This is a genomic window from Bradyrhizobium sp. G127 (assembly GCF_021502575.1).
GTDB lineage: Bacteria > Pseudomonadota > Alphaproteobacteria > Rhizobiales > Xanthobacteraceae > Afipia.
Window position 1 is genome coordinate 280732 of record NZ_JAKFGN010000001.1, and the last position, 55402, is coordinate 336133.

Here is a 55402-nt window from a genome sequence, read left to right on the forward strand (position 1 = left end):
GCCGCTGATCGTGCCCGAGGTGAACGCCGCCGCTGCCGCCGGCTTCACCAAGAAAAACATCATTGCCAATCCGAACTGTTCGACGGCGCAACTCGTCGTTGCGCTGAAGCCGCTGCACGACAAGGCGGTGATCAAACGCGTCGTGGTCTCGACCTATCAGTCGGTGTCGGGCGCGGGCAAGGATGCGATGGACGAACTGTTCTCGCAGACCAAGGCCGTCTACACCAACAGCGAGTTGATCAACAACAAATTCCCGAAGCGTATCGCCTTCAACGTCATCCCGCAGATCGACGTCTTCATGGAGGATGGCTACACGAAGGAAGAGTGGAAGATGATGATGGAGACCAAGAAGATTCTTGATCCCAAAATCAAAATGTCCGCGACCTGCGTGCGCGTGCCCGTGTTCGTCGGTCATTCGGAGGCGGTCAACATCGAGTTCGAGAATCCGATCTCCGCCGATGAGGCGCGCGACATCCTGCGCAATGCGCCGGGCTGCCTCGTGATCGACAAGCGCGAGCCGGGCGGTTACGTCACGCCGTATGAAGCGGCGGGCGAGGACGCCACCTACATCAGCCGTATCCGTGAGGATGCGACGGTGGAGAACGGCCTTGTGCTGTGGTGCGTCTCGGACAATCTGCGCAAGGGCGCCGCGCTGAACGCGATTCAGATCGCGGAGTGCCTGATCAACCGCAAGCTGTTGCAACCGAAAAAGAAGGCCGCCTGATCGGGCAGGGTGGGAGCGAAGATGACGAGCGAGCCATCTGAGCACCCGCCTGCCGCTTCGGACTATCGGGCCAATCCGACATTGAAGCGCGGCGAGCATCTGCTCGAAGCCGTGCTGTTCAACAGCCGCTGGCTGATGGCGCCGTTCTATCTGGGCCTCGTCGTCAGCCTCGCGGTGCTCCTCTATAAATTCGTCCTGCTGCTGATCGAGTTTGTCCTTCACGCAGCGTCGGCGAAGGAATCCGACATCATCCTTGGCGTGCTGTCGCTGATCGATGTGTCGCTGACCGGCAATCTCATCCTGATCGTGGTGTTCTCGGGCTACGAGAACTTCGTTTCACGGATCGATCCGCGCGGCCATCCGGACTGGCCGGAATGGATGACCAAGGTCGATTTCGCCGGACTGAAGCAGAAACTGCTGGCCTCGATCGTCGCGATCTCGGCGATCCAGGTTCTCAAAGCCTTCATGAACATCGACGCCACGTTCGACGCGCAGAAGCTCGGCTGGCTCGCCGGCATCCATCTCGTGTTCGTGGTCTCGACACTGTTGATCGTGTGGTCGGACCGGCTCGGCGATCACGGTGCAGCCGGCAAGCCGGGGCACTAGCCGGCAAGAGACGTCTGATAGACCCGGCTGAATTCCTTCGTCTTCTGGTCAACAATTGATAGCGAGCCTTCGGCCACGCCGAAATAGGCGCCGTGCAGTTGCAGCTTGCCCTCGTCGACGAGATTTTTCACGAAGGGAAACGTCATCAGGTTTTCGAGGCTGCGCAGGACCGCTGCCTTCTCGATCCGCGTGACGAACTGCTGCATGGTTTCGTGGTCGCGCTGCTCGACCTTTTCGCCGGGCTTGATGAACATCGACATCCACCGGCCGATAAAGTCACCCGGCGACAACGGTTCGATGTTGTCGCAGAAGGCGCGAATGCCGCCGCATTGCGCATGGCCCAGCACGACGATGTGCTTCACCCGCAGCACCTGAATGGCGTATTCCAGCGCCGCCGACACGCCGTGCGCGCCGCCGTCGGGCTGATAGACCGGCACCAGATTGGCGACGTTGCGCGCCACGAACAGTTCGCCCGGTCCGGCATCGAAAATCACTTCCGGCGAGACGCGGGAATCGCAGCAGCCGACCACCATCACTTCGGGCGACTGGCCGATCTGCGACAGTTCACGGTAACGCGACTGCTCGGTGGGCAGGCGCTGGGTGACGAAGCTCTGATAGCCGGAGAGCAGGCGTTCAGGAAACGGTGACATGAGCGGCCTCGTAAAGTTATTCCGGTTGGCTAACCTAGCCCGACGCACTGAACAAGCCTTTCAGGCGCGGAGCCGAAATGCTACGCAGGCTGCGCCTTATATGGGAACCCAGCCATGATCCGTCCGCGCCGCAGTGTCCTGTTCATGCCCGGCTCCAATGCGCGGGCGCTGGACAAGGCGCGGAATCTTCCTTCCGACGGCGTCATTCTGGATCTCGAGGACTCCGTCGCGCCGGACGCGAAGCCGATGGCGCGCGACCAGATCGCGGCGGCGGTCGCCGCCAGGGGGTTTGGCCGGCGCGAGATCATCATCCGCGTCAACAATCTCGAGTCGCCGTGGTGGCAGGACGATCTGGCAATGGCCGCAGCCGCGCGGCCGGACGGCATTCTGGTGCCGAAAGTCTCGAACCCGGCCGACGTGAAGATGCTCGAGGAACGTCTGCGCTCGCTCAAGGCCGATCCGGCCATTGGCCTTTGGGCGATGATTGAGACGCCGATCGCGGTGCTGTCCGCCCAGCAGATCGCGGCGACGGCGCGCGAAGGCGACAAGCGCCTCGCCGGCTTCATCATGGGGCCGAACGATATTGCGCGCGAGACGCGGATGCGGATGCTGCCGGGCCGCGCGGCGATGCTGCCGCTGTTCTCCCATTGCATCCTGGCCGCGCGCGCCTACGGCATCGAAATTCTCGATGGCCCTTACAACGACATCAGCGACATCGCGGGCTTTGCGAAGGAATGCGCGCAGGGCCGCGACATGGGGTTCGACGGCAAGACGCTGATTCACCCGGGCCAGATCGATGCGGCCAACGCGGCCTATACGCCGCCCGCGGACGAAGTCGCCCGCGCGCGCAAGATCATGGGCGTGTTCGATCTGCCGGAAAATGTCAGCAAGGGCGTGGTGCAGCTCGACGGGCAGATGGTCGAGCGGCTGCATGTCGAGATGGCGAAACGAACGATTGCGATTGCCGATGCGATCGCGGCGCTGAAGATGGGTTGAGATCGGCTCTGGTGCCAGCAGTTATTTGCTGCCTCGTCCCCGCGAAGGCGGGGACCCATACTCCCTGAATCCCGCTTTATAAAATTACGTCTCGCGACCTCGTTCAAATGCAAGGCCGGGGGCAACATTCCGGATGTCATTGTTTGGCTAGATCACGATCTACACTCTGATCTCACAGCCACGGCCGCTCGGCTTTTTCCTTTGCCTCGAAAGCATCGATGGACTTGCCCTTTTCCATCGTGAGCCCGATGTCATCGAGGCCGTTGAAGAGGCAGTGCTTGCGGAACGGATCGATGTCGAACTTGATCGTGCCGCCGTCGGGGCCGCGGATTTCCTGCTTTGCCAGATCGATCGTCAGCGTCGCGTTGGCGCCGCGATCGGCGTCGTCGAACAGCTTGTCGAGTTCTTCGTGGCTGACGCGGATCGGCAGGATCCCGTTCTTGAAGCAGTTGTTGTAGAAGATATCGCCGAACGAGGTCGAGATCACGCAGCGGATGCCGAAATCGGCCAGCGCCCAAGGCGCGTGCTCGCGGCTCGATCCGCAGCCGAAATTGTCGCCCGCCACGAGGATCTTGGCGTTGCGATAGGACGGCTTGTTGAGGACGAAATCCGGATTCTCGCTGCCGTCGTCCTTGTAGCGCTGTTCGGAAAACAGGCCCTTGCCGAGACCGGTGCGCTTGATCGTCTTCAGGTACTGCTTCGGGATGATCATGTCGGTATCGACATTGATGATCTTCAAGGGGGCCGCGACGCCTTCGAGTGTCGTAAACTTGTCCATGATGTTCCCGTGAACCGGATGCAATTTGAGCTGTTCTAAGTATATCATCATGGCCGTCAAGGCCATGCGCTGAGGGAGGACACATCATGAACGCCATGCACGTTCGATCCCTGCGGAAAGGGCTCTTTCTGGCGGTTGGCGTCGTCCTGCTGATGCCGTCCGGCAGCGCTCACGCCGAGCTGTGGTGCCGGCGGGATGTCGGGCGCGATAATCCGATCTGTGTGTTCAGCAGCGCACGGGACTGCGTCAGGGCCGCAGGGGTCATGGGCGGCATTTGCGAGCGGGAGCCGCTGGGACGCGCCAATGCGGCCCAGCCCTGCAAGCCGTCGCGGGACGCGGGTGCAGCCGGGAAGCGCCGCCTTGCGGATTCGACGGTCTGCGACGCGAGCTAGCTCACGCTGGCTTCGATCGCTTCCATGTCGTCATCTGACAGACCAAAATGGTGGCCGATCTCGTGCACCAGAACGTGCGTAATGACGTGGCCGAGCGTCTCGTCGTGTTCGGCCCAGTAGTCGAGGATCGGGCGGCGATAGAGCCAGACCATGTTCGGCAGCGGCGCGATGTCGCCGCTCGATTGGAACGGCAGGCCGACACCCTGAAACAGTCCGAGCAGATCGAACTCGCTCTCCGCCTTCATCTCTTCCAGAACTTCGTCCGAGGGGAAATCATCGACATGGATGATCAGCCCCTCGCACAGGTCGCGAAAATGTTTCGGCAGCCGCGCGAACGCGTCATGCGCGATGGATTCCATCTCGGCGAGGGTGGGGGATTTTGCGGTCGGCCACATCGGTCCTGTTTAGAGGGCCCGGCGGCCGGAGCCAAGGGCGAGCGCGGACTTGGCGATTTCTTGGTGTTGACCTGCGGGCCTCAATCGGAGACGTTGCCGCCCATCGCGCAGTATCACGGGTACGGGACGACGCAGCATGATGCGGTTTTCGGCGGCTCTCATCGGCCTTTTTGCGGGTCTGATCATTCTGGCGGCACCGGGCCTGTCGCACGCTGCGCCTGCGGCTGCTGCCGTGTCCACCCACGGGCTGACCGCTGAGGAATTTTCCGCGCAAAGCCGCAGGATCATTCGCCGCGCGCCGCGGCGCGTTCCCATCTATCGCGGCTCGAACTATCCAGGTCCGAATTCTGTGCGGGTCTGCAACGCCCATTACGAGCAGGAATATCGCCCGAGCGGAACGGTGATCGTGCCGCGTATGCGCTGCTACTGGCGCGGCTGAATTTCACGCTCCGGTTTCATCGCGCGCCGCTGTCGTTCGTTCATCAATGCGGCGCGAACATTCAGGACGCGTTCACGTCATTCTTCCTAGTCTGGCTTCAGCGAGATCCGCCGCTGCGTGGGAACACCATGCGCCGGCGTGGCTTTCGTTCGCTGATCAAGGGAGAGCATTCATGAAGATGAACATCAGGACGATCTTCGGACTCGCAGCCGTTGCCGGGCTGCTCGCGGTTGCTGCGCCGGTTGATCGCGCGCAGGCAGTATCGCTGATCAATCCGGTGACCTCGACCTCTGCAAAGCATGCGTCGGAGAACATCGCCACGGAGGTGCATTGGCGCCGCCATCACCGCTGGCACCGTCACGGCGGATGGCATCGGCATCATGGCTGGCACCATCGCCGCCACTGGCACCGCCGTCACCACTGGTACTGATTTACGCTTTGAGAGAGGGGTGCCTTTACCAAGAATCGGTAAAATCCGCGTGTCATGATCTTGCTGCAAATCCGAAGTCATCTTAATCCGGATAAGCTTTGTTTGGGTTGCGCGTCGCCGATGGCTCGTCGCTTGACTGGATGAAACTGAAATCGGTGGTCGGCGTTGTCTTTTTTAATGTGTCGAGCAACGATCGAAGGAGAATTGCAATGAGAAAGTTCGTGGGGGCCGCAGTGGTTGCTGCCGCTCTTTCGTTTGCCGGCTGGATGTCTCTTGCGCCTGCGAGCGCTGCGCCGCCGGTTGCCGCGACGTCGCCCGGCTATGACGCCCGTCTGGCCGAGGCGAAGCCGACCGACGTCAGCGCACGTCGCCGCCACTATCGCCGCTATTATCGGCCGTACTACTACCGTCCATATTATCGGCCGTACTACCGGCCCTATTACGGTTACGGGTATGGATACCGGCCTTACTATTATCGGCCTTATGGTTACGGCTATCCGTATGGCTACGGCTATCGTCCTTACGGCTTCGGACCGCGCTTTGGTTTCGGCTTCGGCTGGTAAGGCCGCAGCAAGCGAACAACAAAAACAGGCGCTCAAAAGAGCGCCTGTTTCTTTTGTGCTCGCGTTGATTTGACGCGGGTTATGCGGATCGCCACTCGCGGATGTCGACAAAGTGTCCGGCGATCGCGGCGGCTGCGGCCATCGCGGGCGACACCAAGTGGGTGCGGCCCTTGAAGCCCTGACGGCCTTCGAAGTTGCGGTTCGAGGTCGAGGCGCAGCGCTCTTCCGGCGACAGCTTGTCCGGATTCATCGCAAGGCACATCGAGCAGCCCGGCTCGCGCCACTCGAAACCAGCTTTGATGAAGATCTTGTCGAGCCCTTCGGCTTCCGCCTGTTCCTTCACGAGACCCGAACCCGGCACGATCATCGCATTGAGATTGCCGTTGACGGTGTGACCCGCGACCACCTTCGCGGCAGCGCGCAGATCCTCGATGCGTCCGTTGGTGCAGGAGCCGATGAAGACGCGGTCGAGCTTGATGTCGGTGATCTTCGTCCCGGCCTTGAGGCCCATGTAGTCGAGCGCGCGCTGCTTCGACAAGCGCTTGGCTTCATCCGCGATCTTCGCGGGATCGGGCACGAATCCGGAAATCGACACCACGTCTTCCGGCGAGGTGCCCCAGGTCACGATTGGCGGCAGCTTCGCTGCGTCCAGTCTGATCTCGGCATCGAAATGCGCGCCGTCGTCAGTGCGCAGCGTGTCCCAGTAACGCACCGCGGCGTCCCATTCGGCGCCCTTCGGGGCCATCGGGCGGCCTTTCAGGAATTCGTAGGCCTTCTCATCAGGCGCGATCAGGCCGGCGCGGGCGCCGCCTTCGATCGACATGTTGCAGACCGTCATGCGGCCTTCCACCGAGAGCGAACGGATCGCTTCGCCGGCGTATTCCAGCACGTAACCGGTGCCGCCCGCGGTGCCGATCTCGCCGATGATCGCAAGAATGATGTCCTTGGCGGTGACGCCGTCCGGCAACGCGCCGTCGACGGTGGCGCGCATGTTCTTTGCTTTCTTCTGGATCAGCGTCTGGGTGGCGAGCACATGCTCGACCTCCGACGTGCCGATGCCATGCGCGAGCGCGCCGAATGCGCCATGCGTCGAGGTGTGGCTGTCGCCGCAAACGATCGTCGTGCCCGGCAAGGTAAAGCCCTGCTCCGGGCCGATGACGTGGACGATGCCCTGACGCTTGTCGAACTCGTTGAAGTATTCGACGCCGAACGCGCGGGCATTTTCCGCCAGCGCCGCGATCTGTTCGGCGCTCTCCGGATCGGGATTGGGTTTGGAGCGGTCGGTGGTGGGGACGTTATGATCGACCACAGCGAGCGTCTTCTTCGGCGCGCGAACCTTGCGGCCGGTGGTGCGCAGCCCTTCGAAAGCCTGCGGCGAGGTCACCTCATGGACAAGATGCCGGTCGATGTAGAGCAGGCAGGTGCCGTCGGGCTGCTCATCAACCAGGTGGTCGTTCCATATCTTGTCGTACAGCGTGGTCGCTTTGGCCATTTTCGGTCGTCCGGATTGAGGTTTGCGGCCCCTGGGCCGCCGGTCACGTGGGCGGCCTTTTTACTCGCTTAAGGCGAAAGGGGAAAGTATCCTCACCACATAGTCGCTGACGCAGGATCGCACAATGTCCGCACGACCGCCGGTTGCGCCCTATCTGACTGTTTCGCCGGCCGCCGGTGCCATTGCCTTCTATACCGCCGCTTTCGACGCCAAGCAGAAGGCGCTGATGCCCGCGCTGGATGGGTTGCGCATCCTGCACTGCGAACTTGAAATCAACGGCGGCGCGCTGTTCCTGTCCGACGCATTCCCTGAATTCGGTACCGCGCGCACGCCTCTCCCCGGTGAGCCGGTCACCATGTCGGTCAGCCTGGAATTCACGACGGGCGAGAAGGTCGACGAGGTCTTCGAGCGCGCCACTAAACTGGGCGCGAAAGGCGAGGTGAGCCCGGCCTACTCGTTCTGGGGCACGCGCACCGCGATTATCCGCGATCCGTTCGGCCATCGCTGGATCATGAACGGTCCGCTGTCGCAAAAGTAATTGCTGCAAACAGCGATAATAGAAATCGTGGCAAAAGAAAAAGCGCGGTGAGGACACCGCGCTTTCTGAATTCAAGCACCTGAGCGCAGCGCGATTACGCGCCGGAAGCTGCCTTCGGCGCTTCCTTTTCGCGATTGTCCTGCTTCTCGACGATGCGCGCCGACTTGCCGCGCAGACCGCGCAGATAATACAGCTTGGCGCGACGCACCTTGCCGCGGCGCACGAGCTTGATCGAGTCGATCATCGGCGAATAGACCGGAAACACGCGTTCCACGCCTTCGCCGTAGGAAATCTTGCGGACAGTGAAGCTCTCGTGAATGCCGCCGCCATGACGGCCGATGCAGACGCCTTCATAGGCCTGCACGCGCGAACGCTCGCCTTCGACAACCTTGACGTTGACGATCACGGTGTCGCCCGGTCCGAAATCGGGAACGGTCTTTCCGGCGGAAAGCTTTTCGAGCTGCTCTTTGTCGAGCTCTTGAATGAGGTCCATCGCAAAACTCCATCGGCGGCGCGCCCGGAAGGGGCTGCGCGGAAATTCGTATCCAGCACGTGCACGGATTGGGCGGTCGTATACGCCATCACCGGCGGGTTGTCACCCTTTCGTCGTGTTTTTTGGCGGTCTGGTTGGTGCGATTTGGGCGTTTTTGGCGGCCCAGAGGTCGGGCCGGCGGGCTTTTGTCAGGGTCTCGGCCTCGGCCCGGCGCCAGGCTGCGATTCGGGCGTGGTCGCCAGACACCAGAATGTCGGGAATCGGCCGGCCCTCGAAATTCTGGGGCCGGGTGTACTGGGGGTATTCCAGCAGGCCATCGGAGAAACTCTCGTCGGTTCCAGAGCTTAGCTTCCCCATGACCCCGGGCAGAAGCCGCACGCAGGCGTCTATCAGGGCCATGGCTGCGATTTCGCCGCCCGAGAGCACATAGTCCCCCAGGGAAATTTCCTCGAGCTGGCGGGCCTCGATGACCCGCTGGTCGATGCCTTCGAACCGGCCGCAGACGATCAGCGGACCGGGGCGGGCGGCGAGTTCCACAACCCGCTGCTGGGTCAATGGCCGACCGCGAGGACTCATCAGCAGGCGGGGGCGGTTCCCCTCCACACCGGCGGCATCGATGGCCGCCGCCAGCACGTCGGCGCGCAGCACCATGCCGGGGCCGCCGCCGGCGGGAGTGTCATCGACGCTGCGATGTTTGTCGGTGGCTGAGTCGCGGATATCGCGGGCGTCAAGCGCCCAAAGACCGGATGCGAGCGCCTTGCCCGCGAGGCTGATGCCGAGCGGGCCGGGAAACATCTCCGGAAACAGCGTGAGCACGGTGGCGCGCCACATGGTTCGATCCTGCTTCGGCTCAGATGTCGGCGTCTTGCGGCTCGTCGCCCTCGATCTCGTGCGGCATCACGATGACCACATGGCCTTCGGCCAGATCGACGGTCGGCACCACCGCATCGGTGAACGGCAGCAGTAGTGTCGGTCCCTGCGGCGGCGCGATCTCGATGATGTCGCCCGCGCCGAAATTATGAACCGCGAGGACCTTTCCGATCGCGGCGCCAACTTCGTCGATCGCGCGCAGCCCGATCAGGTCGGCGTGGTAATATTCGCCCGCCTCCGTCGGCGGCAGCCTGTCGCGCGCGATGTAGAGCTCGACGCCGTTGACGCGCTCGGCATCCTCGCGCGTCGCGATGCCCTTGAGCACCGCGACCAGATGATCCTTCGCGATCCGGGCGCGCACCACTTCAAACTGGCGCGCGCCGTCCTTACTCGACAGCGGCCCGTAATCGATGACCGCCATCGGGTCTTCGGTGAAAGGCCACAATTTTACTTCGCCGCGCACGCCATGCGCGGCGCCGATTTTCGCGACGCAAATACGCGAGTCGCGCGTCACGCCAGATTACTTAGGCAGCCGGCTTTGCTTCAGCGGCGGCCTTGCGCTCCTTACGCGGCACGGCCTTCTCGGGATTCTTGCGCGGTTCGCGCTTCTTGACGCCTGCCGCATCGAGGAAGCGCAGCACGCGGTCCGACGGCTGCGCGCCCTTGGCGAGCCAGGCCTTGACCTTGTCGAGGTCGAGCTTGAGGCGGGCTTCGTTGTCCTTCGGCAGCAGCGGGTTGAAGTGGCCGAGACGCTCGATGAAGCGGCCGTCGCGCGGAAAGCGCGAGTCGGCGACGACGACGTGATAGACCGGACGCTTCTTGGTGCCGGCGCGGGCGAGACGAATGACGACTGACATGATGTTCTCCGTAAGTGTTCGTATGAGTTGAATGCGGTCGGGTTATTTCTTCTTGCCGATCCCCGGAAATCCACCGAGGCCCGGCAATGTCGGTTTCCCCAGGCCCGGAAGGCCCGGAAAATCTTTCGGCAGCGAAGGCGCGCCTTGCGGAATTCCGCCGGGCATCTTCGCCGCCAATTCTTTCATGGCGTCGGCCGACGGCATGCCGCCTCCGCCGAAGCCCATCGCCTGCGCCATGCCCGCCAGCGGGCCGCGCTTGCCCTGACCCATGGCCTTCATCATGTCGGCCATGTTCCGGTGCATCTTGAGCAGCTTGTTGACTTCCTCGACCTTGAGGCCTGCGCCGGCGGCGATGCGCTTCTTGCGACTGGCCTTGAGGATGTCGGGATTCTTGCGCTCCTCGCGCGTCATGGAGTCGATCACGGCCATCTGCCGCTTCACGACCTTGTCGTCGAGATTCGCCGCGGCGATCTGGTTCTTCATCTTGGCAATGCCGGGCATCATGCCCATCAGCCCGCCGAGGCCGCCCATGGTCTGCATCTGCGCGAGCTGATCGCGCAGGTCGGCAAGATCGAACTTGCCCTTGCGCATCTTCTCGGCGACGCGCGCGGCTTTCTCGGCGTCGATATGCGCGGCGGCCTTCTCGACCAGCGAGACGACGTCGCCCATGCCGAGGATGCGGCCCGCGATACGCGAGGGATGGAAATCTTCCAGCGCATCGGTTTTTTCACCGGTGCCGATCAGCTTGATCGGCTTGCCGGTAACGGCGCGCATGGAGAGCGCCGCGCCGCCGCGGCCGTCGCCGTCGACGCGGGTCAGCACGATGCCGGTGAGGCCGACGCGCTGGTCGAAGGCGCGCGCCAGATTGACCGCGTCCTGACCGGTCAGCGAGTCGGCGACCAGCAGCACTTCATGCGGCTTGGCGGCGGTTTTCACCTCCGCCGCTTCAGTCATCATCTCTTCGTCGAGGGTGGTGCGGCCCGCGGTGTCGAGCAGCACGATGTCGTAGCCGCCGAGCTTCGCCGCCTGCAGCGCGCGCTGCGCGATCTGCACCGGCTTCTGGCCGGCGACGATGGGCAGCGTTTCGACCGAGAGATCGCGGCCGAGCACGGCAAGCTGTTCCTGCGCGGCCGGACGATAGACGTCGAGCGACGCCATCAGCACTTTCTTCTTGTCGCGCTGGGTGAGGCGGCGTGCAAGCTTGGCGGTGGTGGTGGTTTTGCCGGAGCCCTGCAAGCCGACCATCATGATGGCGACGGGCGCGGGCGCGTTGAGATCGATCTGCTGGCCGTCGGAGCCGAGCGTTTCCACGAGCTGGTCGTGGACGATCTTCACCACCATCTGGCCGGGGGTCACCGACTTGACGACGGTGGCGCCGATCGCCTGCTCGCGCACCTTGTCGGTGAACGAGCGCACCACGTCGAGGGCGACGTCGGCTTCGAGCAGCGCGCGGCGCACCTCGCGCATGGCGGCGTCGACGTCGGCTTCCGACAGCGCACCGCGCCGCGTCAGCCGATCGAGTATGCCTCCGAGCTTTTCCGACAGATTGTCGAACATCGCCGCAGTGTATCCCGTTGCTCATGTCCCGGTAGGGACGTGAAATTCCAAACACGTTTACGCCCGAGGGCGCACAGCGCTGTCGGGCGTTGGCCTCCGGCATCCGGTGCCGGGCGGCGGGTCGAAAAGAAGGTCTTTTCGAGAAGTGGGGCGGTTAAACCCCCGGCAGCCCGGAAAGTCAACAAAAGTCGGCAAAAACAGCGGTTATGAGGCGATTGTGAAGGACGGTTCCGGGCCTCCCTCTTGCCGAAACAGGTCGTTTCAGGCCATTCCGGGCCATGAAGGTCACTCGCCGCCGTGTTTTTGGTCTGCTCGCAGGTGCTGTCGCCGTCATTGGCCTGCCATCCGTCTGGATCTCCCGCATGAAAACCTATGCCGGCCCGAAGTCCGATCATTTCGACGGCACGACGTTTTTCGACCCTGACGGCGCGCCGCCGAAGAAGCTCTGGGAGGTGCTGCGCTGGCAGTTTGGAGGCGACCGGAAGCGGCAGGTGTGGCCCGAGCGCGCGCCGAGCCCTCACTCGGATGTGCCGCCGCCGCAGGTGAACGAAGGCAAGGTGCGGATGTCCTATGTCGGCCATGTGAGCTGGCTGATCCAGACCGCCGGGCTGAATATCCTGATCGATCCGGTGTGGTCAGAGCGCGCGTCGCCGGTGAGCTTCGCGGGGCCGAAGCGGGTCAACGATCCCGGCATTGCGTTCGAGAACCTGCCGCCGATCGACGTGGTGCTGGTCTCGCACGGCCATTACGATCATCTGGACATGCGTACCCTGTCGAAGCTCGCGGCAAAGTTCTCGCCGCGAGTCATCACGCCGCTCGGCAACGACGTCACGATCGCATCGAGCGATGCGTCCATCCGCGCCGAGGCGTTCGACTGGAACGATCGCGTCGAGATCGGCAATGGCGTTGCGGTGTCGCTGGTTGCCACAAGGCACTGGACCGCGCGCGGGCTGTTCGACCGTAACAAGGCGCTGTGGGCGAGCTTCGTGCTGGAGACGCCGGCCGGAAAAATCTACATCGTATGCGATTCCGGCTACGGCACCGGCACGCATTTTCGCCGCGTGCGCGAAGCGCATGGGCCGTTACGCGCGGCGATCCTGCCGATCGGCGCCTACGAGCCGCGCTGGTTCATGCGCGATCAGCACATGAATCCCGAGGACGCCGTGAAGGCGCTGGCCGATTGCGGGGCGGAGATGGCGCTGGCCCATCATCACGGCACGTTTCAATTGACCGACGAAGCGATCGACGCGCCGCTCAACGATCTGGCTGCGGCGCTTGATGCTGCCGGTGTCGCGCCGGAAAAATTCGTCGCGCTGAAGCCCGGTCAGGTGTGCGAGATTTGAAGGCGGCGACGTAATACATTTGTCATCGCCGGGCATAGCCGTTCAAAGAACGGCGTCGCTTCCGCTCGCCTATGCCCGGCAATCCATCTATTAAAATAGAAATTTTTCAGATGGATGCCCGGGTCAAGCCCGGGCATGACGATTGAGTGTGTTGAAACCGTTCGTGGTTGCGAGCTTACTTACTGCGCTTTCGGCTTCAGCTCGTAGGACACGCTGACCGTCACCCGCAGCGTTTCCTCGCCTTGTGCCACCGGCGCGGACGCGGCCATGCCTGCCGCCATCTTGCGGTACGGGATCGGCCCCGGCGTGGCTTCTTCGGAAATGCTGATCGGTGCGCCGACCGTGACATTCGCCGCCTGCGCGTAAATCTCCGCCTTGCGCCGGGCGTCGGCGATCGCCTCGGAGCGGGCCTCGTCCAGCAGCTTCGACGCTTTTGAGACCGCGAAGCTGATGCCGCTGATCTCGTTGGCGCCCGAGCCCACCAGAACGTCGATGGTGTCGGCGACCTTGGTGATGTCGCGGATGGTGACGGTGACGCGGTTGCTGGCGCGGTAGCCGACGATCTGGAACGGCGCATTGGCGTTGCGGCCCGGCGCGCTCTGCGGCGACAGCGACAGCCGCGAGGTCTGGAAATCCTTTTCCGCAATGCCTGCGTTCTTCAGCGCCAGCAGCACGATGCCCATCGCCTTGTTGTTGGCTTCGGACGCTTCGCGGGCGGTTTTCGCTTCCGTGGTCACGCCGCTGTCGATCTGCGCGATATCCGGCGGCACCGAAATCGTCGCTTCGCCGTTTACCGAGATTGTCGGCGCCGCCGTCTGCCCGAACGCCGATGAGGCCGTGGCGGCGAGAGCGATGGCGGCGATGAGAGTGCGGAAGCGCATTGGGAAAACTCCGGATTTACTTGAGCGGCAATCTACTTGAGCGGAACGAACACATTGATGACGAGCTTGTCTTCGGTCGTCGTCAGCGGATCGGTAATGTATTCTTCAATGAAGGTGTCCTTCGCTTCCAGTTTCTTGTCGTCGAGATGATTGGTGATCGCCTCGTAGGTGTTGTCCATGTTGTCGTAGGAGCCGCGATGGACGAATTTCAGCGTCGCGCCTTCCGGTGATGTGCCGATGCTCATGCCCTTGGCCAGATTTTTCGGCTCCTGATCGACCGGAATCTCGGCCTGATAGGTGAAGCCGGCGTCATCGGTCGAGGTGTAGACGATCAGCGACGGACCGGCGGGCTTGATGCCTTGCTTGGCGACGAAATCAGATAGCGTCTTCAACGAAGCCACCAGCGTCTCGAATGCGGAATCCCAGTTCGCCGAGCCTTTCAGGATCACGACCTTCTTCGCGGTCAGGGTCTGCTCCTCGCCGAACGGGTCGGCGGTTTGCACGTTCGGAGCGGCTGGCGCGGCGGCCGGTGCTTCGGCGGCCGGTGGAGTGGCCGGCGTTGCAGGCGGCGTCGCCGGTGTTTGCGCGGCAGCTGGGGGCGCGGACGTCTCGCCGGCGGGTGCGGCGGGAGCCACAGGAGATGCTGTCGGCGCCGGCGGAGCCGGTGTTGCGTCGGTCGAAGGGCTCAGGGCCGGAGAGGGTGCCGCGGTGGAAGCTGGCGGCGGCGCGGTTGCGGTGGTCGGACCGGGCTGAGGCGCGACGGGTCCTTTGGAGGACATGTTCGTCCAGACCGCAGCCACGACGACCAGCGCCAGGGCGACCAGGACGGCAACACGGGTATTACTCATTCGATGGTCTCCGAAGGCGTCAGCGGGTCAATTTGTCCGGCGGCGAAGCAGAAGCAGATTATCACGAACCGCGGCGGGCTGGCATGCGTTCCAAACCGGGCAATCGCGAGGCACTCTGGTCAAGGCGCAAAGTATTCGCCATATAAGCCGTTAACATGAGTACGCTGGCCAACCATAGCTTCGCCAAGATGAACGGTATCGGCAACGAGATCGTCGTTGTCGATCTTCGCGATTCGGCGGCGGTCGTCACGCCCGATGAAGCGCGCGCCATCGCGTCGCCCGCCGGCGTGCCCTACGATCAATTGATGGTGTTGCAGCCGCCGCGCGTGCAAGGCACTGCCGCCTTCATCCGGATTTTCAACAATGACGGCTCGGAAGCCGCGGCCTGCGGCAACGGCATGCGGTGCGTGGCGCGGCAGGTGTTCGAGGAAACCGGCAAGACCGCGCTGACCTTCGAAACCCGGGCCGGGCTGCTGAACTGCTGGCAGGGACCGTCGCCCGATCTTTATACCGTCGACATGGGCGTGCCGAAGTTCGGCTGGAAGGATATCCCGCTCGCCGAGGAGTTTCGCGACACGCGCTATATCGAATTGCAGGTCGGGCCGATCGACGCGCCGGTGCTGCATTCGCCTTCGGTGGTCAGCATGGGCAACCCGCACGCCATCTTCTGGGTCGACGACATTGAGGCCTACGATCTCGAACGCTTCGGCCCGTTGCTGGAAAACCATCCGATCTTCCCCGACCGCGCCAACATCACGCTCGCCCATATCGTGGACCGCGAGCATATCGTCATGCGCACCTGGGAGCGCGGCGCGGGGCTGACCAAGGCCTGTGGTTCGGCGGCTTGTGCCACCGCAGTGGCAGCGGCCCGGCTGAAGCGGACCGAGCGCACGGTGCATATGAAGCTGCCCGGCGGCGAACTGACCATCGAATGGCGCACACAGGACGATCACGTGCTGATGACTGGCCCAGCGGCCTTCGAGTTCGAGGGCCATTTCGATCCGGCGCTGTTCGCGAGTGTGGCGGCTGACAGGTCCGTATAATGCCTCCAGCGCTCGCGTATACGGACCTGTCAGCCGAAGCCACACTCGAAACAATAATTTCGAATGTCCTTATGAATCCAACGTTCGCACCGAAGGTGCTGCAAGATGAGGCGAACGTCGGATTCAAGGACATTCAGGTCGCCTGATATGACAGTCGAGGTCGTCACCTTTGGCTGCCGGCTGAATACCTTCGAGTCGGAAGTGATCCGGCGCGAGGCGGAAGGCGCCGGGCTGCACAACACCATCGTCGTCAACACCTGCGCTGTCACCAACGAGGCGGTCGCGCAGGCGCGGCAGACCATCCGCAAGCTGCGTCGCGACAAGCCCGGCGCGCGCATCGTGGTCACCGGCTGCGCGGCGCAGACCCAGACGGTGATGTTCGCTGAGATGACCGAAGTCGATCGCGTGCTCGGCAACGATGACAAGATGCGCGGCGGTGCGTGGCGCGATACGCGGGCGGCGTTCGAGACGGCCTTCGATGTGCCGCACGAAAAGCTCGCGGTCTCCGACATCATGGCCGTCACCGAGATGGCTCCGCATCTGGCCGCGGGTTTCCAGAGCGGCATGCCGCGCGTTTTCGTGCAGGTCCAGAACGGCTGCGATCATCGCTGCACCTTCTGCATCATCCCCTACGGACGCGGCAACTCGCGTTCGGTGGCGATGGGCGCGGTGGTCGACCAGGTGCGCGCGCTGACCGAGGCGGGACACGCCGAGATCGTGCTGACCGGCGTCGATCTCACCAGTTATGGCGCGGACCTGCCGGGGGCCCCGAAGCTCGGAACGCTGACGAAACAGATCCTCAAGCATGTGCCTGAGCTGAGACGGCTGCGGATTTCGTCGATCGATTCCATCGAGGCCGATCGCGATCTGCTCGATGTCATTGCGACCGACGAGCGGCTGATGCCGCATCTCCACCTGTCATTGCAGGCCGGCGACGATCTGGTTCTCAAGCGCATGAAGCGGCGGCATACGCGCGCCGATGCCATCGACTTTTGCCGCCAGATACGGCGCTTGCGGCCGGACATGGCCTTCGGCGCCGACATCATCGCGGGCTTTCCGACTGAAACCGAGGAGATGTTCACGCGCTCGCAGGATCTGGTTGACGAATGCGGCCTGACATTTCTGCATGTGTTTCCCTACTCGAAGCGTCCCGGCACGCCGGCCGCGCGGATGCCGCAGATCGATGGCCGTGTCATCAGGGAGAGGGCCAAACGTTTGCGCGCGTCGGGCGAAGCCGCGTTGCGCCGCCGGCTTGCGTCCGAGATCGGCGCGACGCGCCATGTGCTGATCGAAAGTGCGACGCAGGGGCGCACGGAGCATTTTGTGCCCGTCGCGATCGCGGGTGAGGCCCAAGGCGCCGTGCGTGCGCTGAAGATCGCCGGCCACGATGGTGAGCGATTGCTCACATAGAGACGATCTGCGTCGGCGCGGCGTTGTTATCTTCAATTTGCAGCGCAATTGATGTAATGAAGTTACCATGCATCAAGGCTGCGTTCGCAAAACCGCAAGACGCCTTTCAGGCTGGCGCCCTTCGTGGTCTTTGCAAAATATCTGACGCCCGAGGAGAGAATCCATGTCGCTCGATTCCGATGTGATCGTTGACCGCCGCCGTATTCGTCGCAAGCTGACGTTCTGGCGCGTGGTCGCGGCGCTGGGTGCTATCGCCGCGGTGGTCGCCGTCGCGGTCGTGGTGTCGCCGTCAGGCCGCGGTGCGATTTCGGGATCGAATGCGATCGCGCGGGTCAAGATCGACGGACTCATCCGCAGTGACCAGACCCGGGTCGAGGCGCTGGAGCGTCTGGAGAAGTCATCGGCCGCCGCCGTGATTGTGCACATCAATTCGCCGGGCGGCACCACCGCCGGCTCCGAACAGCTTTACGACGCGCTGATGCGCCTGAAAGCGAAGAAGCCGCTGGTCGTGGTGGTGGAAGGCCTCGCGGCATCGGGCGGATATATCGCGGCGCTGGCGTCGGACCAGATCATCGCCCAGCAGACCTCACTGGTCGGATCGATCGGCGTCCTGTTTCAGATTCCGAATGTGTCGGATCTGCTCAAGACCGTCGGCGTCAAGGTCGAGGAAGTGAAGTCGTCGCCGTTGAAGGCTGCACCCAACGGCTACGAGCCGACAAGTCCGGAGGCGCGGGCGGCGCTGGATTCATTGGTGAAGGATTCCTACGCCTGGTTTCGCGGTCTGGTGAAAGAGCGCCGCAACATGGATGACGCAACGTTGCAGACCGTGGCTGACGGCCGCGTGTTCACCGGCCGTCAGGCCGTGGGTCTCAAGCTGATCGATCAGCTTGGCGATGAGAAAACCGCCGTCGCGTGGCTGGTTGCGCAAAAGAAGGTCGGTTCGGATGTGCCGGTGAAAGATTTCAAACTCTCTCCGCGCTTCGGCGACATGACTTTTCTGCGGGTGACCGCGTCCATGGCGCTGGATGCCATCGGGCTGGGGGCGATCTCACGTCAACTTGAACAGGCCGGCGTCGTGCAGGCGGTCGATCGCTTCGGCCTCGATGGCATGCTTGCGCTGTGGCAGCCGTCGCCCGCCAATTGATCCGGATCAGTCGTCATGAATCCGGCTTCAGCCGATCTTCACTGCGTTGCGGTCGGGGCCGCAACAACGAAACGCGACATTTGTCACGTGATTTAGCCGCGCTTCATTTCGAATTAGCGACTTGACAGTCCACGGCTTTTTCACGGAAATGTCTATCCGCACGCACGGGTCCAACATTCAATGATCAAATCCGAACTCGTTCAACGCATCGCCGAGCATAACCCGCATCTGTATCAGCGGGATGTCGAGAACATCGTGAATGCCATCCTCGATGAAATCGTCGCCGCCCTGGCGCGTGGCGATCGGGTCGAGCTGCGCGGTTTTGGAGCCTTTTCGGTCAAGCATCGCCCCGCCCGCGCCGGGCGCAATCCACGCACCGGCGAGCATGTGCCGGTCGAGCAAAAGAGCGTGCCGTTCTTCAAGACCGGCAAGGAAATGCGTGAACGCCTCAACCGCGACGAAGCGTCTGATCCGGCTCCGGCGACCTGATCCGGCAGACTGCAGAATAATTCCGAGGTGCGGCCGCGCAGCTTCGCGGGTCGGATAGCCGGTTGCGAGGACGCACGATGCTCCGCAAGATTTTCAACGCTCTGGTGATCCTGCCGCTCGCGATTCTGTTTGTCGTGTTCGCCGTCGCCAACCGCCATGTCGTCACGCTGTCGTTCGATCCTTTCAACTCCAGCGATCCCGGGCTCGGCGTCACGCTGCCGCTGTTCGTCGTCATCATCGCGGTCGCGATCTTCGGCGTGATGGCGGGGGGTATCGCCACATGGTTTGGCCAGCGCCATTGGCGGCGGGCCGCCCGGCAGAACGAGGCCGAGGCCCGCCACGTCCGCGCCGAACTGGCTGATTTGCGCGAGCGCGCGCTGGCGGCGTCGCGGAGCGGGGAAAATCAGGTTCCCGTGGCCGGCTCCGGTCCCGGTCTGGGCGCGCCTTATCCAGTACCCACTTTCCGAAGTTCGTGATCCACCTCGGCAGCGCCTTTCACGAACTTCGGAAAGTCGTGGGTACTGGCAAGTTTATGATTCCAGTACCGCTTTCTATTGGAAGTTCCTGAACGGGCCTTGCAGCTTGCGCCGCAGGAACTTCCAATAGGCGGTACTGCCCATCGGGCGAGACAAGCACGGCGCGGCGTTGTAGAACCCGCCCCTGTTCCAATGCCCATTTCCGGCCACTTGCCTGTGGCCTAACCGTGCGCCTTAAAGACCATGTCATTTGCGGTCAAAATCTGCGGACTGTCCACGCGCGAGACCCTTGAGGTCGCGCTGGATGCTGGCGCGGATATGGTGGGCTTCGTGTTCTTCGAGGCGTCGCCCCGCCATATCGGTCTGGGCGCCGCGCGCGACCTTGGCCGCCAGGTGAAGGGCCGCGCTCTCAAGGTGGCGCTGACGGTGGACGCCGATGACGCTGCGCTGGAGAATTGCATCGAGGCCCTGCAGCCCGGACTGTTGCAGCTCCACGGCAGCGAGAGCGTGGCGCGGGTGCGTGACATCAAACATAAATTCGGCCTGCCGGTGATGAAGGTGCTGTCCGTCGCGACGGCTGCGGATCTCGCGAGCCTTCCCGGTTATGCTGCGGTGGCCGACCGCATCCTGTTCGATGCGCGTGCGCCGAAGGATGCGACGCGCCCCGGCGGTCTCGGTGTGCCGTTCGACTGGCATCTGCTGGAGAACATCAGGTTGACGATTCCGTTCATGGTCGGCGGCGGGCTCAATGTCGGCAATGTCGCCGAAGCCGTCCGCGTCACCCATGCCAATGGCGTCGACGTGTCGTCGGGGGTGGAAAGCGCGCCCGGCGTGAAAGATCCCGACATGATCCGTGCCTTCATTCGCGCCGCGCGCGACGCGGAGCGCGCGACAACTTCATCGAAGATTGCGAGCAGCGTATGAACTTGCCTCTCCCCAATTCCTTCCGCTCCGGTCCGGATGAGCGCGGTCATTTCGGCATTTTCGGCGGGCGCTTCGTCGCCGAGACGCTGATGCCGCTGATCCTCGATCTGGAAAAGGCCTATGCCGACGCCAAGGCCGATCCGTCGTTTCAGAAAGAGATGAACGGCTACCTGAAGGACTATGTCGGCCGGCCGTCGCCGCTGTATTTCGCGGAGCGCCTCACCGAGCATCTCGGCGGCGCGAAGATCTACTTCAAGCGCGAGGAGCTGAATCACACCGGCTCGCACAAGGTCAACAACGTGCTTGGCCAGATCATGGTCGCGCGCCGCATGGGCAAGAAGCGGATCATCGCCGAGACCGGCGCAGGCCAGCACGGCGTTGCCACCGCGACGCTGTGCGCGCGGTTCGGCCTTGAATGCATCGTTTACATGGGCGCGGTCGACGTCGAGCGGCAGCAGCCCAACGTGATCCGCATGGAAATGCTCGGCGCCACGGTGGTGCCGGTGCAGTCGGGCGCGCGCACGCTGAAGGACGCCATGAACGAAGCGTTGCGCGACTGGGTGACCAACGTCGGGAACACGTTCTATTGCATCGGCACGGTGGCCGGGCCGCATCCCTATCCGATGATGGTGCGCGATTTCCAGTCGATTATCGGCATCGAGACCCGCGCGCAGATGCAGGAGGCCGAAGGCCGCCTGCCGGATTCGCTGATCGCCTGCATCGGCGGCGGCTCCAATGCGATGGGCCTGTTTCATCCGTTCCTCGACGATCCGGGCGTCGAGATTTTCGGCGTCGAGGCGGCGGGGCATGGTCTTACCAATCTGCATGCGGCGTCGATCGCGGGTGGCCGTCCCGGCGTGCTGCACGGCAATCGCACCTATCTCCTGATGGACGACGACGGTCAGATCCTGGAAGGCCACTCGATCTCGGCGGGCCTCGATTATCCCGGTATCGGCCCGGAACACTCGTGGCTGTACGAAACCGGCCGCGTCACCTATCTGTCGGCGACCGACGACGAGGCGCTGGCGGCGTTTCAGATGCTGTCGCGGCTGGAAGGGATCATTCCGGCGCTGGAGCCCGCGCATGCCATCGCGAAGGTGATGGAGCTCGCGCCGAAGCGGCCGAAGGATCATCTGATGGTGGTCAATCTCTCGGGACGCGGCGACAAGGACGTGCCGCAGGTCGGCGACATTCTGAAGGGCAAAAAGAAGTGACCACGCGCATCGACACACGTTTCGCCGAGTTGAAAAAGGAAGGCCGCGCGGCGTTCGTCACCTTCGTGATGTGCGGCGATCCGGATCTCGCGACCTCGCTCGAGATCATCAAGGCGCTGCCGAAGGCAGGCGCGGACATCATCGAGATCGGCATGCCGTTCACCGATCCGATGGCAGACGGTCCTGCGATCCAGGCGGCGGGCCTGCGCGCGCTGAAAGCCGGCGCCACGCTGAAGAAGACGCTGCAGGTGGTGCGCGATTTCCGCAAGGAGGATAACGTCACGCCCGTGGTGCTGATGGGTTACTATAATCCGATCTACGTCTACGGCGTCGACAAGTTTCTTCCCGATGCGAAAGCCGCCGGTGTCGACGGTCTGATCATCGTCGACCTTCCGCCGGAAGAAGATACCGAGCTTTGCATTCCGGCGATGAAGGCCGGATTGAATTTCATCCGCCTTGCGACGCCGACCACCGACGACAAGCGCCTGCCCGCGGTGCTCGCGAACACCTCCGGCTTCGTCTATTACGTCTCCATCACCGGTATCACCGGTTCGGCCAGCGCCGACACCGCGCAGGTGTCCGCTGCCGTGGCGCGCATCAAGCGCCACACGCAACTGCCGGTCTGCGTCGGCTTCGGCATCCGCACGCCGGACGCTGCACGAGGCATTGCGCAGGCGGCCAATGGCGCGGTGGTCGGCTCGGCGCTGATCGACGCCTTGCGGGCGACGCTGGATTCCGAGGATCGCGCCACGGCAAAGACAGTTCCTGCGGTGGCCGATCTCGCGGCGGCGCTGGCGCAGGGCGTGCGCGGCGCCAAGCAGGCGGCGGAATAGAGCGTTTCCAGGAAATTATATTGGGCGAGGCCGGGTTGCCCGGCTTTGCCCGGACGTCCATATATTCAATTCCCCGACGCGGAGCCCAACGCATGAACTGGTTGACCAACGTTGTCCGGCCGAAAATTCGCAGCATCCTCAAGCGCGAGACGCCGGAGAATCTCTGGATCAAGTGTCCGGATTCCGGGCAGCTCGTGTTCTACAAGGATGTCGAACAGAACCAGTTCGTCATTCCCGGCTCGAACTATCATATGCGCATGGGCGCGGTGGCGCGGCTGAAGTCGATCTTCGACAACGAGACCTGGTATGACGTCGCGTTGCCCGAAGTGACCGCCGATCCGCTGAAGTTTCGCGACGAGCGCAAGTATGTCGACCGCATCAAGGATGCGCGCACCAAGACCAGCCTCCACGACGCGGTGAAGGTCGGCTTCGGCAAGCTCGAAGGCAATGCCGTCGTGGTCGCGGTGCAGGATTTCGATTTCATGGGTGGTTCGCTCGGCATGGCCGCGGGCGAAGCGGTGGTGAAGGGGCTTGAACTCGCGGTCGAGAAGAAATCGCCCTTCATCATCTTCGCGGCCTCGGGTGGCGCGCGGATGCAGGAAGGCATTCTCTCGCTGATGCAGATGCCGCGTACCACCGTGGCGATCCAGATGCTGCGCGAAGCCAGGCAGCCCTACATCGTGGTGCTGACCAATCCGACCACCGGCGGCGTCACCGCATCCTATGCGATGCTGGGAGATGTGCAGATTGCCGAACCCGGCGCGCTGATCGGCTTTGCCGGCGCGCGCGTCATCGAGCAGACCATTCGCGAAAAGCTGCCCGAAGGTTTCCAACGCGCCGAATACCTCAAGGAACACGGCATGGTGGACATGGTGGTGCACCGGCATGATCTGCGCGCGACGCTGGCGCGGCTGTGCCGTCTGCTGACCAAGGCGCCTGTCGCCGAAGGCTTCGAGTCGCAGGCTCGTCCGCCGATCGATCTGCCTGCGGTCACGTCGCCCGCGTGACGGTGCCCGCCGCAAAAAGGCCGCCGCCGTCCTACGACGACATTCTCGCGCGTCTCGCGTCGCTGCATCCCAAGCGCATCGATCTCACGCTGGATCGGATGTGGCGCATTCTCGACCGTCTCGGTCATCCCGAGAAACGGATTCCGCCCGTCATCCATGTCGCCGGCACCAACGGCAAGGGATCGACCGTGGCGTTCCTGCGCGCGATTCTGGAAGCGTCCGGCCTGCGCGTGCATGTCTACACGTCGCCGCATCTGGTGCGTTTCAATGAACGCTTCCGGCTCGGCAAAGCTGGCGGCGGCGTTCTGGTCACCGACGATCAGTTGCGCGCAGCACTGGATCACTGCGAGCGCGTCAATGCCGGCGAGCCGATCACGATTTTCGAGATCGAAACCGCGGCGGCGTTTCATCTGTTCGCAGAACACCAGGCCGATGTGGTCCTGCTGGAAGTCGGTCTCGGCGGACGGCTCGACGCCACCAATGTGATCGATGCGCCGCTGGCGAGCGTCATCACATCCATCGGCATGGACCACATCGAATTCCTCGGCGACACGCTGGGGAAGATCGCCGCCGAGAAGGCCGGCATCATCAAGACCAGCGTTCCGGTGATCTGCGCGGAGCAGCCTCCCGAAGCGGAAACGGTGATCGAGCGGGCGGCGAAGCGCGCCCGCGCGCCGCTCCATGCCGCGACCCAGGACTGGCACGTTAATGTCGAGCACGGGCGGCTGGTGTATTCGGACGAACGCGGCTTGCTCGATCTGTCAGCGCCGCGCCTGTTCGGGCGGCATCAGTTCGACAACGCGGGTCTGGCCATCGCCACGCTGCGCGCCATCGATTCCCTCAAGATCGAATCCTCGGCCTTCGAGCAGGGCATCGCGCGCGCCGAATGGCCGGCGCGGATGCAGCGTCTCACGTCGGGCGCGCTGGTCGCAGCGGCGCCGAAGGATGCAGAAGTGTGGCTGGACGGCGGCCACAATCCCGACGGGGGGCGCGTGATCGCAGCGGCGTTGGGCGATCTCGAGGAGCGCGTGTCGCGTCCGCTGGTGGTGATCGCGGGTATGATGGGCAATAAGGATGCGCACGGCTTTCTCGCCAACTTCGCCGGGCAGACGCGCCATATCATCGCGGTGACGATTCCCGATCAGGACAACGCGATGGCGCCTGACGTGCTGGCCGACGCCGCACGGCAACTCGGCATGCGGGTCGAGACCGCCGCCAGCGTCGAAGCGGCGCTGCGGGCGATTGCGAAACTCGCCTATGAGGTGCCGCCGCGCATACTCGTCACCGGTTCGCTCTATCTCGCGGGGCATGTGCTGGGCGAGAACGGCACGCTGCCGGTGTGACCTTAGGCTACACGATTCCATCGCAGTGCAATCGCAAGAAAACCGCGCCCCGGACGCAGCGCATCACGTCAGTGGTGCGCTGCCGAGCCGGGGCCGTTGCGCATCGGATCTGTAACGGTCCCGGTTCTGCGAAGCAGCGCTGCGCGCTGCATCGCGCCCGGGACACCCGCGATGCAGGTTTGAGCACTCGTCATTCCGGGATGCGTCTTCCTGGACGCTGGCCCGGATGCTTGAACCCGTCATTCCGGGATGCGCGTTCTGCACGCGCAGGCCCGGAATCCATGACTGCGGGAATTTGGCTCGTGGCCATGGATTCCGGGTTCGCGCGAAGACGCGCGCCCCGGAATGACGGCAATAATATCGAGCGAGCACCGAAACATTTCGTGATGGGGATACGAATTCCCGCGCTCCAGATCGGCCTTACGTTCAGCCGGTCCTGTTCGTGAGGGGCGCTTTCTAGAGGCGTCTTGAAGGCGGAGCAGGATGCGGCGCCTGCGCGATGTGGATTCGCACCCACACGTCCGGGAGGCCGGGGGTCACCGTCCGGGCCAACTACGTGGCTCTGCCTTCAATGGCTGGACGAGGACAGGATGAAGGCGGGCGAAAGCCTGCCGGATCGGAGGCGCGGTACGCGCTCGTCCTGTCCCGGAAGCACGGTCCCTCGGTAAAAAATCGCCGCCAAATAGCAGTCAAGCTTGCGCAGACGGCGTAAACTTGTCTGTGGAGCGCCGTAAGGCGACGCGCTTCCTTTTCGCAGAGGAAGCGAACCAACACATTTGCGCCTCGCGGCGCTCCATGCCCCTCGTTGCTGGGGGCAAAACGAAAAGCCCAACTCGCGCGACGCGCGGGAGCGATTGCGCGTGCGTGAATGAAAGTAGCTGTTTGAAAATTGAATTGGACTCAGGGCGCCAGCAAAACAAAAACGGCCAGCTTGCGCCGGCCGTTTGCAAACTCTCGAATTCGAAAAGACGATCAGACCGCAGCGCTGATCCACTGCTGCAGCTTGGCCTTCGGCGCCGCGCCGACCTGGCGCGAAGCCATCTCGCCGCCCTTGAAGATCATCAGCGTCGGGATCGACATCACGCCGTACTTCGACGCCGTCTTCGGGCTTTCGTCGACGTTCAGCTTCACGATCTTGACCTTGTCGCCCATGGCGCCGGCGATTTCATCGAGGGCAGGCGCGATCATGCGGCACGGGCCGCACCATTCCGCCCAGAAATCGACGACCACCGGGCCGTCCGCGTTGAGAACTTCCTTCTCGAAATCGGAGTCCGAAACCTTGGCAACACTCATGTTGATCTGCCTCGTTGGATGAAAGGCGCAGGCTTTTTGGGAGAATCGCGCGCCGGAAACGTAGCTGCAACGTATGAACGCACCCCACCGGGGTCAAGGTGGGTCGCCGGGAGATGTTCCGGGGAGGGGATAACGGCAGTTAGGGGAATTCGTCCCGATTCAAGGGCTTAGCTCTGGCTTTGGAACGAATTCAGCTTAAGCGGACCTCACGAGATGATCGATTGCAGCTCTGCGTCCAGCGCGGAGGCTGGAATTTCCATCCACGCGGCGGTTTCGGTCCACAGCAGCGCGCAGCGCACCGGCCGTCCCGGATACAACCGCTGCAGCACATCGCGGTAGAGCGCGAGCTGCCGCACATAGGTATCCGGAGCCTCGGCGGCGGAGCGCGGCGGCGCATGGTTGGTCTTGTAGTCGACGATCAGCACTTCCTGCGCCGTCACCACCAGCCGGTCGATCTGACCCGACACCAGCGCGGGCGGCTTGCTGCGCCGTGCCACGCGTCCTGCAATGGACACTTCGGCGCGGCTGCCCTCCGCAAACAGCGGCGCGAAGGCCGGCGTTGCGATCAGCGCCAGCACCTGCCGGGCGAGCGCATCGCGTTCGTCATCGGTAAACCAGTCCTCCCCATTGCGCCGAAGATAATCGCGTGCGGCACTCTCGCGCCGCTCCGACGCAACATCCGGCAACGATTGCAGCAGACGATGGGTGAGTGTGCCGCGCTTCAAAGCGCGTTCGCGCGCGATGCGCGATTCGTCGCTGATTACGGCGCGGCCGTCGTTTTCGTTCTCCGCCGGATCGGACGGGCGCAGCAAGGTGTCCGCAGGCTGTTCCGGCGGCGCGGCCGTTCTCAGCCATGCGGGCAAATCTGTTGTGACCGAATCCGGTGTTGTGACGGCGGCTGGCGTCGGAGGCTCGACATCCCCGGCGCGCGAATAGCGCTTTACGGGACCGTGCAAAGTCACAAGCTCGTTCAGTTGCAGGTCCGATGCGTCGAGACCTTTCCGGATCAGATCGTACCACGACAGGTCGCGCACCGCGTTGCGGTTGCCGGGCAGCACGCCGCCGACAATCAGGCGATCCGCCGCGCGCGTCATCGCCACATAGAGCAGCCGGCGATATTCGTCCTCGGTCTCTTCCTTCATGGTGGCGCGGGCCGCCGCCACCGGCGCGAGGTCGTCGGCCTTCCGTCCGGCCCACAGCACCACGCCCGGTGCGTCGGGCGCTGAATTACCTTGCGGCATGCGGATCAGATTGACGCGCTGGCTATCGGATGGCGAAGTTGTGGTGTCGACGAGGAATACAACGGAGGCTTCAAGCCCCTTCGCGCCGTGTACGGTCATGACGCGAACCTCGTCGCGTTGAATCTCCATGTCGCGCTTCACTTCGGTGTCGGCGGCGCGCAGCCACGCCATGAAGCCCTGCAACGAGGCAGGCGCTTTCTGCTCATAGGTCAGCGCCAGTTCGAGGAATTCGTCGAGTGCGTCGTTGGCTTCGAGGCCGAGCCGCGCGAGGATACGCGCGCGTCCGCCATCGCCGCCGAGCAGCCACGCATAGAAAGTAAAAGGCGTGACGCTGGCGAATTTGTCTTCGCAGCTCGTGAGGCGATCGAGGGCGGCCTTGAGTTTATCGTTCGTCGCGGCATGTTCCGCCAGCGCCTCACGCAGTGTGCCTGTGCGGTTCGGGGCCAGCACCAGCAGGTCGTCGTCATCGAGGCCGAACAGCGGGCTTTTCAGCGCAACCGCAAGCGCCAGATCGTCACGCGGCAGCAGCAGCGCGTCGGCGAGATTCATCAGGTCGATGACCGCGATGTGCTCGGTCAGCTTCAGCCGGTCCGCGCCGGCGACGGGGATGCCGGCATGCTTCAGCGATTGAATGATCGCATCGAACGCCTTGCCGCGCCGCCGCACCAGAATGAGAACGTCGCCGTAGCTCATCGGCTTCCGGTTGCCGATGGGGCCGGTCATGGTTCGCGCGGCGATCAGCGATGTGATTTCGTCGCGCACCCGCTGCGCCAATCGCACCTCGGGATCGGTTTCGGCCACCGCGTCGAGCGCGGCGGTCCATGCCTTGATGTCTTTCTTCTCGGCCGGCGTTTCCAGGTCCCACAGATCGACCAGCGCCGGCGCGGCGTCGCTCAGCGCGTCGTGAACGGGATAGTCGTTTTCGACGGCGTGGATGCTCTTGTAGATGCCGGCGTCGCGGAACACGTAATCGACCGATTTCAGAATAGTCCAGCCGGAGCGGAACGAGTGCTTGAATTCGACCGACTCGAAATCGAGTTTTGCATTCTTGTGCCGCGTTTCAATCTCGCGGCGGCGGCGGTGAAATTCGCGCGGCGCTGCGCCTTGAAACGAGAAGATCGACTGTTTCTCGTCGCCCACCGCGAAGATGCTGCGCTTGACGCCGTCACGCGCGCCCGCGCCCGAGGTGAACTCCGAGGTCAGCCGCTCGATGATGTCCCACTGCCGGGGGCTGGTGTCCTGCGCCTCGTCGATCAGCACATGGTCGATGCCGCGGTCGAGCTTGAAATGCACCCAGCCCGCCGAGACGTTGTTGAGCAGGTCATAGGTTCTGGCGATCAGGTCGTCGTAATCCAGAAGTCCGCGTTCCTGCTTCTCGCGGCGATAGTTAGCGGCCACCGCACTCGCGATCACCAGCAGCGCCTCGGTGCGGTCGCGATGGAGAACGGCACGGCGTTTCACGTCCAGTTGAGCAACGCGCGCCTGTTCGGCATCGAGCCGCGCCGCAAGCGCGGGATGAAGTTTGGCGAGCGGCTTGGTCATCAGGGTCTTGCGCAGGCCGATCACGCCTTTCGACTCGGTGAGGAAAATATCGAGATAGGCATCCACCTGAGCGCCGCCGGTCAGCATTGCGGCGGTGCGGAAGCGTTCCGCCTGGCCGGTGTCCGCCGGACTGCCGCCGTCGAGGGCGGCCGCTACGGCCTGCCACTCGCTGCGCGGCAGGTTGGGACCCTCGACGATCTCGCGCTCCACGTTTTCGATGCGTTCATCAAGGCCGATGCCCAGCGTAAGCGCCACCTGCGTCATGGCCGCGTCGATGCTGCCCGCGCCATCGGACCACGCCATGAAATGGTCGCGGCTGAGACACGCCTCGCGCACCACGTCCTTGAAGGTCATGTCGGCAGCCGTCGCCATTGCGATTTCGAGCGCGCGCCCGGCGCGGCTTGCGGGATTGGCAGAGGCTTCGAGCAGCACCGCGAGATTGGCACGCTCCATCATCTCGTTCTGGTCGCGGTCATCCAGCACGGAGAACCGCGCCGGCACGTTGGCCTCGAACGGAAACTGCTGAAGCAGCCGCGTGCAGAGCGCGTGAATGGTCTGCACCTTCAGTCCGCCCGGCGTTTCCAGTGCGGCGGCGAACAGCTTTCGCGCCCGCATGCGGGTTTCGGCGTTGGGCTTCGGCGCGCCGATCCGTTGAATCGCGTCGTCCAGTTCGCCGTCAGGCATCCGCACCCAGCGGCCGAGCGTCGCGAATACCCGCTGTGCCATGTTGGCCGCCGCCGCCTTGGTGAAGGTGATGCAGAGAATCTTTTCCGGCTTCACGTCATTGAGCAGCAGCCGGATGACACGGCTGACCAGCACATGGGTCTTGCCCGAACCGGCATTGGCGGCGACGAAGGCCGAGACCTCCGGATTCGAGGCGCGGGCCTGCAGCGCGGTGACAGCCGCGGGAATGTCCTTGCGCGGGGCGCTCATTCGTCGCCTCCGCCGATGCCCGCGGCGGACCACTCCTTGACGCGGGCGAGATCGTCATAGGTACCGTAGCGGTTGGCCCACATGGTCAGGACGACGGAGCGATAGGCCTGATCCTGGTTTTCGTAGCGGCGAACCAGAGCGGTGAGTTCGCGCAGCGCGTCGTCGGCGGCATCGTCAGGAAACTGCGCCTCGTCGCCGCGATTGGCCTTGAGCTCCAGCACGCGTTCGTCGCCGGCCGGGTTGTTGCCGCTGAGCTTGACATAGGTGAGTTCGCTGACCGACGCGCCGGCCGGAATATCGCCGAAGCCGCCGCCGCGCAGGATCGCGGCTTCCAGCGTGAGCTGCGGAGAGAGGCCGAGATAGACCTGCTTGCTGCTCGGCGGATTGCCGGTCTTGTAGTCGAGCAGCGCGAACGTGCGGTCGCTGCGGTGCTCGATGCGGTCGGCGCGCGCGGTGAGTCTAAACTTGCGCCCGTTGTCGAGGGGAATGTCGATCTTGCCGGAAATCTCCGCTTCGATACGCGCGATATTTAAGCGCCGGTCCTGTTCCCACCCCGAAAACCACGATGCGATGCGCAGGAAACGCGGCCACCACAGCGCGCGCGCTTCGGGGCGATCCATCAGCGGCGCGAAATGCGCCTCGCCAATCCGGCGCAGTGCTTGCGCGGGGTCATCCGGCAGGGTGGTTGAAAATGTGGTGGTGAATTCGCCCAGCGCCTCGTGGATGGCCGAGCCGCGATCCGCGGCGGTCAGCGGCATGTCCACCGGATCAAGCGGGGTCAGTTTCAGAATGCGCTTGGCATAGATCGTATAGGGATCGCGCAGCCAGTCCTCGATCTCGGTGACCGACATGCGCATCGGCCGCAGGGCGACGGCGGGCTTCGGCATCGGCTGCGGCGCGGGCGCGACGACGGCAGGCCGGTCGAGTGCGTCGGCCCAGTGCGTATAATTTTCGCCGCGCTGTCTTGCTTGCTTCCAGAGTTTCTCCCCGGCCACGGCTTCGAGCCGGTGCAGGAAGCGCGAGGCGACCGCGGGTGCGCCCCCGACTTTCGCCGCGCGCGACAGGATGACGTCTTTCGCGCCGAGCAATTGCGCGAAGTCATGCGCCGACAGGCCGATGCGCCGCTCGGGCAGGTCGAGGCCGAGCTGATGCCGCATCGGGCGGCTCAGCCAGGGGTCGACGCGCGGCGCGGGCGGCCACACGCCCTCGACAAGTCCGCCGAGAATGACGCGGTTGCTTTCGGTAAGGCGCGCTTCGAGCGGACCGTAGATGCGAAGCTGCGGCGCGCCGTTTGGCGGTCGCCGCACGATTCGGTCGGCGAACGCGGTCTGGAACACATCCGGATAATCGGCGAGTTGAACCGTTAAGCCGGTCGGAGAAGGTATGTATGGCTTCTCCGAAACACGTTTCTCATCGTGGGCCTTCGTACCAAAAAGATCATCGAAGCTCTTCGCCAACTCCTTGCCGTCTGCTTCCTGGAATAACGGGAGCATCTTTCGATCATCGGTCGATAGCGCCTCAAGCACATCGTAGTGCCGCGCGGCAATCTCCGAGAAATCATGCGGCTTATTTCGGCTGAAATCTTCGAGCGGCTTGAGCGCGAGAGACAGTGTCTTGATGAGTTCCTGCACCGCATCGAGCGCGACATCGTCAAGCTGTGCCCGGGGCTCCGAGTAGTGGATGGCGGAGGAGTCCCGCCTCCTGAGCTTGCCGAGTTCGTCGCGGAATCGCGTGAAGTCTCGCGCCAGTCCGTCGCTGCCCGCTGCGGGACGTGTCCCGCGCAGCAGCGCCAGTTCGAGATGGGAGATTGCAGCCGACCAAAATCCCTGCGCCTTGCCGAGCCGGAACAGCGGGTGCTTGAGCAATGCCAGCAATGCCGGCGGCGCCAGCTCGTCCGCGACAGTTTCTGCCGCGAGCCGCGCAAACAGCCCGGCTGGCGTGTCCATCAGCGAGTCGCCGCCGGAATCGTCATAGCCGAGGGACCAGCGATCCAGCGAGGCCATCACGCGGCGCGCCAGCGCGCGATCCGGCGTCACCAGTGCCGCGCTCAGATTCCTTTCGCGGGCCTCGCGCATCGCCACCGCGATCGCAAGCGCCTCCATTTCGGGGTTGGCGGCCTCGACCAAGGCGAGGTTGGTCATGCCGCCGGCGATCCTCGCGGAGATCTCCGGCCTCTCGAGCTGCGTATGCCAGTCCGCGCTCACGCTTGCGGGGCGCATCGCTTCCGACGCCAGCACTTCGCGGCCGTGGGCTGCGGGTTCGGCAAGCGCGATCACATCGCGGCGTTCGATCCTGAAAACACGCGACAGCAGGTGATGCAGCGCGAACTGCGGATGGCTCCATGTCGGCGGCGGCGTCGATGCATCGCCGGCGTCGTCGACGTCGCCGATGGAATTCCACGCGGCATCGTCGATATGTGTATCGAGGCCGGGCAGTACCACCGCGCCCTGCGGCAGTGACGCGATAGCGTGCAGCAGCCGCGCCGTCGTCGGCATCGAACCGGTGGAGCCGGCCGCGATCACCGGGCCTTTTGGCTTGGTGTTCAGGCGCGCGATTTCTGCTGCGATCAGCAGGTCACGCCGCGCGGCCGGTTCGATACGGCCGATGGCCGTCAGGTAATCCGGCCAGGTTTCTTTCGCGATCTTGAGAAAAGTCAGCGTGTGCTGCCAGTAGACGTCGAGTTCATCGGGCACGATGCCGTCGAGCGCGTCCCAGCCGACCCCGCGCGTCACCATGTCATCCATTAGCCGCGCCAGATCCCCGGCCAGCGCCAGTGTCGAGGCAGGGCCGCCGACCACAAGGGACTCGGGCTGACGTTTTGCCCATGCGGCCACCAGTCTCGCCAGCGTCAGTTTGCGTTCGAGATCGTCCAGTTTCGGCGGCAGGTTCGACGCTTCCGCACCGCCCAGTTGCGCGGCATCGGAAAATTCCAGTTCGTCCTCGTCGACGCTGCCGAGCGCCACGATGCGCGGCAGCACCACCGCATCGGTCTTCAGCACATCAAGGAAAATCTCGCGCGCGAGCCGTCCGGCGCGTCGTGTCGGAAGATAGAGCGTGGCGTCGGCCAAAAGTTCGGGATTGGCGCGCGCATCAAACCCCGCGACCAGACGGCCGTCCACGAGGGCTTCGATCACCGTGTGAAGAAACGGCGCCGATGAGGGAATGTTAAAAATGCGCATGAAAGGCCCGATTCGCGATCGGTGGCATCATGGCATGCGAAGGGCGGCCGAGGGGAGTCTTGTGCGTGGTTACGCCACGCTGGCGAGCAGGGCTTCTTCTGCCGCATGAACCGCGTCAGGTGTGCCGACATGCATCCAGAGGCCGTCGAGCCGCAGCCCGAACAGCCGTTCCTGTTCGTTGGCGGCATCGAACATCTTCGTCAGCGAGAATTCGCCGGAGGGGGCATCCTTGAAGACCGTGGGCGAAATGATCGCCGCGCCGGCGTAGACGAACGGCACCACCTGATGCTCCTTGCGCTTGCGCAGCGCGCCGTCGGTCAGCATCGCGTAATCGCCGCTTCCGGCATAGCCGATGCTGTTTGCGGTCGGCGCCATCAGCAGCAGGATGTCCATCCGCGCCGGATCGAATGCTTCCGCAAGGCGAAGCAGGTTGGGCTGCACGCCGTCGATCCACATCGTGTCCGCGTTGAGATGATAGAAGGGTGCATCGCCCAACAGGGGCAGCGCCTTGACCACGCCGCCGCCGGTGCCGAGCACGACGTCGCGTTCGTCAGAAATGATCACATGCGGCTTGGCACGGCCCTTGACGTGATCCACGATTTGGTCGGGCAGGTAGTGCACATTGACCACGGCGGTTGTGACGCCGGCTTCCGCCAGCCGGTCGAGCGCATGATCGAGCAGCGGCTTTCCGCCGACCGCAACCAGCGGCTTCGGCATCTTGTCGGTCAGCGGCCGCATCCGCGTGCCGAGGCCGGCGGCAAGAACCATGGCTGAAGCGGGTTGGGTTGGCATCGTCACAGGTATCTCAGATTGTTTTGCGGACACTCGGCGACACCGTTGCGAACATCAGGGGCGCTGTGAGCATAGCATCCGAATCGGTCGAACGCGCGGGTTGCTCAAGGCTGTAGTCGCTCTTTGTGACAGCGGTGCGACTCGGGATCACCCCTGACGGTCGGCGAAGGACTGTCTAGACTTCGATGATCTGGTCGCCGGTGTTGCGGCGAGCCGGCCTTTTCTTGGCGTCCGACGGCTTCAGGAAGGTGGCGCCGATCTGTCCGCCATTGACCCAGGCCAGTTCGCAGCGGCGGTAGGCCAGTCCGGTGGACGACAGCAGCAGGAAGAATTCCTTGAGATTCAGGCCCTCGACCGAGCCTTCGACGGTCAGCTTTGCGCCGGTCTCGGAAACGTCCTCGACCAGGCAGTTGCGTCGCCATGTTCCATCGATGCCCATCAGATGAGCCGCAAAACCGCGCTCGAAAACCACGCGGTCTCCACGTTGCCGTTCCGCCATCAGCCGCTCCTCGCTTCCACCAAAGCCGTGCACCGCAGCCCCGGCCGCGCAGCAGTCATCGGGATGCAAATTACCGGCTGGCTGGCTAACAGGCGGTAAAGGGAACTTGTGCGAAGTTAGGCTTTCAGGGCGCGGGTGGAGGGATGTGGGCGATGCTCCATTCCCGGAAGGTTTCCAGAGCCGGATGGGCCAGGGCGCGGTTGAGGTAGGTCCACACCCGGGGCTGATGCTTCAGATATTGCGGCTTGCCGTCCCGCCGGTTGAGGCGGGCAAAGGTGCCCAGCAGCCGGGTATTCCGCTGCGCCGACATGATGGCGTATTGCTGCACGAAGGCGGCGGGCTCGAAGCCGGCATCCGCGGCCTTTCGTTCCTTCGCATAGCGGGCGAGCATCGCGATCTCGACGCTTTCCGGAATGTCGATCCGGGCATCCTGCAGCAGCGAGACCAGATCGTAGGCCGCCGGTCCCATCACGGCGTCCTGGAAATCCAGCAGGCCGACCCGGCCGATGTCCTTGCGGTGCGCGAGCCAGATCAGGTTGGGCGAATGGAAATCACGCAGCATCCAGGTCCGCGGCGCGTCGGCGACCTTGGCGAACAGGTCCTGCCAGATCAGCAGGAAGTCCGCCTGCATGTTGCTGGTCAGCGTCACGCCTTTATCGGGCAGATACCATTCCGGCATCAGACCGACCTCGATCATCATCGCATTGTCGTCGAACGGCGGCACCGTGTAGTCGAGGTGCGGCGCGAGCGGCAAAATGTCCGGCAATTGCTCCTGGTGCAGCGCGGCCAGCATGTCCACCGCAATCTGGTAGCGCTCGACGATGGGCTTCGGCGGAGTGCCTTCGATGAACAGGTCGCGGCCAAAATCTTCGGTAATCAGAAAGCCGTCTTCCAGATCGGCGTGGTGGATCGCAGGCGCGGAATAGCCGCGCTCGCGCAATCCGTTGGCGATGGCGACGAACGGCTTGACGTCCTCGGCGAGATGCACCGCCTCGCTGTAGGACTTGCCGTCGTACAGGGCCGGGCCGTCGGGCCGCCGCGGCGAATTCATCAGTATGGTGGACTGATCGCCTTTGATCAGCCGCGCGTAGGAGCGCGTCGAAGCATCGCCCGGCATGCGCTGGCGCTTGACGTCGAGGCTGCCCGCGAGTTCGAGAAAGCGGCGCAATGCGGCAAGGCGCTCGACTTTCCCGGCCAGTTTTCCGAAGCCCGTGATTTCGGCGGCGCGTGCGCCGGAGCCGAGCGACGGCCGATGGCTGAGTGCGATGTCGATACGATCGGGCGGCAGCATATCCGGGGCGCGCTCGGGCCATTCGATCAGCGCTACCGTGCCGTCCGGCAGTGGCGACAATCCGATTTCTTCCAGTTCGTCGGGATCGTTGACGCGATAGAGATCGGCATGCAGCACCGGAAAGGGTGACATGTCGTAAGTTTGCGCCAGCGTGAAGGTGGGGCTGGGCACTTCGAGTTCGTCGTCCTGCGCCAGATACCGTATCAGCGCGCGAGCGGCGGCAGTTTTGCCCGCGCCGAGATCGCCGGTCAGCGTGATGACGTCGCCCGCGCTCAACAGCAACGCAAGGTCGGCCATCAACTGCGCAGTCGCAGCCTCATTGGCGAGGGCAGTCTGGAATGTCGAGGGTTCGTTCATTCCGCGGCATTGCGATAGGACTGGTCGACGGGAAACTCGCAGATCACCGTGGTGCCCTTGCCGACCACGGAGTCGACATGGACCTTGCCGCCGTGCAGTTCGACAAACGACCGGACCAGCGAGAGGCCCAGTCCGGCGCCGCGATGACGCGAGCCATTGGCATGGCTCTCGAACCAGTCGAACACCTTGTCCTTGACCTCTTCGGGAATGCCGGGGCCGCTGTCGGACACGGAAAACACCACATTGCCGGCGTTGCGCCGTGCGCGCAGCATCACTGTGCTGTTCGGCGGCGAGAAACCGACCGCGTTGGCAAGCAGATTGTAGAGCACCTGAACGATGCGGCGCTCGTCGGCGATGAAATCGCCGATCGCGGGATCGATCTCGACGTCGAGCCGGATGTTTTCCTGGGCAAGGCGATCCTTGATGCCGGCGGTTGCTTCTTCCACGGTCTTGCGCAGATTCACCGGCCCGAGATTGAGCTTCATGGCACCGGCATCGATGGTGGCGAGATCGAGGATGTTGTTGCTGATGGCGAGCAGCGCATCGGTCGACGTCGTGATGTAGCCCAGATACTCGCTTTGCTTCGATGTCATCGGTCCGGTCGAGGGATCGCTGAGGAAGTGCGCAAAGCCGATGATCGATGTCAGCGGCGCGCGCAACTCGTACGACATGTGATGGACGAAATCGATCTTCATCTGATCGGCGGTTTCCAGCGCCTCGTTGCGCTCGCGCAGCGCGCGTTCGACATTTACGGTGTCGGTGACGTCCTGGAAGGTCAGCATGGTCGCGCCGTCGGGCAGCGGGATGGTGGTGCAATCCAGCACGCTGCCGTCCTTGCGTTCGAGCTTGAGCGGAACGGAGATGCGGTCGTCGATGCCGGTGATGGCGGCGCGCAGCGTCTGCCATGTCGCGTTGTCGTCGAACAGCGGCCGGCACAACTGTTCGATGGTTTCGATATGCGGCTGCTGCGCCAGCACCTCGGGCGACAGTTTCCACATCCGGGCAAATGGCGGGTTGAACAGTTGTGCGCGGCCGTTGCTGCCGAACACGGCAACGGCTTCCGCCAGATTATCCAGCGTCTCGCGCTGCACCCGGATCAGGCCGTCATTCTGCCGCGCCAGCTTCAGGCCTTCGGTGACGTCGTCGAACAGATAGGTGACCCCGCCTTCCGGATTGGGTGTGGTGACGACGCTGAGCGCGCGGCCGTCCGGCAGATACCAGGTGTCCTTGGCCGGCTCGATGGCGCGATACGCTTCGAACAGCTTGTTCTTCCAGGCGCGGAAATCGGGCTGCTCGGGAATCTTGCGCGCGACGCGGAGCTTGTCGAGTACGCTGGAATCGTCGGGATTGTCGTCGAGAAAGGCGCGGTCGAAATCCCAGAGCCGGCGATAGGAATCGTTGTAAAAGGTCAGCCGCCGCGACGCGTCGAACACGGCCACGCCGGACGAAAGCTGGTCGAGCATGCGGCGGTGTGCTTCCGCCATCCGCTCCAGCGCGGCGCGCAGGTTGGTGGCCTCGGTCACGTCGACGGCAATCCCGGCGCTGCCGCCTGCCACGTTGATCGCGTGAATGTCGAAGATGTGCCGCTGGCCACCGGTGACCACGGGAACGCGGGCCTGAAAGACATTCCCGCCGGCCAGCGCTTGCGTCATGTGGCCGCGATCGTCATGGTCGAGCAATTCGAGATTGCGCTCGATGGCGTCCGCCGCCGAACCTGCATCGGCGGCCCGCGCATAAGCCGCGTTGGCGAAACTCAGCGTGCCGTTGCTGCGCCGCGCCCATACCGGAAGCGGCACGGCGGCGGCAAACGCGCTGAGCGCTCTGGTTTCTTCCAGCAGACGATTGTGGCGGATGCCGAGCTCGGCCAGCTCCATCCGGACCCCGGAGAGTTCACGAATCCGGACGATCGCTTGTCCGCCGATGGCGCGGCCCATCGCCTCGATGGAGCGCCCCGCCGCAGTGGAGAGATTGAGCACGAACCCTTCGCCTGCCTCCCGCAGCTTGTCGACGGCGTGGTCCATGGCGAGCGCTTGCTCGGGCAGCAGCCAGCTTCCAAAGGCGAGCACACGCTGCGGGCTGTACTGGTCGGAGCCATTCGGCATCAGCAGCGAGACGTCGCCAGAGATATCGGGGCGGTCTTCGCCCGCTGCCCATGAAATCAGAACCTGCGGCTCGGCGAACAGTAGCGCGCGGAAGCGGTCGGCTTCGAGCTGGAGCGCTTGGTTGTCAGACAGCAGCCGGGACTCGATGCGCGCCGCGCGCAGGCGCGTCCGCATCAGAAGGATGGCGGCAACCACCGAGAACCCGAGGACCGCCGCGGCGAGGCTGAGTGCTGCAATTTCCTGCCGGTCAAAACCCGACACGAGGGATAACGCGCTGTCGAGGATACCATCGCGTGCGAAAGCCGGCGCGCCGCCGAACAATGCGGCCGCCCCAAGGCCGATCGCGCCTCCGCGCACAATCGAAGTGCACGACAGCAAGGTCCGCCGCATCCCCTCGATCACGCCTAACATGATCTATCCCAACCGCCGCTCACACGAATCGAACGACAATATCCTCAAGAGGAGTCGCCGGGTAAGAGTCCAGACCGTGAACGTGAATCGCACTGCGAAATAATGCCCGCGTCAGCGGTTGTGCGGTGCGATTCGACCCTGAATGGAATCTATCTACCTTCCGGTGGAACCAAACCCGCCGCTGCCGCGATCCGTAGACGACAGCGCCGATACCTCCACCAGATTTGCCTGCGTCACCGCAGCGATGACAAGCTGGGCGATGCGTTCGCCGCGCCGGATCGTGAACGGCTCGTCGCCGTGATTGATCAAAAGCACTGAAACTTCGCCGCGATAGTCGGCGTCCACCGTGCCCGGCGCGTTGAGAACGGTCACGCCGTGCTTGAGCGCGAGGCCAGAGCGCGGCCGGACCTGCGCCTCGTGGCCCGGCGGCACCGCGATCATCAGCCCGGTCGGCACCAGCGCGCGTTGCCCGCGCGCCATCGTCAGCGGCCTGTCCTGTGGAACCGCAGCAAGCAGGTCGAGACCGGCAGCATGGGCGCTCTGATAGGCCGGCAGCGTGAGGCCTTCGGCGTGCGGCAGGCGCTGAATCTCGACGGTGATGCTCAATGTCATGCGGGCTGTTGTCCTGCGGTCGTCACGATCTTCGCCACGAGGGCGTCGGCGACCTCCTCTTTGGTCATCACCGGCCAGGAATCAATAGCGACATCAACAGCGACGTCGGCTTTATCCAGCGTAAGAACGTGGACCGTGTTGCGGTCGCCGCCCATGACGCCGGTTGCCGGCGACACATCGTTGGCGACGATCCAGTCGCAGCCCTTGCGTTTCAGCTTCGCGGTGGCGTTCTCGATCAGGTTCTGGGTCTCCGCTGCAAACCCGATCACAAGTTGCGGCCGGTTTTGCTTGAGTTTCGACACAGTGGCGAGAATGTCGGGATTCTCCACCAGTTGCAGGGGCGGCATGCCAGCGGATGTCTTCTTGATCTTCTGGTCGCCGGCATTGGCGACGCGCCAATCGGCTACCGCGGCGGCAAAGATTGCGATGTCCGCCGGCAGCGCAGCCTCGACCTGCGCCAGCATGTCGCGCGCGGATTCCACACGGATGACGCGAACGCCGGGAGGATCGTCGAGATCGACCGGGCCTGAGACCAGCGTGACGTCGGCGCCCGCATCCGCCGCGGATGCGGCAATGGCATAGCCCTGTTTGCCGGATGAGCGGTTGGCGATGTAGCGCACTGGGTCGATCGGCTCGTGGGTCGGCCCTGCGGTGATCAGGATTTTCTTGCCTGCCAGAGGTTTCGGCTGCGGCGGGCGAAGCATGGCGTCGGCAGCAGCGGCGATTTCCAGCGGTTCGGACATGCGGCCGACCCCGGCCTCGTTGGCCTCCGCCATCTCGCCGGAATTCGGGCCGATGAAATGGATGCCGTCACGCGCGAGCTGCGCGACGTTGCGCCTGGTGGCGGCATTGGCCCACATCAGGGGGTTCATCGCGGGTGCCAGCAGCACCGGTCGGTTGGTCGCCAGCAGGATCGCGGTGGCGAGATCGTCGGCATGGCCCTGCGCCATTTTTGCCATCAGGTCGGCGGTGGCGGGGGCCACGACAATCAGGTCGGTGTCGCGGGCGAGGCGGATGTGGCCGGCGTCAAACTCGCTCTGGGCATCGAACAGGTCCGTGTAGCAGCGCTCGTCGGCCAGTGCAGAAGCTGTGAGCGGTGTGACAAACTGCTGCGCGGCGCGGGTCATGACGCAGCGGACATGGACGCCGCGATCCCTGAGCCTCCGGATCAGATCAAGCGCCTTGTAGGCAGCGATGCCGCCGCCGATGATGAGCGTGACGCGGGGCTTGTCTGTCACGGTGTGCGCGCGCTGCGGCCTGAGGGCTGACTTCACTTCGGGAGCCCTCGGCGCCGTAACGTCCGCGTGTCCTTCCGTGGCCCCGCGCAGGATCACCCGCACCTCGTCCTCGACTGAGCGGCCGTTTTGGGCGGCGCGCAACCGGAGGCTGGCTTTGAGGGCTTCGTCGAGCTTCCGGACGGTCAGACTGGCCATAAAATGCTCCCGTACGAGCAGTTTATAGCAAATGATTGCAATGCAATCAAATCATGACTGCAATGCTATCAGTTTAGCGAATGATCCAGAGAATGGCCATCAACGTCAGCGCGATCGCCCAGAGTGCCACTGTTTGCCAACGATTGCGCTGGGCTTCGGCCTTGCCGATGGCGGCGACCGTTTCGGGCGCCAGCACCAGCCCGTTGCGGGTCATGTCCTCGAACTGGTTCAGCACCGCGATCGAGCGCGCGGCAATCGCCGGCAGCCCGGACAGCACGCGGCCGAGTTCGCCCGCGCCCGCCACCGCGCCTTCGATCTTGCCTCGCGGTCCGAGATTGCGCTCGATCCATTCGCGCACCACGGGATCGGCGGTGGTCCAGATATCGAGTTTGGGGTCGAAGCCGCGGGCCACGCCTTCCACCACCACCATGGTCTTCTGCAGCAGGATCAGTTCGGGCCGCGTGCGCATGTCGAACAGGCCGGTGACTTCGAGCAGCAGCGACAGCAGTTTCGCCATCGAGATTTCGTCGGCGGCGCGGTTGTGGATCGGCTCGCCGATGGCACGGATGGCCTGCGCGAAATTCTCCACCGAGTGATGCGCGGGGACATAGCCCGCCTCGAAATGCACCTCGGCGACGCGGCGGTAATCGCGCGTGATGAAGCCCAGCAGAATTTCCGCGAGGAAGCGCCGCTCCTTGAGGCCGAGCCGGCCCATGATGCCGAAGTCGACCGCGACCAGACGCCCAACCTCATCGACGAACAGATTGCCGGGGTGCATGTCGGCGTGGAAGAAGCCGTCGCGCAGGGCGTGACGCAGGAAATTCTGGATCACCTTGCGGCCGAGGTCCGGCAGGTCGATCTGCGCGGCCTCCAACCTGGCGCGATCGTTCAGTGCGATGCCGTCGATCCATTCCATCGTCAGCACATGATGGCTGGTGCGGTCCCAGTCCACCGTCGGCACGCGGAAGTCGTGATCGTCGCGGGTGTTCTCCGCCATTTCGGACAGCGCGGCTGCTTCCAGCCGCAGGTCCATTTCCATCGCCACCGAGCGAGCCAGCGTATCGACGATCTCGACCGGACGCAGGCGACGCGCTTCAGCGGAGACCGCTTCCATCTTGCGCGCGACGAACATGAAATCGCCGAGATCCTTGCGGAAGCGCCCGCCGACATTGGGGCGCAGCACCTTGACCGCGACCGGCGTGCGCACAGCGTCCTTCTCGACCTCGGCGCGATGCACCTGGGCAATGGAGGCGGCGGCGACGGATTCGCCGAAGCTTGCAAACACCTGCGCCACAGGCTTGTCGAACGCGGTGACGATCACGGCTTCGGCTTCAGCTTGGGGAAACGGCGGCAGGCGGTCCTGAAGATTCTCCAGGTCGCGCGCCATGGTGACGCCGACCACATCCGGCCGTGTGGCAAGGAACTGGCCGAGCTTGACGTACGTGGGACCGAGCCGCGTCAGCGCGCGGGACAACCGTCCGCTGGTAGCTGCGCCGCGCCGTTCGATCAGCCGCGCGATCCTGATCGGCAGCACCGCCTGCGGCGGCAGTGACGACGGATCGGCAAAGCCGAACACGCCTTCGCGCGCGAACACGTAAGCCGCGCGCGCCAGCCTTGCGGTATGAGTGAGAGCTGCGATCACAAACGCCAGCCTGAATGCAGCGCGACGATGCCGCCGGACATGACGTCGTATTTGACGCGCGAGAAGCCCGCGGCGCGGATCATGTCGGCGAAGGCGTTCGGCTTGGGAAACTGCCGGATCGATTCCACCAGATAGCGATAGGATTCGGCGTCGCCGGTCACGGCCTTGCCCAGCTGCGGGATCACGTTGAACGAGAACAGGTCGTAGATCCTGTCGAGGCCTGGCACATCGACGGACGAGAATTCCAGGCACAGAAAACGCGAGCCGGGTTTCAGCACGCGATAGGCCTCGCTCAAGGCCAAGGGAATGCGCGGCACGTTGCGGATGCCGAATGCGATGGTGTAGGCGTCGAAGCTCTTGTCCGGGAAGGCGAGGGATTCGGCGTTGCCTTCGACGAACGACACCTGATGATCGAGACGCTGCGCCACGGCGCGCTCGCGGCCGACGGCGAGCATCTCGCCGTTGATGTCGCAGACGGTGGCATGAAATCCGCTGCCGGATGCTTTCGCCGCGCGGAAGGAAATATCGCCGGTGCCACCAGCCACGTCGAGCAGTGCGAACGGCGCGTCGCCGCGCGGCGGATTCAGCGCGGTGATCATCGCCTCTTTCCAGAGCCGGTGCATGCCCCCGGACATCAGGTCGTTCATCAGGTCGTACCGCTTCGCCACGCTGTGAAACACCTCGTTCACCAGCGTCTGCTTGTCGCCGAGCTCCACGTCGCGGAAGCCGAAATGCGTCGTTCCGTCAGGCCGTTCCATACTCATCCAATCCAGGCGGCTTTTTGCGGCGGGACCATAGCCTGCCGCGCGACAGCGCGCTACATACCGCGTCGCGGGCGCATGCACCGAAAATGCCGGGCATCAGGGTTAATGCGCGACATTGAAAGGGACTTTTATGTCTGTTCAATTCACCAAAGTCATTCCGATTCTGCGGATGTTCGACATCCGCAAGGCGCGCGAGTTTTATCTGGATTATCTCGGTTTCAAGGTCGATTTCGAGCATCGGCACGAGCCTGACTTGCCGCTGTTCATGGGCATTTCGCGTAGCGGCGTTCAGCTGTTCCTGAGCGAGCACCATGGCTCCGGCTCGCCCGGCATACACATCACCATCGAAACCGTCGGAGTCGCCGGTTTTCATGCCGAACTCATGGCAAAGGGCTACAACTACATGCGCCCCGGCCTCGAGAAGCAGCCGTGGGGCGCGACCACGGTGACCGTGTACGATCCGTTCTCCAATCACATCACCTTCAGCGAGGATGACAACGTCGCATGAGCGCAGCCGGTGCCTGAATTACCCGAGGTCGAAACGGTCCGCCGCGGTCTGCAGCCGGTGATGGAGGGCCAGTGCATTTCACGGCTCGAGACTCGCCGTGACGGTCTGCGGTTTCCGTTTCAGAAGGATTTTGTGGCGCGGCTGGAAGGCCATGTGGTGACGGGCCTTGGCCGCCGCGCCAAATACCTGATGGCGGATCTCGACAGCGGCGACGTGCTCCTGATGCATCTCGGCATGTCGGGGTCGTTCCGCGTGGTGCTGCCCGAAGGCGAGAGCCGGCCGGGCGAATTTCACTATCCACGCAGCGAGAATCGCAACCATGATCATGTGGTGTTTCACATGGCGTCGGGTGCTGTGATCTCGTTCAACGATCCGCGCCGCTTCGGCTACATGAAGATTGTTGCGCGCAAGGACCTCGATGCGGAGCCGCTGCTGCGCGGGCTTGGCCCTGAGCCTTTGGGAAACGCGTTCGACGCCGCGATGCTGGCGCATGCCTGCGCGGGAAAGAAGACTTCGCTGAAGGCCGCATTGCTCGATCAGCGCGTGGTGGCGGGATTAGGCAACATCTATGTCTGCGAGGCGCTGTTTCGCGCGCATCTGTCGCCGAAGCGCCAGGCGTCGACGCTGGCCGATCGCAAGGGCGGGCCGACGGATCGCGCGAAACATCTGGTGACGGCGATTCACACCGTATTGAACGCAGCGATCAAGGCGGGCGGCTCGTCGCTGCGCGATCACCGCCAGACCGACGGCGAGCTCGGCTATTTCCAGCACTCGTTTCTGGTCTATGATCGCGAGGGCCAGCCATGCACGACGCCGAAATGCTCCGGCACGGTGACGCGATTCACGCAGAACGGGCGATCGACGTTCTGGTGCCCGAGTTGCCAGAAGTAACAGCGTTCGGTGCAAGCCGGGGGCGGCCGGTTGCGGGATTCGCATGGGCTGAATTGCCACACAAACGAAATGTCAAAATGGTGACGGAGTTCAGCGCATAAGGCGGGATGGTGACGATTCCGTGCGCGCTCCTTTCCTGGCCGGGAGCGCGGGTGATTGCGATGCAACCACGCCAGTTTTGCTGCGAGCGGCCGGATTATTTCCGTACACACACCAGCCGCAGCACCGAGGCTTTCGCATCGACTGGCCCTGAGGCAACGGTCACGCCTTTCGCCCGCAAGAATTCGCGCACCGAATCCGCCGGGACCAGCAGCGCCTGCGACGGCAGCGGGATGCCGGCCGGTCCTGCAACGACGGCGGGCTTCAGCCGCGCGATGCCGGCGAATTTTCCATCGCTGTCGATGGCCGCAGCGCCGGAGAAGCCGACCGCAGGCTCCGGCGACAGGGTCATGTCGGCGCCGGCGGGCGCGGCCACGGCGGCGAGAGTGGTCACGGCGTTGCGGCCGCCCTGATTTTGCGGATCGGAAATGCCGGTGATGCTGACACTGGATTTTGCTGCGCCATTGCCGGATAGCGCCAGCGGCTTCAATCCGCCGGCACCGTAGATTCGAAGCAGCGCCAGTTCGCGTGCTTCGTCATCGGCAATGCGGGTCGCATTGCCATAGCCCGGCACCGCGATGGTCACGCAGCCGTCGGTGGCCTGACGCTCGGCGACGATGGTGCCGTCGGCGCCGACGATAATGCCGGTGGAGTATTCGACCTTCTTGCGCGGCGGCGGCAGGTTCTGCGCCACGGCATTGCCGGGGAACGGATTGTAGGCGCTCGACATCGCCACGGTGACGGGAGTCATCGTGCCCTCGGTGGCCTGATCGTACATGATGGTGAGGATGCGGACCTCGTCGTCGCGGGTCTGGCCGCGCACGTAGAATTTCTTCAGGCCCTGCGATCCGGACAGCACGAAGAAATCCGGCTTCACCACGCTGTAGTCGATCTTGCGCGCGTTGAGCTTCTTCTCCTTGTCGGCGACAGTTGCTGTCGTGGCGCCGGCTTCCTTGCGGCGGGCAAATTCGATCTGGATGCTGCCGGTGGCGGACGACCATTTGGTGCCTGAAATGTCGCTGACGATCAGCGGCACCAGCTTGGTCGGCAGGCCGACGCGCGCGCCGCTGGTGGCGTCGCTGACGATTTTCCAGCCGACATTGTCCTGCAGCTTTTTCGCTTCGGCGCGCAGCACGCCGCGTTCCTGCGGGTTCAGCACGCCGGTCTGTTTGCCGCCGTGATCCTTCTGGAATGTCTTGATGGCGTTGACCATCCGCTCGCTGACTTCGCCGGTGATCGTGCCGTTATAGAGGCTGACCCAGGCGAGATCCGACTGGATCGCAAGCCGATCGGCCTGCGCCATGGCATTGGCCGTGTCGGCCGGGGTCTGGGTGGCGGGCCGGATCGGCACCGTGGCGACGGGCTTCGGCTTGATCGCCGGGGCGGCCGGGGGCGCTTGCCGGGCGGGCGGCGTCTGCGCAGCAGCGGTCCCGAGCAGGGCCGCCAGCATCGCGGCACTGGCGAGCGGCAGTTTCATGATTGGTCTCATAGCTGGTAAGAAGCGCGTCTGAGCATAGAGCATGATCCCGAAAAGTGGATACCGGTTTTCGGACAAGATCGTGCTCCAGTATAATGATGGTTTGTCCCCTGTGATGACGCGCTGGTTCGACAGCCGGGGCAAAATATCTGACGCGAAGGTGACGACACCGGAATGCTGACATCAGAGGAACTGGAGCGGTACGCGCGCCATATTGTGCTGCGCGAGGTCGGTGGTCCCGGTCAGGCGGCGCTGAAGGCGGCGCGGGTGCTGGTGATCGGCGCGGGCGGGCTTGGCGCGCCGGGCCTGATGTATCTGGCGGCGGCTGGGATCGGTACGCTGGGCGTGGTCGATGACGACGAGGTGTCGCTGTCCAACCTGCAACGCCAGATCATTCACGCCACGCCGGATGTCGGGCGATTGAAGGTCGACAGCGCCGCCGACCGGATTCTGGCGCTCAATCCGCATGTCGTGTTGAGCACCCATGCGGTGCGGCTCAACGCGACGAACGCGATGGATATTATCGGCGGCTACGATGTGATTGTCGACGGCTCGGACAATTTCGCCACGCGCTATCTGGTGTCGGACGCGTGCTATCTTGCGAAGAAAACATTGATTGCGGGTGCGCTCGGGGTGTTCGACGCGTCGCTGACCACGGTCCGCGCGCACGGCGTAAATGACAAAGGCGAGTTGAATCCAACCTATCGCTGCCTGTTTCCGGAGGCGCCGCCGCCCGGCACCACGCCGACCTGCGAGGAGGCGGGCGTGCTCGGCGCGCTGGCCGGCGTGCTCGGTTCGATGATGGCGCTGGAAGCGATCAGAGAAATCGTCGGCTTCGGCGAAAGCCTTGTCGGGCGGCTGGTGATGATCGATGCTCGCGCGATGCGGTTCGAGACGTTGCGTTACGCGCGCGATCCATCAAACCCGCTGAATGGAGATGCGCCGACGATCACGGATCTGTCGGCGCATCGCTGATGTTATGCGTGGACGCGCTTTTCGCTGTCGAGATGCGCGATCTGTTCGGGCGCGTAGCGCTCACCCTTTGCGACGCCGAGGGGGAAGGCCTTGTCCAGCGTCGCAAGATGCGCAGGCGACAGTTTCACATTTAGCGCGCCAAGCGCCTCGGTGAGGCGCTCACGCCGCCGCGCGCCGACCAGCGGCACGATGTCCTGTCCCTGCGTCGCCACCCAGGCGATTGCCATCTGCGCGACCGTGACGCCGAGATCGGCGGCCACAGCGCGCAGCGGTTCGAGCAATGCCAGGTTGGCATCGACATTGCCGGCCTGGAAGCGCGGGCTCAGGACGCGGAAATCCTGCGGGCCGCTTGCTTTCGACCAGTGACCGCTGATGAGGCCGCGCGACAGCACGCCGTAGGCGGTGATCGCGATGCCCAGGTCGCGGCAGGTCGCGAGGATGTCGTTCTCGATGCCGCGTGAGATCAGCGAATATTCGATCTGAAGATCGGCAATCGGATGCACGGCATGGGCACGGCGGATGGTCTCGGAGCCGACTTCCGACAGACCGATATGCTTGATGTCGCCGGCCTTCACGAGGTCCGCCATCGCGCCGATGGTTTCTTCAATCGGGACATTGGGATCGAGTCGCGCCGGACGATAGATGTCGATGGCATCGACGCCGAGGCGCACCAGCGAATAGGCGGCAAAGTTCTTGATTGCCGCCGGACGGCAATCGATGCCGTTGAAGCCGTAACGGCGGTCGCGTAGCGCGCCGAACTTGACGCTGATCTGGAGATTGTCGCGGCTGCGGCCGGCGAGCGCTTCGCGGATCAGCAGTTCGTTGTGGCCCATGCCGTAGAAATCGCCGGTGTCGAGCAGGGTAATGCCGGCGTCGAGTGCGGCGTGGATGGTGGCGATGCTCTCGGCGCGGTCGGCCGGGCCGTAAAAATCCGACATGCCCATGCAGCCGAGACCGATGGCGGAAACCTTGGGACCGGTGGCGCCCAGTCTGCGAATATCCATGGTGGTTCTCCTTCGTGACGCGGGCCGGTCTCTCCGGCCGCAATGACGAGGCTGATATGAGGCAATCCGCATTAAACGATAAGATAGACAATCTTAAATAGCGTGTTCATTATATCGAACAATGAAGGATTTTGACCTGCGCGACCTTGAGGCGTTTGTCGCCGTCGCCCGCACCCTGAATTTCCGGCGGGCGGCGGTGGAGCAGCGCGTCTCGGTGTCGAGCCTCAGTCAGCGCCTGCGCGACATGGAAGAGCGGTTGGGTGTGCGGCTGATGAATCGCACAACGCGCAGCGTCGCTCTCACCGAGGCCGGCGAACTGTTGCTCGCACGTATCGCGCCTGCGATGCATGATGTCGGCGAGGCGCTGGATCAGGTCAGGGGCCTGCGCGGCGTGCCGTCCGGCCGGCTGCGCATCAATGCGCCGCTGCCTGCGATCGATCTCGTGATTCAGCCGATGGTCGTGCCGTTTCTGAAGAAACATCCGCAGATCGAACTCGAGATCATCGCCGAAACCTCATTCGTCGATATTGTCGCGGCGGGCTTCGAAGCCGGCGTGCGCTATGGCGAGCATCTGGCGCAGGACATGATCGCGCTCTCGCTCGGCCCGCCGGAGCGTTACGCGGTGGTCGCGTCAGCGGATTACGTCGCGCAGCGGGGCCGTCCGAAAAAGCCGGAAGACCTGCTCGCGCATTCATGCCTTCGTACCGTGTTCGCGAGCGGCGCGATGCCGGACTGGGAGTTCGAGAAAGACGGGCGCATGGTCAAGGTGTCGCCGCAGGCGGTGCTGGTCGGAAACAATCTCCGGCTGATGCTGCAGGCTGTGCATGACGGCGCCGGATTCTGGGCGACGTTTGAAGGCTATGTGCGTGACGACGTGAGGGCGGGCAAACTCGTCAGCGTGCTCGAAGACTGGCTGCCGCCGTTCCCGGGGCCGTTCCTTTACTATCCGAGCCGCCGCCAGCCGCCGCCCGCCTTGAGCGCCTTCATTGCATTCGTGGCGGAGTGGAAGGCGAAGCAGAAACGAAGGCGATAGGCGTTACGCCACGCCCGGCAGCACGCGGTCCGGCGGACGGTGGCCATCAAGGAAGGTGCGGATGTTGATCATCACCTTCTCGCCCATCTCGACGCGGCCCTCGATGGTGGCCGAGCCCATATGCGGCAGCAGCACGACCTTGCCGGCTTTCGCCAGCCGCACCAGTTTGGGATTGACCGCAGGCTCGTTCTCGAACACGTCGAGCGCGGCGCCCGCGATCTCGCCGTCCTCGATCAGTTTGGTCAGCGTCGCTTCGTCGATGATCTCGCCGCGCGCGGTGTTGATGATGTAGGCATCCTTGCGGATCAGTTTCAGCCGCCGCGCCGAGAGCAGATGGAACGTCGCCGGCGTGTGCGGACAGTTCACCGAGATGAAGTCCATGCGCGCCAGCATCTGGTCGAGGCTGTCCCAGTAGGTTGCGCGCAATTCTTCCTCGATCTGCGGCGCGACCGGGCGGCGGTTGTGATAGTGGATCTGCATGCCGAAAGCGTGGGCGCGGCGCGCCAGCGCCTGACCGATCCGGCCCATGCCGATGATGCCGAGCCGTTTGCCGCCGACGCGATGGCCGAGCATCCATGTCGGCGACCAGCCGGCCCATTCGCGGCCTTCCATCAGCACGGAGGCGCCCTCGATCAGGCGGCGCGGCACAGCCAGAAGCAGCGCCATGGTCATGTCGGCGGTGTCTTCGGTCAGAACCTTCGGCGTGTTGGTGACGGTGATGCCGCGTGCGATCGCCGCCGCCACGTCGATGTTGTCGACGCCGTTGCCGAAATTCGCGATCAGCTTCAGCCGCAGGTCGGACTGGTTGAGAATCTCGGCGGTGATTTCGTCGGAGACGGTCGGAACCAGAATATCGGCGGCGCGGACGGCTTCGGCCAGTTGGGCCTGCGTCATCGGCGTGTCGTCGAGATTGAGACGGGTATCGAAAAGCTCGCGCATGCGCGTTTCGGTGCTGTCGGGCAGCTTTCGCGTGACCACCACCAGAGGCCTTTTCTTACCCGGAATCATTCTCCCAACGGTCCCCTCTGATTGTTTCCGGCGCTTTCGCCCGGCCGTTCAGTCCACATTAACCGGCCTGTTCGAAGGTAGGAATTCGCTGCCGGTCCGGTGAGCTTTTCGCAGCTTTTCAGGTCCTTGGCCTCTGGTCCCTCTCTAGCAGAAGGCCGCGCCAAGACAAGAACCCCAAGGTAACCCCCGGAGAACCCAAAGGGTCTTTGCGGGTCTCGGGGTTCCGAAAGCGCGGCATCCGGGCGGCGGCGGGAGCGGCGTTGGGGACCGCACGAAGGACGATGCTATGGGGTTTGTCAGGAAATTTTCTTCGCTTGCGGCGGTCTGCACGGTCTGGATCGCTTCGTGTGCGCCGGGTCTTGCCGCGAAAGAGATGGTGGTTGCGGCGAGCGGCCTGCCGGTGCCGCGCTACGTCAGCCTGAAATCCGACCACGTCAACGTCCGTGCCGGTCCGACCAAGGATCAGGACGTGACCTGGATTTATACCCGCTCGGGGTTGCCGGTTGAAATCACCGCGGAGTTCGAGAACTGGCGGCGCGTGCGCGATTCCGAAGGCGCGGAAGGCTGGGTCTATCACTCGCTGCTGTCGGGCAAGCGCACCGCGGTCGTCACCATGAAGAAGAAGGATGATCTTGCGCCGATCTACGACAATCCCGATTCGTCCAGCGCCGTTGCGGCGAAGCTTCAGGCCGGCGTTGTCGCCACCGTGAGGCGCTGCAACGACGGCTGGTGCCGCGTCACCGGCAACGGTTTCGACGGCTGGATCGAGCAGCAGCGCCTGTGGGGCGTCTATGCCGACGAGAAGGTGAACTGAACAACGTTCTACGAAGGCTGCCAAATAACGAGATGTCATGCGCGGACTTGATCCGCGCATCCATCACATCAAAAATTTATCCGGGAATGATGGATTGCCGGGTCAAGCCCGGCAATGACGATTGAACGCGTTTCAGCGCTTCTTGCGCAGGCGCACGACCATGTCGATGCGGCTGATCTCGTAGCCTTCCGGCACGTCCGGCATCTTCTGCAGCACGAGATTCGGGTCCGGAATATCGACCAGCTCGTGATTGCCTTCCATGTAGAAGTGATGATGCGCGCTGGTGTTGGTGTCGAAATAGGTCTTGGTGCCGTCGACGCTGACCTGACGCAGCAGGCCTGCCTCGGTGAGCTGATTGAGCGTGTTGTAGACGGTCGCCAGCGACACCGGCACCTTGGCGTGGGTCGCTTCTTCGTAGAGCATTTCCGCGGTCAGATGGCGGCCGCCCTTGCCGAACAGCAGCCAGCCCAGCGCCATGCGCTGACGGGTCGGACGCAGACCGACCGACTGCAGCATTTCATTGACGTCATGCCATGGGCAACCGGTGAGAGCCGGCGCATGGCCGTGGCGGCCATCGAGCTCGTCCTGTTTGGTGACGGTGGTCACAACGTCGGTCATCGGATCACTCAATACTTACCGGGCGCCACGTATCCGCCCGCAATTAAGGTCTGTTGCAAGGCACTATAGGAAAGGATGCACTTACATGCAAGTTTTTCGCAACTGGCGGCGGGGGCTTTTGGTTAAAAACGGCCCCGAATCGGACCCCGACGGGCCACTTTGACCCATCGTAGGCCTATGTTAGACGACCGCGGGGCCGCCGCAGGACCGGCATGTCAAAATAAGGGATCAAGATGAAAGACCGCCGGAACAGCTATTCCTATGAAGAACTCCTGGCCTGTGGCCGGGGTGAGCTGTTCGGAGCCGGCAATGCCCAGCTGCCGCTGCCGCCGATGCTGATGTTCGACCGGATCACCGAGATCAACGAGACCGGCGGGGAAAGCGGCAAGGGTCTGATTCGCGCGGAGCTGGACGTCAAACCGGACCTCTGGTTTTTCGGCTGCCATTTCAAGGGCGATCCGGTGATGCCGGGATGCCTCGGCCTCGACGCGCTGTGGCAGATGGTCGGCTTTTATCTCGGCTGGACCGGCGGCCTCGGCCGCGGCCGGGCGCTGGGTTTGAGCGAACTCAAGTTTACCGGGCAGGTTCTGCCGAATGTCACCAAGGTTGTGTACAACATCGACATCAAGCGCGTCATGCGTTCGAAACTGGTGCTGGGCGTGGCGGACGGAACGCTTTCCGCCGATGGCGAGATCATCTATCGCGCCAAGGATTTGAAGGTCGGGTTATTCCAGCAAGATGCCGCATTGCAGCCGGGAACATGATGCAGGATTGTTGAGCCCGTGAGGAATCGGGCTTCGGAGTTGCCGGCGATCAGGGCCGGCATTGGGGCAATCAAAAGCGCGGACTTCCAAGCGCAACATTAGCAAGGACGAGAAATCATGAGGCGGGTTGTCATCACGGGGATGGGCATTGTCTCGTCCATCGGTAACAACACTCAGGAAGTGCTCGCGAGTCTCTACGAGGCCAAGCCGGGAATTTCGCGGGCGGAAGATTACGCCAAGCTCGGATTCCGTTCCCAGGTTCACGGCGCGCCAAGCCTCAATCCATCGGAAGTGATCGACCGCCGCGCCATGCGCTTTCTTGCCGAGGGCGCGGCCTGGAATCACGTGGCGATGGAGCAGGCCATCCAGGATTCCGGACTTGAGCCGTCGGACGTCTCCAACATCCGCACCGGCATCATCATGGGATCGGGCGGCCCAAGCGCGCGCACCATTGTCGAAGCCGCTGACATCACGCGCACCAAGGGTCCGAAACGCGTCGGACCGTTCGCGGTGCCGAAGGCCATGTCGTCCACGGCGTCGGCCACGCTCGCGACCTGGTTCAAGATCAAGGGCGTGAACTACTCCATCTCGTCGGCCTGCGCGACGTCGAACCACTGCATCGGCAACGCCTACGAGACCATCCAGATCGGCAAGCAGGACATCATCTTCGCCGGCGGATGCGAGGAACTCGACTGGTCGCTGTCCGTGCTGTTCGACGCCATGGGCGCGATGTCCTCGAAATACAACGCAACACCGACCACCGCTTCCCGCGCCTATGACGTCAACCGCGACGGCTTCGTCATCGCCGGCGGCGCGGGCGTGGTCGTGCTGGAAGAGCTCGAACATGCCAAAGCGCGCGGCGCGCGGATCTACGGCGAAATCGTCGGCTACGGCGCGACATCCGATGGCTACGACATGGTCGCGCCGTCCGGCGAAGGCGCGGAGCGCTGCATGCGTATGGCGCTCGAGACGGTGAAGACGCCGATCGACTACATCAATCCGCACGCCACCTCGACGCCGGCCGGCGATCCGCCGGAAATCAACGCCATTCGCGCCGTGTTCGGCGCGGGCGACAAGTGCCCGCCGATTTCCGCGACCAAGTCGCTGACCGGGCATTCGCTCGGCGCCACCGGCGTGCAGGAAGCGATCTATTCGCTGCTGATGATGAACAACGGCTTTATCTGCGAGAGCGCCAACATTCAGGAGCTCGATCCGGTGTTCGCCGACATGCCGATCGTGCGCAAGCGCATCGACAATGTGAAGGTCGGCACGGTGCTGTCGAACTCCTTCGGCTTCGGCGGCACCAACGCGACGCTGGTGTTCAAGCGGATGGATGCGTAGTTGTCTCAATGCAGTCTGTCGAAGAATGCGGTCTGTCGAAGATCGGCACATTGCAACGATGATCGACGTAAATTTTGTCATGGCCGGGCTTGTCCCGGGCATCCACGTCTTTAATCCTGTCCACGTTCGGAAGACGTGGATGCCCGGGACAAGGCCGGGCATGACGGAGTCAAATTGATGAATGGACTGATGCAAGGCAAGCGCGGGCTCATCATGGGCGTCGCCAACGATCATTCGATCGCATGGGGCATCGCGAAAGCGCTGCACGCGCAGGGCGCCGAACTCGCCTTCACCTATCAGGGCGATGCGCTCGGCAAGCGCGTCAAGCCGCTGGCGGAGTCGCTGAACGCTGCGCTGGTCCTGCCCTGCGATGTCGAGGACATTGCCAGCGTCGATGCCACTTTCGCTGCGATGAAGGAGAAGTGGGGCTCGATCGATTTTCTGGTCCACGCCATCGGGTTTTCCGACAAGAACGAGCTGAAGGGCCGCTACGCCGACACCACCCGCGCGAATTTCTCACGGACCATGGTGATTTCTGTTTTCTCCTTTACTGAAGTGGCCAAGCGCGCGTCGGAGATGATGCCGAACGGCGGCTCGATCGTGACGCTGACCTTCGGCGGCTCGACCCGCGTGATGCCGAACTACAACGTGATGGGCGTGGCCAAGGCGGCGCTGGAAGCCTCGACGCGCTATCTCGCTGCGGACTTCGGCCGCCAGGGCATTCGCGTCAATGCGATTTCCGCAGGCCCGGTGCGCACGCTGGCGGGTTCGGGCATTGGCGATTCGCGCGCCATGTTCTCCTTCCAGCAGAAGCACTCGCCGCTGGGACGCGGCGTCACGCTCGATGAACTGGGCGGCACCGCGCTTTATCTGTTGTCGGATATGTCCGGCGGCGTCACCGGGGAAATTCACTTCGTCGACTCCGGCTACAACATCATCTCGATGCCGCATCCGGATGCGCTGAAGGCGTCCGATAGTGAGTAGCTCGTCGTCATCCTGAAGGGCGAGGCGTTCTTCACGCCAGGCCTCGAAGGATGATGATTGTGAATTCCGCCATCCTTCGAGGCGCGCAAGTGCGTGCACCTCAGGATGACGACGTGGTATGGCTGATCGTCATCCTGCCGCAAGTTCGGTCGCGCGCTGGAATGCGGGGCGCGCCGAGCAGGCGTCGATATAGCGATCGAATGACGGACGTGCGGGCACCATCTTGAACAGCCGCGTCGCGAAATTCAGTCCCGAGCCGATCATGATGTCCGCGGCTGTGAACATGTCGCCGAGCAGAAACGGTCCCTTTTCGAGCGCGGCATCCAGCACGTCGAACACCTGGGCCGCGCTGCCCCATGCGGCGGTGGAGGTCGGCACGCTGATCTTTGTGAAAATCTCGATCATCGCAGGCTCGATGCAGCCCGGCGAGAAGAACAGCCATTGCAGATATTTCGCGCGGCGCGGATCGCCGACGGGCGGCGCGAGCTTGGCTTCGGGATAACGCTCCGCGACATAGGCGCAGATTGCCGAGGCTTCGGCGACGGTGGCGTCGCCGTCTTTCAGCGCGGGCACCTTGCCCATCGGATTGATCGCAAGAAATTCGGACGTCTTCTGTGCGCCGGTCGTAATATCGATCAGCGCGCGTTCATAAGGTTGTCCGACTTCTTCCATGAGCCACAAGGCTGAGAACGAGCGGGAACGCGGACACCAGTAGAGTTGCATCATCGAACCACGTCCTCCCGTTTTTTCGTGAGCGTATACGGATTCGATGATGTGGAGAAAAGTTTTCCGTGATGGTACGCTTTGTCGCCGTTGCAGGAATCGACGGCTGTCGAAAATAAAGGGCGGCCGTGGATGCCGCCCTTCATGCCGATGATCTTTTGTCTCGAGATTTACACGCCGAGCGTGCCGGCCTTCGCCGCCGCATAGCGCTCGGAAATCTTCGCCCAGTTCACCGTGTTCCACCACGCCTTGAGATAGTCGGCGCGCCGGTTCTGGTAGTTCAGATAATAGGCGTGCTCCCACACATCGTTGCCCATCAGCACACGCTTGCCGTCCA

54 protein-coding genes and 1 pseudogene (2 of these 55 running past the window's edge) are annotated in these 55402 nt (G+C 63.6%); 27 read left to right on the top strand and 28 right to left on the bottom strand.

All coding sequences use genetic code 11. The annotated features are described in order from the left end of the window. Together LVY71_RS01400 and LVY71_RS01405 are read left to right on the top strand one after the other, a co-directional pair. Positions 1-724: the 3' portion of an aspartate-semialdehyde dehydrogenase gene (locus tag LVY71_RS01400; protein WP_235097461.1), read on the top strand. 311 nt of this gene lie to the left of the window's left edge; the window shows 724 of its 1035 coding nt (coding positions 312-1035); its start codon lies beyond the left edge, outside the window; its stop codon occupies positions 722-724. Between the two features lie 21 nt (positions 725-745). Beyond that, positions 746-1330, top strand: a complete 585-nt coding sequence (locus tag LVY71_RS01405; RefSeq protein WP_235097463.1) for a TIGR00645 family protein — start codon at positions 746-748, stop codon at positions 1328-1330. On the opposite strand, the gene LVY71_RS01410 is transcribed toward LVY71_RS01405, so the two are convergent. Further along, positions 1327-1980 carry a carbonic anhydrase gene (locus LVY71_RS01410; RefSeq protein WP_235097466.1) on the bottom strand — a complete coding sequence of 218 codons (654 nt, stop codon included), beginning with the start codon at positions 1978-1980 and terminating at the stop codon, positions 1327-1329. The two genes, LVY71_RS01405 and LVY71_RS01410, sit on opposite strands and share 4 nt — an antisense overlap. A gap of 114 nt (positions 1981-2094) precedes the next feature. Here LVY71_RS01410 and LVY71_RS01415 point away from each other — a divergent pair, with 114 nt between their 5' ends. Further along, on the top strand, positions 2095-2976 hold the full coding sequence (locus LVY71_RS01415) for an HpcH/HpaI aldolase/citrate lyase family protein (protein WP_235097467.1): 882 nt from the start codon (positions 2095-2097) through the stop codon (positions 2974-2976). 172 nt (positions 2977-3148) lie between these two features. Here the strand turns inward: LVY71_RS01415 and leuD are convergent, their stop codons facing one another. Next, complete coding sequence (gene leuD / locus LVY71_RS01420; RefSeq protein WP_235097470.1) at positions 3149-3754, bottom strand: 3-isopropylmalate dehydratase small subunit; 606 nt, start codon at positions 3752-3754, stop codon at positions 3149-3151. 86 nt (positions 3755-3840) lie between these two features. Between leuD and LVY71_RS01425 the strand changes: the two genes are divergently transcribed. Further along, positions 3841-4146, top strand: a complete 306-nt coding sequence (locus LVY71_RS01425) for a hypothetical protein (RefSeq protein ID WP_235097472.1) — start codon at positions 3841-3843, stop codon at positions 4144-4146. Here LVY71_RS01425 and LVY71_RS01430 read toward each other — a convergent pair. Next, positions 4143-4541: a metallopeptidase family protein gene (locus tag LVY71_RS01430; RefSeq protein WP_235097473.1), complete on the bottom strand. Its 399-nt coding sequence runs from the start codon at positions 4539-4541 to the stop codon at positions 4143-4145. The two genes, LVY71_RS01425 and LVY71_RS01430, sit on opposite strands and share 4 nt — an antisense overlap. Positions 4542-4677: 136 nt before the next feature. Here LVY71_RS01430 and LVY71_RS01435 point away from each other — a divergent pair, with 136 nt between their 5' ends. The 3 genes from LVY71_RS01435 (at position 4678) to LVY71_RS01445 (ending at position 5973) form a co-directional block, all read left to right on the top strand. Continuing rightward, positions 4678-4980 carry a hypothetical protein gene (locus LVY71_RS01435; protein ID WP_235097475.1) on the top strand — a complete coding sequence of 101 codons (303 nt, stop codon included), beginning with the start codon at positions 4678-4680 and terminating at the stop codon, positions 4978-4980. Positions 4981-5152: 172 nt separating this feature from the next. Continuing rightward, positions 5153-5410: a hypothetical protein gene (locus tag LVY71_RS01440; protein ID WP_235097477.1), complete on the top strand. Its 258-nt coding sequence runs from the start codon at positions 5153-5155 to the stop codon at positions 5408-5410. Between the two features lie 209 nt (positions 5411-5619). After that, positions 5620-5973 (top strand): hypothetical protein, encoded by a 354-nt coding sequence (locus LVY71_RS01445; RefSeq protein ID WP_235097479.1) that lies wholly within the window; start codon positions 5620-5622, stop codon positions 5971-5973. Between the two features lie 79 nt (positions 5974-6052). Here the strand turns inward: LVY71_RS01445 and leuC are convergent, their stop codons facing one another. Continuing rightward, positions 6053-7465, bottom strand: a complete 1413-nt coding sequence (gene leuC / locus LVY71_RS01450; protein WP_235097481.1) for a 3-isopropylmalate dehydratase large subunit — start codon at positions 7463-7465, stop codon at positions 6053-6055. 124 nt (positions 7466-7589) lie between these two features. Between leuC and LVY71_RS01455 the strand changes: the two genes are divergently transcribed. Continuing rightward, a complete protein-coding gene (locus tag LVY71_RS01455; RefSeq protein WP_235097483.1) occupies positions 7590-8003 on the top strand; it encodes a VOC family protein in 414 nt (137 codons plus the stop codon). Positions 8004-8097: 94 nt separating this feature from the next. On the opposite strand, the gene rplS is transcribed toward LVY71_RS01455, so the two are convergent. The 5 genes from rplS to ffh form a co-directional block, all read right to left on the bottom strand. Further along, entirely contained in the window at positions 8098-8496 is a 399-nt protein-coding gene (gene rplS, locus LVY71_RS01460) for a 50S ribosomal protein L19 (RefSeq protein WP_235097485.1), read from the bottom strand. Between the two features lie 102 nt (positions 8497-8598). Continuing rightward, the gene (gene trmD / locus LVY71_RS01465) at positions 8599-9327 is read right to left on the bottom strand and encodes a tRNA (guanosine(37)-N1)-methyltransferase TrmD (RefSeq protein WP_235097488.1); all 729 of its coding nucleotides are present in this window, start codon (positions 9325-9327) and stop codon (positions 8599-8601) included. A gap of 19 nt (positions 9328-9346) precedes the next feature. Beyond that, entirely contained in the window at positions 9347-9880 is a 534-nt protein-coding gene (gene rimM, locus LVY71_RS01470) for a ribosome maturation factor RimM (RefSeq protein WP_235097489.1), read from the bottom strand. A 10-nt stretch (positions 9881-9890) separates the two neighbouring features. Further along, a complete protein-coding gene (rpsP, locus tag LVY71_RS01475; RefSeq protein ID WP_235097491.1) occupies positions 9891-10223 on the bottom strand; it encodes a 30S ribosomal protein S16 in 333 nt (110 codons plus the stop codon). A gap of 42 nt (positions 10224-10265) precedes the next feature. Next, positions 10266-11780 (bottom strand): signal recognition particle protein, encoded by a 1515-nt coding sequence (gene ffh, locus LVY71_RS01480; RefSeq protein WP_235097493.1) that lies wholly within the window; start codon positions 11778-11780, stop codon positions 10266-10268. Between the two features lie 278 nt (positions 11781-12058). On the opposite strand from ffh, the gene LVY71_RS01485 reads away from it, so the two are divergent. Then, positions 12059-13123, top strand: a complete 1065-nt coding sequence (locus LVY71_RS01485) for an MBL fold metallo-hydrolase (protein ID WP_235097495.1) — start codon at positions 12059-12061, stop codon at positions 13121-13123. A gap of 179 nt (positions 13124-13302) precedes the next feature. On the opposite strand, the gene LVY71_RS01490 is transcribed toward LVY71_RS01485, so the two are convergent. After that, complete coding sequence (locus tag LVY71_RS01490; RefSeq protein WP_235097498.1) at positions 13303-14004, bottom strand: SIMPL domain-containing protein; 702 nt, start codon at positions 14002-14004, stop codon at positions 13303-13305. Between the two features lie 32 nt (positions 14005-14036). Beyond that, positions 14037-14852: a GyrI-like domain-containing protein gene (locus tag LVY71_RS01495; protein WP_235097501.1), complete on the bottom strand. Its 816-nt coding sequence runs from the start codon at positions 14850-14852 to the stop codon at positions 14037-14039. 155 nt (positions 14853-15007) lie between these two features. On the opposite strand from LVY71_RS01495, the gene dapF reads away from it, so the two are divergent. From dapF to LVY71_RS01545, 10 genes and pseudogenes are all read left to right on the top strand, one after another. Beyond that, positions 15008-15895, top strand: a complete 888-nt coding sequence (gene dapF, locus LVY71_RS01500; protein WP_235097503.1) for a diaminopimelate epimerase — start codon at positions 15008-15010, stop codon at positions 15893-15895. A gap of 147 nt (positions 15896-16042) precedes the next feature. Beyond that, on the top strand, positions 16043-17305 hold the full coding sequence (gene mtaB, locus LVY71_RS01505; RefSeq protein ID WP_235097505.1) for a tRNA (N(6)-L-threonylcarbamoyladenosine(37)-C(2))-methylthiotransferase MtaB: 1263 nt from the start codon (positions 16043-16045) through the stop codon (positions 17303-17305). Between the two features lie 163 nt (positions 17306-17468). Further along, positions 17469-18449: a signal peptide peptidase SppA gene (gene sppA, locus LVY71_RS01510; RefSeq protein ID WP_235097507.1), complete on the top strand. Its 981-nt coding sequence runs from the start codon at positions 17469-17471 to the stop codon at positions 18447-18449. A gap of 162 nt (positions 18450-18611) precedes the next feature. After that, positions 18612-18938: pseudogene (locus LVY71_RS01515) on the top strand (integration host factor subunit beta); the annotation flags it as partial. Between the two features lie 77 nt (positions 18939-19015). Next, complete coding sequence (locus LVY71_RS01520; protein WP_235097511.1) at positions 19016-19414, top strand: LapA family protein; 399 nt, start codon at positions 19016-19018, stop codon at positions 19412-19414. 243 nt (positions 19415-19657) lie between these two features. Next, entirely contained in the window at positions 19658-20338 is a 681-nt protein-coding gene (locus tag LVY71_RS01525; RefSeq protein WP_235097512.1) for a phosphoribosylanthranilate isomerase, read from the top strand. Beyond that, a complete protein-coding gene (gene trpB / locus LVY71_RS01530) occupies positions 20335-21552 on the top strand; it encodes a tryptophan synthase subunit beta (protein ID WP_235097514.1) in 1218 nt (405 codons plus the stop codon). The genes LVY71_RS01525 and trpB overlap by 4 nt, the downstream gene beginning before the upstream one ends. Beyond that, positions 21549-22385, top strand: coding sequence for a tryptophan synthase subunit alpha (trpA, locus tag LVY71_RS01535; protein ID WP_235097517.1), 837 nt, complete (start codon positions 21549-21551; stop codon positions 22383-22385). The genes trpB and trpA overlap by 4 nt, the downstream gene beginning before the upstream one ends. A 92-nt stretch (positions 22386-22477) precedes the next feature. Beyond that, complete coding sequence (gene accD, locus LVY71_RS01540) at positions 22478-23392, top strand: acetyl-CoA carboxylase, carboxyltransferase subunit beta (RefSeq protein ID WP_235097519.1); 915 nt, start codon at positions 22478-22480, stop codon at positions 23390-23392. Between the two features lie 98 nt (positions 23393-23490). Continuing rightward, complete coding sequence (locus LVY71_RS01545; protein WP_235099981.1) at positions 23491-24735, top strand: bifunctional folylpolyglutamate synthase/dihydrofolate synthase; 1245 nt, start codon at positions 23491-23493, stop codon at positions 24733-24735. A 972-nt stretch (positions 24736-25707) separates the two neighbouring features. Here the strand turns inward: LVY71_RS01545 and trxA are convergent. The 11 genes from trxA to ubiE all read right to left on the bottom strand — a co-directional run bounded on the left by trxA (position 25708) and on the right by ubiE (position 42820). After that, complete coding sequence (gene trxA / locus LVY71_RS01550) at positions 25708-26028, bottom strand: thioredoxin (protein WP_235097520.1); 321 nt, start codon at positions 26026-26028, stop codon at positions 25708-25710. Positions 26029-26234: 206 nt separating this feature from the next. Beyond that, entirely contained in the window at positions 26235-29744 is a 3510-nt protein-coding gene (gene addA, locus LVY71_RS01555; protein WP_235097522.1) for a double-strand break repair helicase AddA, read from the bottom strand. Then, a complete protein-coding gene (gene addB, locus LVY71_RS01560) occupies positions 29741-32923 on the bottom strand; it encodes a double-strand break repair protein AddB (RefSeq protein ID WP_235097524.1) in 3183 nt (1060 codons plus the stop codon). Before addB ends, addA begins: the two co-directional genes overlap by 4 nt. A gap of 69 nt (positions 32924-32992) precedes the next feature. Continuing rightward, positions 32993-33715 carry a nucleotidyltransferase family protein gene (locus LVY71_RS01565; protein ID WP_235097526.1) on the bottom strand — a complete coding sequence of 241 codons (723 nt, stop codon included), beginning with the start codon at positions 33713-33715 and terminating at the stop codon, positions 32993-32995. Positions 33716-33890: 175 nt separating this feature from the next. After that, the gene (locus LVY71_RS01570) at positions 33891-34214 is read right to left on the bottom strand and encodes a PilZ domain-containing protein (protein ID WP_235097528.1); all 324 of its coding nucleotides are present in this window, start codon (positions 34212-34214) and stop codon (positions 33891-33893) included. 124 nt (positions 34215-34338) lie between these two features. Then, the gene (gene tsaE, locus LVY71_RS01575) at positions 34339-35862 is read right to left on the bottom strand and encodes a tRNA (adenosine(37)-N6)-threonylcarbamoyltransferase complex ATPase subunit type 1 TsaE (protein WP_235097530.1); all 1524 of its coding nucleotides are present in this window, start codon (positions 35860-35862) and stop codon (positions 34339-34341) included. Beyond that, entirely contained in the window at positions 35859-38375 is a 2517-nt protein-coding gene (locus LVY71_RS01580) for a PAS domain-containing sensor histidine kinase (RefSeq protein WP_235097531.1), read from the bottom strand. Before LVY71_RS01580 ends, tsaE begins: the two co-directional genes overlap by 4 nt. 153 nt (positions 38376-38528) lie before the next feature. Beyond that, positions 38529-38987 (bottom strand): dUTP diphosphatase, encoded by a 459-nt coding sequence (gene dut / locus LVY71_RS01585; RefSeq protein WP_235097534.1) that lies wholly within the window; start codon positions 38985-38987, stop codon positions 38529-38531. Then, positions 38984-40420 carry a bifunctional phosphopantothenoylcysteine decarboxylase/phosphopantothenate--cysteine ligase CoaBC gene (gene coaBC, locus LVY71_RS01590; protein ID WP_235097536.1) on the bottom strand — a complete coding sequence of 479 codons (1437 nt, stop codon included), beginning with the start codon at positions 40418-40420 and terminating at the stop codon, positions 38984-38986. The genes dut and coaBC overlap by 4 nt, the downstream gene beginning before the upstream one ends. Before the next feature lie 73 nt (positions 40421-40493). Next, positions 40494-42062 (bottom strand): 2-polyprenylphenol 6-hydroxylase, encoded by a 1569-nt coding sequence (gene ubiB, locus LVY71_RS01595; RefSeq protein ID WP_235097538.1) that lies wholly within the window; start codon positions 42060-42062, stop codon positions 40494-40496. After that, a complete protein-coding gene (gene ubiE, locus LVY71_RS01600; protein ID WP_235097540.1) occupies positions 42059-42820 on the bottom strand; it encodes a bifunctional demethylmenaquinone methyltransferase/2-methoxy-6-polyprenyl-1,4-benzoquinol methylase UbiE in 762 nt (253 codons plus the stop codon). Before ubiE ends, ubiB begins: the two co-directional genes overlap by 4 nt. Before the next feature lie 136 nt (positions 42821-42956). Between ubiE and LVY71_RS01605 the strand changes: the two genes are divergently transcribed. Further along, positions 42957-43334, top strand: coding sequence for a glyoxalase superfamily protein (locus LVY71_RS01605; RefSeq protein ID WP_235097542.1), 378 nt, complete (start codon positions 42957-42959; stop codon positions 43332-43334). 9 nt (positions 43335-43343) lie between these two features. Further along, the gene (gene mutM / locus LVY71_RS01610) at positions 43344-44225 is read left to right on the top strand and encodes a bifunctional DNA-formamidopyrimidine glycosylase/DNA-(apurinic or apyrimidinic site) lyase (protein ID WP_235097544.1); all 882 of its coding nucleotides are present in this window, start codon (positions 43344-43346) and stop codon (positions 44223-44225) included. A 196-nt stretch (positions 44226-44421) separates the two neighbouring features. On the opposite strand, the gene LVY71_RS01615 is transcribed toward mutM, so the two are convergent. Then, complete coding sequence (locus LVY71_RS01615) at positions 44422-45801, bottom strand: peptidoglycan-binding protein (RefSeq protein WP_235097546.1); 1380 nt, start codon at positions 45799-45801, stop codon at positions 44422-44424. A 174-nt stretch (positions 45802-45975) separates the two neighbouring features. Here LVY71_RS01615 and LVY71_RS01620 point away from each other — a divergent pair, with 174 nt between their 5' ends. Next, positions 45976-46776, top strand: coding sequence for a HesA/MoeB/ThiF family protein (locus tag LVY71_RS01620; RefSeq protein WP_235097548.1), 801 nt, complete (start codon positions 45976-45978; stop codon positions 46774-46776). Between the two features lie 2 nt (positions 46777-46778). Here LVY71_RS01620 and LVY71_RS01625 read toward each other — a convergent pair whose 3' ends face one another. Continuing rightward, complete coding sequence (locus tag LVY71_RS01625; RefSeq protein ID WP_235097550.1) at positions 46779-47780, bottom strand: aldo/keto reductase; 1002 nt, start codon at positions 47778-47780, stop codon at positions 46779-46781. A gap of 121 nt (positions 47781-47901) precedes the next feature. Between LVY71_RS01625 and LVY71_RS01630 the strand changes: the two genes are divergently transcribed. Then, a complete protein-coding gene (locus LVY71_RS01630) occupies positions 47902-48813 on the top strand; it encodes a LysR family transcriptional regulator (RefSeq protein ID WP_235097552.1) in 912 nt (303 codons plus the stop codon). Positions 48814-48816: 3 nt separating this feature from the next. On the opposite strand, the gene LVY71_RS01635 is transcribed toward LVY71_RS01630, so the two are convergent. After that, entirely contained in the window at positions 48817-49821 is a 1005-nt protein-coding gene (locus LVY71_RS01635) for a 2-hydroxyacid dehydrogenase (protein ID WP_249788389.1), read from the bottom strand. Positions 49822-50107: 286 nt separating this feature from the next. On the opposite strand from LVY71_RS01635, the gene LVY71_RS01640 reads away from it, so the two are divergent. Then, on the top strand, positions 50108-50635 hold the full coding sequence (locus LVY71_RS01640; protein ID WP_235097554.1) for an SH3 domain-containing protein: 528 nt from the start codon (positions 50108-50110) through the stop codon (positions 50633-50635). Between the two features lie 132 nt (positions 50636-50767). On the opposite strand, the gene irrA is transcribed toward LVY71_RS01640, so the two are convergent. Further along, a complete protein-coding gene (gene irrA, locus LVY71_RS01645) occupies positions 50768-51253 on the bottom strand; it encodes an iron response transcriptional regulator IrrA (protein ID WP_283842495.1) in 486 nt (161 codons plus the stop codon). Between the two features lie 233 nt (positions 51254-51486). Between irrA and fabA the strand changes: the two genes are divergently transcribed. From fabA to fabI, 3 genes are all read left to right on the top strand, one after another. Beyond that, positions 51487-52017 carry a 3-hydroxyacyl-[acyl-carrier-protein] dehydratase FabA gene (fabA, locus tag LVY71_RS01650; protein WP_235097556.1) on the top strand — a complete coding sequence of 177 codons (531 nt, stop codon included), beginning with the start codon at positions 51487-51489 and terminating at the stop codon, positions 52015-52017. Positions 52018-52134: 117 nt separating this feature from the next. Continuing rightward, positions 52135-53358: a beta-ketoacyl-ACP synthase I gene (gene fabB, locus LVY71_RS01655; protein ID WP_235097558.1), complete on the top strand. Its 1224-nt coding sequence runs from the start codon at positions 52135-52137 to the stop codon at positions 53356-53358. Positions 53359-53535: 177 nt separating this feature from the next. After that, positions 53536-54342, top strand: a complete 807-nt coding sequence (gene fabI, locus LVY71_RS01660; RefSeq protein ID WP_235097560.1) for an enoyl-ACP reductase FabI — start codon at positions 53536-53538, stop codon at positions 54340-54342. A gap of 129 nt (positions 54343-54471) precedes the next feature. On the opposite strand, the gene LVY71_RS01665 is transcribed toward fabI, so the two are convergent. Together LVY71_RS01665 and LVY71_RS01670 are read right to left on the bottom strand one after the other, a co-directional pair. Beyond that, positions 54472-55068, bottom strand: coding sequence for a glutathione S-transferase family protein (locus tag LVY71_RS01665; protein WP_235097562.1), 597 nt, complete (start codon positions 55066-55068; stop codon positions 54472-54474). A gap of 167 nt (positions 55069-55235) precedes the next feature. Beyond that, a protein-coding gene (locus tag LVY71_RS01670; protein WP_235097564.1) for a superoxide dismutase crosses the window boundary here: on the bottom strand, positions 55236-55402 show its 3' end. 586 nt of this gene lie beyond the right edge of the window; only the last 167 of its 753 coding nucleotides appear in the window; the start codon falls outside the window, past its right edge; the stop codon is at positions 55236-55238.

What these genes read in the sequence shown, in the direction of transcription:
- LVY71_RS01405 (WP_235097463.1), top strand. Translation starts at nt 746, where the DNA reads ATGACGAGCGAGCCATCTGAGCACCCGCCTGCCGCTTCGGACTATCGG.
- LVY71_RS01410 (WP_235097466.1), bottom strand. Translation starts at nt 1,980, where the DNA reads ATGTCACCGTTTCCTGAACGCCTGCTCTCCGGCTATCAGAGCTTCGTC.
- LVY71_RS01415 (WP_235097467.1), top strand. Translation starts at nt 2,095, where the DNA reads ATGATCCGTCCGCGCCGCAGTGTCCTGTTCATGCCCGGCTCCAATGCG.
- leuD (WP_235097470.1), bottom strand. Translation starts at nt 3,754, where the DNA reads ATGGACAAGTTTACGACACTCGAAGGCGTCGCGGCCCCCTTGAAGATC.
- LVY71_RS01425 (WP_235097472.1), top strand. Translation starts at nt 3,841, where the DNA reads ATGAACGCCATGCACGTTCGATCCCTGCGGAAAGGGCTCTTTCTGGCG.
- LVY71_RS01430 (WP_235097473.1), bottom strand. Translation starts at nt 4,541, where the DNA reads ATGTGGCCGACCGCAAAATCCCCCACCCTCGCCGAGATGGAATCCATC.
- LVY71_RS01435 (WP_235097475.1), top strand. Translation starts at nt 4,678, where the DNA reads ATGATGCGGTTTTCGGCGGCTCTCATCGGCCTTTTTGCGGGTCTGATC.
- LVY71_RS01440 (WP_235097477.1), top strand. Translation starts at nt 5,153, where the DNA reads ATGAAGATGAACATCAGGACGATCTTCGGACTCGCAGCCGTTGCCGGG.
- LVY71_RS01445 (WP_235097479.1), top strand. Translation starts at nt 5,620, where the DNA reads ATGAGAAAGTTCGTGGGGGCCGCAGTGGTTGCTGCCGCTCTTTCGTTT.
- leuC (WP_235097481.1), bottom strand. Translation starts at nt 7,465, where the DNA reads ATGGCCAAAGCGACCACGCTGTACGACAAGATATGGAACGACCACCTG.
- LVY71_RS01455 (WP_235097483.1), top strand. Translation starts at nt 7,590, where the DNA reads ATGTCCGCACGACCGCCGGTTGCGCCCTATCTGACTGTTTCGCCGGCC.
- rplS (WP_235097485.1), bottom strand. Translation starts at nt 8,496, where the DNA reads ATGGACCTCATTCAAGAGCTCGACAAAGAGCAGCTCGAAAAGCTTTCC.
- trmD (WP_235097488.1), bottom strand. Translation starts at nt 9,327, where the DNA reads ATGTGGCGCGCCACCGTGCTCACGCTGTTTCCGGAGATGTTTCCCGGC.
- rpsP (WP_235097491.1), bottom strand. Translation starts at nt 10,223, where the DNA reads ATGTCAGTCGTCATTCGTCTCGCCCGCGCCGGCACCAAGAAGCGTCCG.
- ffh (WP_235097493.1), bottom strand. Translation starts at nt 11,780, where the DNA reads ATGTTCGACAATCTGTCGGAAAAGCTCGGAGGCATACTCGATCGGCTG.
- LVY71_RS01485 (WP_235097495.1), top strand. Translation starts at nt 12,059, where the DNA reads ATGAAGGTCACTCGCCGCCGTGTTTTTGGTCTGCTCGCAGGTGCTGTC.
- LVY71_RS01490 (WP_235097498.1), bottom strand. Translation starts at nt 14,004, where the DNA reads ATGCGCTTCCGCACTCTCATCGCCGCCATCGCTCTCGCCGCCACGGCC.
- LVY71_RS01495 (WP_235097501.1), bottom strand. Translation starts at nt 14,852, where the DNA reads ATGAGTAATACCCGTGTTGCCGTCCTGGTCGCCCTGGCGCTGGTCGTC.
- dapF (WP_235097503.1), top strand. Translation starts at nt 15,008, where the DNA reads ATGAGTACGCTGGCCAACCATAGCTTCGCCAAGATGAACGGTATCGGC.
- mtaB (WP_235097505.1), top strand. Translation starts at nt 16,043, where the DNA reads ATGACAGTCGAGGTCGTCACCTTTGGCTGCCGGCTGAATACCTTCGAG.
- sppA (WP_235097507.1), top strand. Translation starts at nt 17,469, where the DNA reads ATGTCGCTCGATTCCGATGTGATCGTTGACCGCCGCCGTATTCGTCGC.
- LVY71_RS01520 (WP_235097511.1), top strand. Translation starts at nt 19,016, where the DNA reads ATGCTCCGCAAGATTTTCAACGCTCTGGTGATCCTGCCGCTCGCGATT.
- LVY71_RS01525 (WP_235097512.1), top strand. Translation starts at nt 19,658, where the DNA reads ATGTCATTTGCGGTCAAAATCTGCGGACTGTCCACGCGCGAGACCCTT.
- trpB (WP_235097514.1), top strand. Translation starts at nt 20,335, where the DNA reads ATGAACTTGCCTCTCCCCAATTCCTTCCGCTCCGGTCCGGATGAGCGC.
- accD (WP_235097519.1), top strand. Translation starts at nt 22,478, where the DNA reads ATGAACTGGTTGACCAACGTTGTCCGGCCGAAAATTCGCAGCATCCTC.
- LVY71_RS01545 (WP_235099981.1), top strand. Translation starts at nt 23,491, where the DNA reads ATGTGGCGCATTCTCGACCGTCTCGGTCATCCCGAGAAACGGATTCCG.
- trxA (WP_235097520.1), bottom strand. Translation starts at nt 26,028, where the DNA reads ATGAGTGTTGCCAAGGTTTCGGACTCCGATTTCGAGAAGGAAGTTCTC.
- addA (WP_235097522.1), bottom strand. Translation starts at nt 29,744, where the DNA reads ATGAGCGCCCCGCGCAAGGACATTCCCGCGGCTGTCACCGCGCTGCAG.
- addB (WP_235097524.1), bottom strand. Translation starts at nt 32,923, where the DNA reads ATGCGCATTTTTAACATTCCCTCATCGGCGCCGTTTCTTCACACGGTG.
- LVY71_RS01565 (WP_235097526.1), bottom strand. Translation starts at nt 33,715, where the DNA reads ATGCCAACCCAACCCGCTTCAGCCATGGTTCTTGCCGCCGGCCTCGGC.
- LVY71_RS01570 (WP_235097528.1), bottom strand. Translation starts at nt 34,214, where the DNA reads ATGGCGGAACGGCAACGTGGAGACCGCGTGGTTTTCGAGCGCGGTTTT.
- tsaE (WP_235097530.1), bottom strand. Translation starts at nt 35,862, where the DNA reads ATGAACGAACCCTCGACATTCCAGACTGCCCTCGCCAATGAGGCTGCG.
- LVY71_RS01580 (WP_235097531.1), bottom strand. Translation starts at nt 38,375, where the DNA reads ATGTTAGGCGTGATCGAGGGGATGCGGCGGACCTTGCTGTCGTGCACT.
- dut (WP_235097534.1), bottom strand. Translation starts at nt 38,987, where the DNA reads ATGACATTGAGCATCACCGTCGAGATTCAGCGCCTGCCGCACGCCGAA.
- coaBC (WP_235097536.1), bottom strand. Translation starts at nt 40,420, where the DNA reads ATGGCCAGTCTGACCGTCCGGAAGCTCGACGAAGCCCTCAAAGCCAGC.
- ubiE (WP_235097540.1), bottom strand. Translation starts at nt 42,820, where the DNA reads ATGGAACGGCCTGACGGAACGACGCATTTCGGCTTCCGCGACGTGGAG.
- LVY71_RS01605 (WP_235097542.1), top strand. Translation starts at nt 42,957, where the DNA reads ATGTCTGTTCAATTCACCAAAGTCATTCCGATTCTGCGGATGTTCGAC.
- LVY71_RS01615 (WP_235097546.1), bottom strand. Translation starts at nt 45,801, where the DNA reads ATGAAACTGCCGCTCGCCAGTGCCGCGATGCTGGCGGCCCTGCTCGGG.
- LVY71_RS01620 (WP_235097548.1), top strand. Translation starts at nt 45,976, where the DNA reads ATGCTGACATCAGAGGAACTGGAGCGGTACGCGCGCCATATTGTGCTG.
- LVY71_RS01625 (WP_235097550.1), bottom strand. Translation starts at nt 47,780, where the DNA reads ATGGATATTCGCAGACTGGGCGCCACCGGTCCCAAGGTTTCCGCCATC.
- LVY71_RS01630 (WP_235097552.1), top strand. Translation starts at nt 47,902, where the DNA reads ATGAAGGATTTTGACCTGCGCGACCTTGAGGCGTTTGTCGCCGTCGCC.
- LVY71_RS01635 (WP_249788389.1), bottom strand. Translation starts at nt 49,821, where the DNA reads ATGATTCCGGGTAAGAAAAGGCCTCTGGTGGTGGTCACGCGAAAGCTG.
- LVY71_RS01640 (WP_235097554.1), top strand. Translation starts at nt 50,108, where the DNA reads ATGGGGTTTGTCAGGAAATTTTCTTCGCTTGCGGCGGTCTGCACGGTC.
- irrA (WP_283842495.1), bottom strand. Translation starts at nt 51,253, where the DNA reads ATGACCGACGTTGTGACCACCGTCACCAAACAGGACGAGCTCGATGGC.
- fabA (WP_235097556.1), top strand. Translation starts at nt 51,487, where the DNA reads ATGAAAGACCGCCGGAACAGCTATTCCTATGAAGAACTCCTGGCCTGT.
- fabB (WP_235097558.1), top strand. Translation starts at nt 52,135, where the DNA reads ATGAGGCGGGTTGTCATCACGGGGATGGGCATTGTCTCGTCCATCGGT.
- fabI (WP_235097560.1), top strand. Translation starts at nt 53,536, where the DNA reads ATGAATGGACTGATGCAAGGCAAGCGCGGGCTCATCATGGGCGTCGCC.
- LVY71_RS01665 (WP_235097562.1), bottom strand. Translation starts at nt 55,068, where the DNA reads ATGATGCAACTCTACTGGTGTCCGCGTTCCCGCTCGTTCTCAGCCTTG.